General features: G+C 71.0%; 49 protein-coding genes, 1 pseudogene and 1 riboswitch (1 of these 51 cut by a window edge). Of the genes and pseudogenes, 18 read left to right on the forward strand and 32 right to left on the reverse strand.

The window, feature by feature from the left end; all coding sequences use genetic code 11:
• From ACZ7L4_RS40275 to ACZ7L4_RS40295, 5 genes are all read right to left on the reverse strand, one after another.
• A partial coding sequence (locus ACZ7L4_RS40275) for a GlgB N-terminal domain-containing protein (protein WP_472110034.1) occupies nt 1-860 on the reverse strand: 860 nt, incomplete at its 3' end.
• A gap of 55 nt (nt 861-915) precedes the next feature.
• The gene (locus tag ACZ7L4_RS40280) at nt 916-2256 is read right to left on the reverse strand and encodes a maltokinase N-terminal cap-like domain-containing protein (RefSeq protein WP_472110035.1); all 1341 of its coding nucleotides are present in this window, start codon (nt 2254-2256) and stop codon (nt 916-918) included.
• On the reverse strand, nt 2253-3992 hold the full coding sequence (gene treS, locus ACZ7L4_RS40285; RefSeq protein WP_472110036.1) for a maltose alpha-D-glucosyltransferase: 1740 nt from the start codon (nt 3990-3992) through the stop codon (nt 2253-2255). The genes ACZ7L4_RS40280 and treS overlap by 4 nt, the downstream gene beginning before the upstream one ends.
• A gap of 54 nt (nt 3993-4046) precedes the next feature.
• Nucleotides 4047-6032: an alpha-1,4-glucan--maltose-1-phosphate maltosyltransferase gene (locus ACZ7L4_RS40290; protein ID WP_472110037.1), complete on the reverse strand. Its 1986-nt coding sequence runs from the start codon at nt 6030-6032 to the stop codon at nt 4047-4049.
• Nucleotides 6029-6256 (reverse strand): DUF5133 domain-containing protein, encoded by a 228-nt coding sequence (locus ACZ7L4_RS40295; protein ID WP_472110038.1) that lies wholly within the window; start codon nt 6254-6256, stop codon nt 6029-6031. Before ACZ7L4_RS40295 ends, ACZ7L4_RS40290 begins: the two co-directional genes overlap by 4 nt.
• A 281-nt stretch (nt 6257-6537) precedes the next feature.
• Here ACZ7L4_RS40295 and ACZ7L4_RS40300 point away from each other — a divergent pair, with 281 nt between their 5' ends.
• Together ACZ7L4_RS40300 and glgX are read left to right on the forward strand one after the other, a co-directional pair.
• A complete protein-coding gene (locus ACZ7L4_RS40300) occupies nt 6538-7041 on the forward strand; it encodes a pep a2 (protein ID WP_472110039.1) in 504 nt (167 codons plus the stop codon).
• Nucleotides 7038-9131 (forward strand): annotated as a pseudogene (glgX, locus tag ACZ7L4_RS40305) (glycogen debranching protein GlgX); the annotation flags it as partial. The gene ACZ7L4_RS40300 and the pseudogene glgX, both read left to right, overlap by 4 nt.
• 407 nt (nt 9132-9538) lie before the next feature.
• On the opposite strand, the gene ACZ7L4_RS40310 reads toward glgX, so the two are convergent.
• The 11 genes from ACZ7L4_RS40310 to ACZ7L4_RS40360 all read right to left on the reverse strand — a co-directional run bounded on the left by ACZ7L4_RS40310 (nt 9539) and on the right by ACZ7L4_RS40360 (nt 20748).
• On the reverse strand, nt 9539-9871 hold the full coding sequence (locus tag ACZ7L4_RS40310; protein ID WP_472110040.1) for a helix-turn-helix domain-containing protein: 333 nt from the start codon (nt 9869-9871) through the stop codon (nt 9539-9541).
• Nucleotides 9868-10281, reverse strand: coding sequence for an SsgA family sporulation/cell division regulator (locus tag ACZ7L4_RS40315; RefSeq protein WP_472110041.1), 414 nt, complete (start codon nt 10279-10281; stop codon nt 9868-9870). The genes ACZ7L4_RS40310 and ACZ7L4_RS40315 overlap by 4 nt, the downstream gene beginning before the upstream one ends.
• 136 nt (nt 10282-10417) lie before the next feature.
• Complete coding sequence (locus ACZ7L4_RS40320) at nt 10418-11332, reverse strand: LysR family transcriptional regulator (protein WP_472110042.1); 915 nt, start codon at nt 11330-11332, stop codon at nt 10418-10420.
• Nucleotides 11333-11408: 76 nt separating this feature from the next.
• Nucleotides 11409-12632 carry a formaldehyde dehydrogenase, glutathione-independent gene (fdhA, locus tag ACZ7L4_RS40325; RefSeq protein WP_472110043.1) on the reverse strand — a complete coding sequence of 408 codons (1224 nt, stop codon included), beginning with the start codon at nt 12630-12632 and terminating at the stop codon, nt 11409-11411.
• Between the two features lie 65 nt (nt 12633-12697).
• Nucleotides 12698-13801 carry a mandelate racemase/muconate lactonizing enzyme family protein gene (locus ACZ7L4_RS40330; RefSeq protein WP_472110044.1) on the reverse strand — a complete coding sequence of 368 codons (1104 nt, stop codon included), beginning with the start codon at nt 13799-13801 and terminating at the stop codon, nt 12698-12700.
• Nucleotides 13802-13814: 13 nt separating this feature from the next.
• A complete protein-coding gene (locus ACZ7L4_RS40335) occupies nt 13815-15026 on the reverse strand; it encodes an FAD-binding oxidoreductase (RefSeq protein ID WP_472110045.1) in 1212 nt (403 codons plus the stop codon).
• The gene (locus ACZ7L4_RS40340) at nt 15023-16294 is read right to left on the reverse strand and encodes an aromatic ring-hydroxylating oxygenase subunit alpha (protein WP_472110046.1); all 1272 of its coding nucleotides are present in this window, start codon (nt 16292-16294) and stop codon (nt 15023-15025) included. Before ACZ7L4_RS40340 ends, ACZ7L4_RS40335 begins: the two co-directional genes overlap by 4 nt.
• A 424-nt stretch (nt 16295-16718) precedes the next feature.
• Nucleotides 16719-18110, reverse strand: a complete 1392-nt coding sequence (locus ACZ7L4_RS40345; RefSeq protein ID WP_472110047.1) for a potassium channel family protein — start codon at nt 18108-18110, stop codon at nt 16719-16721.
• Nucleotides 18107-18790: a GntR family transcriptional regulator gene (locus ACZ7L4_RS40350; protein WP_472110048.1), complete on the reverse strand. Its 684-nt coding sequence runs from the start codon at nt 18788-18790 to the stop codon at nt 18107-18109. Before ACZ7L4_RS40350 ends, ACZ7L4_RS40345 begins: the two co-directional genes overlap by 4 nt.
• A gap of 33 nt (nt 18791-18823) precedes the next feature.
• The gene (locus ACZ7L4_RS40355; protein WP_472110049.1) at nt 18824-19735 is read right to left on the reverse strand and encodes a proline dehydrogenase family protein; all 912 of its coding nucleotides are present in this window, start codon (nt 19733-19735) and stop codon (nt 18824-18826) included.
• A 320-nt stretch (nt 19736-20055) separates the two neighbouring features.
• Nucleotides 20056-20748 (reverse strand): GntR family transcriptional regulator, encoded by a 693-nt coding sequence (locus ACZ7L4_RS40360; protein WP_472110050.1) that lies wholly within the window; start codon nt 20746-20748, stop codon nt 20056-20058.
• 140 nt (nt 20749-20888) lie between these two features.
• On the opposite strand from ACZ7L4_RS40360, the gene pruA reads away from it, so the two are divergent.
• The 3 genes from pruA to ACZ7L4_RS40375 all read left to right on the forward strand — a co-directional run bounded on the left by pruA (nt 20889) and on the right by ACZ7L4_RS40375 (nt 25416).
• Nucleotides 20889-22550 (forward strand): L-glutamate gamma-semialdehyde dehydrogenase, encoded by a 1662-nt coding sequence (gene pruA / locus ACZ7L4_RS40365; protein ID WP_472110051.1) that lies wholly within the window; start codon nt 20889-20891, stop codon nt 22548-22550.
• 17 nt (nt 22551-22567) lie between these two features.
• Entirely contained in the window at nt 22568-23920 is a 1353-nt protein-coding gene (locus tag ACZ7L4_RS40370; RefSeq protein ID WP_472110052.1) for an MFS transporter, read from the forward strand.
• A gap of 140 nt (nt 23921-24060) precedes the next feature.
• Nucleotides 24061-25416 carry an MFS transporter gene (locus tag ACZ7L4_RS40375; protein ID WP_472110053.1) on the forward strand — a complete coding sequence of 452 codons (1356 nt, stop codon included), beginning with the start codon at nt 24061-24063 and terminating at the stop codon, nt 25414-25416.
• Here the strand turns inward: ACZ7L4_RS40375 and ACZ7L4_RS40380 are convergent.
• On the reverse strand, nt 25408-26286 hold the full coding sequence (locus tag ACZ7L4_RS40380) for a LysR family transcriptional regulator (RefSeq protein ID WP_472110054.1): 879 nt from the start codon (nt 26284-26286) through the stop codon (nt 25408-25410). The genes ACZ7L4_RS40375 and ACZ7L4_RS40380 overlap by 9 nt on opposite strands.
• A 163-nt stretch (nt 26287-26449) precedes the next feature.
• On the opposite strand from ACZ7L4_RS40380, the gene ACZ7L4_RS40385 reads away from it, so the two are divergent.
• The 4 genes from ACZ7L4_RS40385 (at nt 26450) to ACZ7L4_RS40400 (ending at nt 30766) form a co-directional block, all read left to right on the forward strand.
• On the forward strand, nt 26450-27628 hold the full coding sequence (locus tag ACZ7L4_RS40385; protein ID WP_472110055.1) for an FAD-dependent oxidoreductase: 1179 nt from the start codon (nt 26450-26452) through the stop codon (nt 27626-27628).
• Nucleotides 27629-27808: 180 nt separating this feature from the next.
• Nucleotides 27809-28384, forward strand: coding sequence for a HutD/Ves family protein (locus ACZ7L4_RS40390; protein ID WP_472110056.1), 576 nt, complete (start codon nt 27809-27811; stop codon nt 28382-28384).
• A 101-nt stretch (nt 28385-28485) separates the two neighbouring features.
• Nucleotides 28486-29604 carry an alcohol dehydrogenase family protein gene (locus tag ACZ7L4_RS40395; protein ID WP_472110057.1) on the forward strand — a complete coding sequence of 373 codons (1119 nt, stop codon included), beginning with the start codon at nt 28486-28488 and terminating at the stop codon, nt 29602-29604.
• Nucleotides 29605-29641: 37 nt separating this feature from the next.
• Nucleotides 29642-30766: a mandelate racemase/muconate lactonizing enzyme family protein gene (locus ACZ7L4_RS40400; RefSeq protein WP_472110058.1), complete on the forward strand. Its 1125-nt coding sequence runs from the start codon at nt 29642-29644 to the stop codon at nt 30764-30766.
• Between the two features lie 619 nt (nt 30767-31385).
• Here ACZ7L4_RS40400 and ACZ7L4_RS40405 read toward each other — a convergent pair.
• The 7 genes from ACZ7L4_RS40405 to ACZ7L4_RS40435 all read right to left on the reverse strand — a co-directional run bounded on the left by ACZ7L4_RS40405 (nt 31386) and on the right by ACZ7L4_RS40435 (nt 37692).
• Complete coding sequence (locus tag ACZ7L4_RS40405; protein WP_472110059.1) at nt 31386-32339, reverse strand: aminoglycoside phosphotransferase/kinase family protein; 954 nt, start codon at nt 32337-32339, stop codon at nt 31386-31388.
• A gap of 59 nt (nt 32340-32398) precedes the next feature.
• A complete protein-coding gene (gene abc-f, locus ACZ7L4_RS40410; protein ID WP_472110060.1) occupies nt 32399-34051 on the reverse strand; it encodes a ribosomal protection-like ABC-F family protein in 1653 nt (550 codons plus the stop codon).
• A 174-nt stretch (nt 34052-34225) separates the two neighbouring features.
• Nucleotides 34226-34756 (reverse strand): MarR family winged helix-turn-helix transcriptional regulator, encoded by a 531-nt coding sequence (locus ACZ7L4_RS40415; RefSeq protein ID WP_472110061.1) that lies wholly within the window; start codon nt 34754-34756, stop codon nt 34226-34228.
• A gap of 59 nt (nt 34757-34815) precedes the next feature.
• Nucleotides 34816-35883, reverse strand: a complete 1068-nt coding sequence (locus ACZ7L4_RS40420; RefSeq protein ID WP_472110062.1) for a PP2C family protein-serine/threonine phosphatase — start codon at nt 35881-35883, stop codon at nt 34816-34818.
• Nucleotides 35884-36053: 170 nt separating this feature from the next.
• On the reverse strand, nt 36054-36461 hold the full coding sequence (locus tag ACZ7L4_RS40425; RefSeq protein WP_472110063.1) for a hypothetical protein: 408 nt from the start codon (nt 36459-36461) through the stop codon (nt 36054-36056).
• 497 nt (nt 36462-36958) lie between these two features.
• Nucleotides 36959-37099, reverse strand: coding sequence for a hypothetical protein (locus tag ACZ7L4_RS40430; protein WP_472110064.1), 141 nt, complete (start codon nt 37097-37099; stop codon nt 36959-36961).
• Between the two features lie 179 nt (nt 37100-37278).
• Nucleotides 37279-37692, reverse strand: coding sequence for an NUDIX domain-containing protein (locus tag ACZ7L4_RS40435; RefSeq protein ID WP_472110065.1), 414 nt, complete (start codon nt 37690-37692; stop codon nt 37279-37281).
• Between the two features lie 36 nt (nt 37693-37728).
• A riboswitch (cobalamin riboswitch) is annotated at nt 37729-37954 on the forward strand.
• A gap of 163 nt (nt 37955-38117) precedes the next feature.
• On the opposite strand from ACZ7L4_RS40435, the gene metE reads away from it, so the two are divergent.
• From metE to ACZ7L4_RS40450, 3 genes are all read left to right on the forward strand, one after another.
• Nucleotides 38118-40436, forward strand: coding sequence for a 5-methyltetrahydropteroyltriglutamate--homocysteine S-methyltransferase (gene metE / locus ACZ7L4_RS40440; protein ID WP_472110066.1), 2319 nt, complete (start codon nt 38118-38120; stop codon nt 40434-40436).
• Between the two features lie 242 nt (nt 40437-40678).
• Nucleotides 40679-41794 carry an alpha/beta hydrolase gene (locus tag ACZ7L4_RS40445; protein ID WP_472110067.1) on the forward strand — a complete coding sequence of 372 codons (1116 nt, stop codon included), beginning with the start codon at nt 40679-40681 and terminating at the stop codon, nt 41792-41794.
• Nucleotides 41795-42082: 288 nt separating this feature from the next.
• Nucleotides 42083-42787 (forward strand): restriction endonuclease, encoded by a 705-nt coding sequence (locus tag ACZ7L4_RS40450; protein WP_472110068.1) that lies wholly within the window; start codon nt 42083-42085, stop codon nt 42785-42787.
• A gap of 69 nt (nt 42788-42856) precedes the next feature.
• Here the strand turns inward: ACZ7L4_RS40450 and ACZ7L4_RS40455 are convergent, their stop codons facing one another.
• On the reverse strand, nt 42857-43777 hold the full coding sequence (locus ACZ7L4_RS40455; protein WP_472110069.1) for a zinc-dependent alcohol dehydrogenase family protein: 921 nt from the start codon (nt 43775-43777) through the stop codon (nt 42857-42859).
• Between the two features lie 393 nt (nt 43778-44170).
• The gene (locus ACZ7L4_RS40460) at nt 44171-45073 is read right to left on the reverse strand and encodes an RNA polymerase sigma-70 factor (RefSeq protein WP_472110070.1); all 903 of its coding nucleotides are present in this window, start codon (nt 45071-45073) and stop codon (nt 44171-44173) included.
• A 183-nt stretch (nt 45074-45256) separates the two neighbouring features.
• On the opposite strand from ACZ7L4_RS40460, the gene ACZ7L4_RS40465 reads away from it, so the two are divergent.
• Complete coding sequence (locus tag ACZ7L4_RS40465; RefSeq protein ID WP_472110071.1) at nt 45257-46027, forward strand: SDR family oxidoreductase; 771 nt, start codon at nt 45257-45259, stop codon at nt 46025-46027.
• Between the two features lie 58 nt (nt 46028-46085).
• Here the strand turns inward: ACZ7L4_RS40465 and ACZ7L4_RS40470 are convergent, their stop codons facing one another.
• The 3 genes from ACZ7L4_RS40470 to ACZ7L4_RS40480 all read right to left on the reverse strand — a co-directional run bounded on the left by ACZ7L4_RS40470 (nt 46086) and on the right by ACZ7L4_RS40480 (nt 49569).
• Entirely contained in the window at nt 46086-47747 is a 1662-nt protein-coding gene (locus ACZ7L4_RS40470; protein WP_472110072.1) for an alpha-L-fucosidase, read from the reverse strand.
• Between the two features lie 153 nt (nt 47748-47900).
• The gene (locus ACZ7L4_RS40475) at nt 47901-48539 is read right to left on the reverse strand and encodes a hypothetical protein (RefSeq protein WP_472110073.1); all 639 of its coding nucleotides are present in this window, start codon (nt 48537-48539) and stop codon (nt 47901-47903) included.
• Between the two features lie 103 nt (nt 48540-48642).
• Entirely contained in the window at nt 48643-49569 is a 927-nt protein-coding gene (locus ACZ7L4_RS40480; RefSeq protein WP_472110074.1) for a calcium-binding protein, read from the reverse strand.
• A 243-nt stretch (nt 49570-49812) separates the two neighbouring features.
• Between ACZ7L4_RS40480 and ACZ7L4_RS40485 the strand changes: the two genes are divergently transcribed.
• The 5 genes from ACZ7L4_RS40485 (at nt 49813) to ACZ7L4_RS40505 (ending at nt 53231) form a co-directional block, all read left to right on the forward strand.
• Nucleotides 49813-50301 carry a DinB family protein gene (locus ACZ7L4_RS40485; RefSeq protein WP_472110075.1) on the forward strand — a complete coding sequence of 163 codons (489 nt, stop codon included), beginning with the start codon at nt 49813-49815 and terminating at the stop codon, nt 50299-50301.
• Between the two features lie 264 nt (nt 50302-50565).
• Nucleotides 50566-51261 carry a HemK2/MTQ2 family protein methyltransferase gene (locus ACZ7L4_RS40490; protein WP_472110076.1) on the forward strand — a complete coding sequence of 232 codons (696 nt, stop codon included), beginning with the start codon at nt 50566-50568 and terminating at the stop codon, nt 51259-51261.
• Nucleotides 51245-51493 (forward strand): CDGSH iron-sulfur domain-containing protein, encoded by a 249-nt coding sequence (locus tag ACZ7L4_RS40495; protein ID WP_472110077.1) that lies wholly within the window; start codon nt 51245-51247, stop codon nt 51491-51493. Before ACZ7L4_RS40490 ends, ACZ7L4_RS40495 begins: the two co-directional genes overlap by 17 nt.
• Nucleotides 51490-52569, forward strand: a complete 1080-nt coding sequence (locus tag ACZ7L4_RS40500; protein ID WP_472110078.1) for an iron-containing redox enzyme family protein — start codon at nt 51490-51492, stop codon at nt 52567-52569. The genes ACZ7L4_RS40495 and ACZ7L4_RS40500 overlap by 4 nt, the downstream gene beginning before the upstream one ends.
• Nucleotides 52566-53231 carry an HAD family hydrolase gene (locus ACZ7L4_RS40505; RefSeq protein ID WP_472110079.1) on the forward strand — a complete coding sequence of 222 codons (666 nt, stop codon included), beginning with the start codon at nt 52566-52568 and terminating at the stop codon, nt 53229-53231. Before ACZ7L4_RS40500 ends, ACZ7L4_RS40505 begins: the two co-directional genes overlap by 4 nt.
• A 14-nt stretch (nt 53232-53245) precedes the next feature.
• Here ACZ7L4_RS40505 and ACZ7L4_RS40510 read toward each other — a convergent pair whose 3' ends face one another.
• The 3 genes from ACZ7L4_RS40510 to ACZ7L4_RS40520 all read right to left on the reverse strand — a co-directional run.
• The gene (locus ACZ7L4_RS40510) at nt 53246-55282 is read right to left on the reverse strand and encodes a CocE/NonD family hydrolase (protein ID WP_472110080.1); all 2037 of its coding nucleotides are present in this window, start codon (nt 55280-55282) and stop codon (nt 53246-53248) included.
• 51 nt (nt 55283-55333) lie between these two features.
• The gene (locus ACZ7L4_RS40515; RefSeq protein ID WP_472110261.1) at nt 55334-56617 is read right to left on the reverse strand and encodes an ATP-grasp domain-containing protein; all 1284 of its coding nucleotides are present in this window, start codon (nt 56615-56617) and stop codon (nt 55334-55336) included.
• Between the two features lie 479 nt (nt 56618-57096).
• On the reverse strand, nt 57097-57223 hold the final stretch of the coding sequence (locus ACZ7L4_RS40520) for a hypothetical protein (RefSeq protein WP_472110081.1). Its footprint extends 635 nt past the window's final position; 127 of the gene's 762 nt are visible here — the last part of the coding sequence; its start codon lies off the right edge, out of view; the stop codon is at nt 57097-57099.

The following is a 57223-nucleotide window of genomic DNA, read 5'->3' on the forward strand; positions in this document are numbered from 1 at the left end:
AAGTCGGCTACGTAGGCGGGGAGTTGTTCGGCGAGTTGGCGGTAGGTGAGGCCGGGGCGCCAGGACGCAAGGTGCACCTCGTACACCGAGAACGGCGACGCGTGGGCGGGGCGGGCGGCGCGCTGCTCCAGCCAGGCCGCGTCGCCCCACGTGTAGTAGGAGGCGTCGACGATGGACGCGGTTGCCGGGGGTTTCTCGGTGCGGCGCGCCATGGGGTCCGCGTGCTCACGCGGAACCCCGTCGGGGCCGGTGATCGCGAACTTGTACAGGTCGCCCTCGTTGATGTCCGGCACGAACAGCTCCCACACACCGGAGTGCCCCAGTGACCGCATGGGCGTCGAAACACCGTTCCAGTGGTTGAAGTCGCCGATGACACGGACGCCGCGGGCGTTCGGCGCCCACACCGTGAAGCGGGCCCCCCGCACACCCTGGTGCTCCAGGAGGTGCGCACCGAGCGCCGTCCACAGGCCCTCGTGGCGGCCTTCGCTGATGAGGTGCAGGTCCAACTCGCCCAAGGCGGGCAGAAATCGGTAGGGGTCGTCCACCTCGACGACCTCGCTGCCGGTGGTCACGCGCAGTCGGTAGTCCTGGGCCGGCGCGAGGAGGAGCTCGCCCTGGAACAGGCCGTCTCCCGTGTCGGCCAGGCCCCACGCCGTATCGCCGGCGAGCACCGCCACCTCGGTGGCCTGTGGGAGAAGGCAGCGGACGACGACACCTTTCGCCGTCCGGTGTGCTCCGAGCACGGCGTGCGGGTCGTGGTGGGTGCCGCCCAGCAGCGCCGCGCGCGTCCCCCGGTCGAGATGCGACGTGGCTCGGGCATGCCGGAACAGTCTGGGGGCCGCGGGGGCGTTGACTGTCATGGTGGGGGCTCCTTCGGGAGGCCTGGGTGCGCTGGGCCTGGTGGCGCCGCGCGGGTCAGCGTGCGCCGGCGAGGCGGGCCACGGCTTTGAGCGGAACGGTGATCCAGTCGGGGCGGTGCGTGGCCTCGTACAGCACCTCGTAGACGGCGCGGTCGGCCTCGTATGCGCGCAACAGCTCGGGCGCATCCGTCGGTTCGAAGCCCCCGGCTTCGCTGTACCCGCAACAGAACGCGGACCGGCACCGGTCGGCCCACTGGGGGCTCGGTGTGGGGCCCATGTGTGCCGCGTAGTCGAAGGACCTGAGCATGCCGACCACGTCCCGGATCGGCGAGCGGTCGGCGCGGCGCTCCGCCAGCGGGCGGGAGGGCTCTCCCTCGAAGTCGACCACGTGCCATCTCCCCTCGCCCCACAGGACCTGGCCCAGGTGGAGGTCTCCGTGGATGCGTTGCAGGTGCGGGCCGCTGCGGGTCGCCGCGACATCCGCGAAGATGCCCTGCAGGGCGGGCACATGGCGGCGCAGTGCCGGCACCGCCCCTGCCGAGTGGTTCAGCCGGTGGGTCATCTCCTCGGCGAGGCGGGACAGGTGATGTCCCTCGGGCTGCGCGGTGGGAAAGACCTGCGCGAGGGCCGCGTGCAGTTCGCCCGTCATGTGTCCCAGGCCCCACGCCTGTTTGATGAAGTCGCCCTGCGTGGAGGCCGACTCCAGGGCCAGTTGCCAGCCGTCCGTCGCGTCGGCCAGGAAGGGCTGGACCATGCCGAGGGTGCCCCAGAACGGTTCGGTCACGAAGAACCAGGCCGTGGGCGCCGGTACCGAGGTGTGCCCCCACCGGCCCAGCCGGGCGGTCACCTCGAGGTCCGGGTTGATGCCCTGCTGGATGCGGCGGAACAGCTTGAGGATGAGCCTGTCGCCGTACACGATCGAGGTGTTGGACTGCTCGGCGTCCAGGACGCGGGGGGCGAGACCCGTGGGCACCGACGCACGGGGGAAGGACTCGAAGAGGAGTGCCCCGGTCCTGCCGCCCTCGCGCAGACGGTCCAGCAGCAGGATCGCCACGCGGTGGTCGAAGAGCGCGTCGTAGACCATCAGGGTGCCGCCGGCGGGGCCGTCCACCTGCCCGAGGGCGTGCCGCCACAGTCGTGGTGGCGGATCGACGGCCGCGCCCAGGATCAACTGGTAGTGGGATGCGTCCAGTTGGCCGGCCTCCTTCACCCGGACCAGCAGGTGGAAGCACTCCGGGGTCAGTCGCGTCGCGGCCGCCACCGATATCTCCTCGATCCGGCTGCCACTGCCCGCGTACCAGCGCTGTCCGGGCAGCCACTGTCTGAGCAGGTTGTTGAGTGAGGTGCTGAGAAGCGCGGGGCGCGCGTCACCGAGATCGATCACGGGGTGGGTCATCGCGTGAGGTCCATTCCTGTGGGGCTCCCCGAGGTGCGATCCGGCACCGAGTCCTCGCTCAGCCGGAACCAGTAGAAGCTGTGTCCCGCGAGGGTCAGCAGGTACGGGAGTTCGCCGATCGCCGGGAAGCGCACTCCGCCGATCAGTTCCACCGGGTGCCGGCCGTTGAACGACTGGAGGTCCAGCTCGGTGGGCTGGGCGAAGCGGGAGAAGTTGTGCACGCACAGCACCAGGTCGTCCTTGAACTCCCGCAGGAAGGCGAGTACCGCCGGGTTGGAGGAGGGCAGCTCGGTGTACGAGCCGAGGCCGAACGCCGGGTTCTGCTTGCGGATCTCGATCATCCGGCGGGTCCAGTGCAGCAGCGAGGACGGCGACGACATCGACGCCTCGACGTTGGTGACCTGGTAGCCGTAGACCGGGTCCATGATCGTGGGCAGGAACAGGCGGCCGGGATCCGAGGACGAGAAGCCGGCGTTGCGGTCCGGGGTCCACTGCATCGGGGTGCGCACCGCGTCGCGGTCGCCGAGCCAGATGTTGTCGCCCATGCCGATCTCGTCGCCGTAGTACAGGATCGGCGTGCCGGGCAGGGAGAGCAGGAGCGCGGTGAACAGTTCGATCTGGTTGCGGTCGTTGTCCAGGAGCGGGGCCAGGCGGCGGCGGATGCCGATGTTGGCGCGCATCCGCGGGTCCTTGGCGTACTCCGCGTACATGTAGTCGCGCTCTTCGTCGGTGACCATTTCCAGGGTCAGCTCGTCGTGGTTGCGCAGGAAGATGCCCCACTGGCAGCCCGCCGGGATGGGCGGGGTCTTGGCGAGGATCTCGGAGACCGGGTAGCGCGATTCGCGGCGCACCGCCATGAAGATCCGCGGCATCACCGGGAAGTGGAACGCCATGTGGCACTCGTCGCCGCCGGAGGCGGTGTCGCCGAAGTAGTCGACGACGTCCTCCGGCCACTGGTTGGCCTCCGCCAGCAGCACGACGTCCGGGTACTGGGCGTCGATCTCTTTGCGGACCCGCTTGAGCATCTCGTGGGTGGCGGGGAGGTTCTCGCAGTTGGTGCCCTCCTCCGCGTACAGGTAGGGGACCGCGTCGAGACGGAAGCCGTCGATGCCCAGATCGAGCCAGAACCGCAGGGCGGCGAGGATCTCCTCCTGCACCGCCGGGTTCTCGTAGTTGAGGTCCGGCTGGTGGGAGAAGAAGCGGTGCCAGTAGTACTGCTGGCGCACCGGATCGAAGGTCCAGTTCGAGGCCTCGGTGTCCACGAAGATGATCCGGGCGTCGGCGTACTGCTTGTCGTCGTCGGCCCACACGTAATAGTCGCCATACGGGCCCTCGGGATCCGAGCGGGACTCCTTGAACCACTCGTGCTGGTCGCTCGTGTGATTCATGACGAAATCGATGATCACGCGCATGCCGCGCTGGTGCGCCGCGTCCACGAACTCGACGAAATCCGCCAGATCACCGGTCTCGGGCAGGGTGACGATGTAGTTGGCGACGTCGTAGCCGTTGTCCAGCAGTGGTGACTTGAAGAAGGGCGGCAGCCAGAGGCAGTCGACGCCCAGCCACTGGAGGTAGTCGAGCTTCGCCGTGATGCCCTTGAGGTCTCCGACGCCGTCGCCGTTGCTGTCGTGGAAGGAGCGGACCAGGACCTCGTAGAAGACCGCGCGTTTGAACCAGTCCGGGTCCCGGGGCGCGGGGTCCGGCCGTTCGGGCAGCGTGTATTCGTTTGTTGTCATGAGGGTTTCTCCCTCGGTTCGGGCATGCCAATGACGGAAGAGCGCTTTCCTGACTCAACCGATGGTGAGGATGTGGGCGGGTGTCTCGCCCGGCGTCAGACGGACGTAGTTGGTGTCACTCCAGGTGTACGTCCGCCCGGTCAGTTCGTCGCGCACACCGAAGGTGCCGTCCGGCGGGACCCGCAGGGCCTCGCGGTCGAGGCGGACCGTGGCCTCCTGGGTGTGGTGCGGATCGAGGTTCACGACGACCAATACCGTGTTCGAGCCCTGTGCGGACGCGGTCGTTTTGGAGTACACGAGCACCGCGTCCTGGTCGGCATGGTGGAAGTGCACATCCCGCAGCGTGCGCAGGGCCGGATTACGGCGCCGGATCGCATTCAGCGCGGTGATCAACGGGGCGATCGTGCGGCCCTCCCGCTCGGCCGACTCCCAGTCCCGCACCACCAGTTGGTACTTCTCCGAGTCCAGATACTCCTCGCTCCCGGCGCGCAGCGGGGTGTTCTCGCACAGCTCGTACCCGCTGTAGACGCCCCAGGTGGGCGAGAGCGTCGCCGCGAGCACCGCGCGCAGCTCGAAGGCCGGACGGCCGCCGTCCTGCAGGAACTCGTGCAGGATGTCGGGGGTGTTCACGAACAGGTTCGGCCGCATGTAGGCGGCCGCCTCGCCGCTCAACTCGGCGGCGTACTCGGCCAGTTCGTGCTTCGAATTGCGCCAGGTGAAGTACGTGTACGACTGCTGGAAGCCGATCGCGGCCAGCGTGTGCATCATCGCGGGCCGGGTGAACGCCTCCGCCAGGAAGATCACGTCCGGGTCGGTGCCGTTGATGTCGGCGATCACCTTCTCCCAGAACACGACCGGCTTGGTGTGCGGGTTGTCGACCCGGAAGATCCGCACCCCGTGCCCCATCCACAGCCGCAGGATCCGCGTCGTCTCCGCGATCAGCCCCGGCATGTCCTTGTCGAAGGCGAGGGGATAGATGTCCTGGTACTTCTTCGGCGGATTCTCCGCATACGCGATGCTGCCGTCCGGCCGGTGATGAAACCAGTCCGGATGCTTGTCCACCCACGGATGATCCGGCGAACACTGCAGCGCGAAGTCCAGGGCCACCTCCATGCCCGACTCCCGGGCACGCGCCACGAAGGCGTCGAAGTCCTCGAAAGTGCCCAGGTCCGGATGGATCGCGTCGTGGCCGCCCTCGTGCGAGCCGATCGCCCAGGGCACCCCCACGTCGAACGGGCCCGGCGACAGCGAGTTGTTGGGACCCTTGCGGAACGTCGTGCCGATCGGGTGGATCGGCGGCAGGTACACCACGTCGAAGCCCATCGCCGCGATCGCCGGCAGCCGGCTCGCGGCCGTACGGAACGTGCCGCTCACCGGCGGCTTCCCCGGCTCGACCACCGCCCCCTCCGAACGCGGGAAGAACTCGTACCAGGACCCGAACAACGCCCGCTCCCGCTCCACGAGCAACGGGAAGGCCCGGCTCTCGGTCAGGCGCTCGCGCACCGGGGCATCGCTCAACGCGGCCCGCACCGCGGGATCCGCGGCCGCGGCCAGCCGCTCCAGCGGGCTGCGGGCCGCATCGCACAGCGCGTCCACGGCCTCACCCAGCACCTCGCGCGTCTCCTTCGTCGCGGCCCGGGCCAGTGCCTCTTCCAGGTGCACGGCCCCCTGTTCCAGCGTGATCTCGCAGTCCACGCCGGCACCGACCTTGATCGTGGCGTCCCGCATCCAGGTGGCCACGGGATCGCGCCACGCCCGTACGCGGTAGCTCAGCCGGCCGGGCCGGTCCGCACACACCTCGGCGCTCCAGCGGTCCGTGCCCGGGGCCGTCGGTGTCATCGGCCACCGGCCGACCTCGCCCCCGTCGGACGCGCTCAGCACGACCTCGGCGCCGAGGACACCGTCGCCCTCGACGAACACCAGGGCCGTGACCGTGAAGGACTCCCCCACGACCGCCTTGGCCGGCCGTCGGCCCCCGTCGACCGTTGGCCGCACGTCCTCGATGGGGACGGGGACAGCCGTGTTCGACAGCGTCGTCATGCGGTCTCACCCTTCTCGAAGGGAAGCGAGCGGCCCGAGCGCTGCGCCGCTTCGGCGGCCTCCCGGCCGCATCGCTCGCCCGTGACACGGCACAGGTCGGCGACGGCGCGCTCGAAGCTCTTGCGTGCCTCGGCATCACCCGGGAAAGCCAGGAATCGACGCTCCCAGAAGCGGTAGCTCGCCAGGCACCAGCCGACTCCTCCGACGGCTCGGGGTGTCTCCATGGATGGCCTCCCGGCCTCACGACGCCGAGCCCGGCGGACTCGTGGGTCGTTCACGCAGAGAGTTCACACCGTCACCGTCGGCATCTCCTTCACTCATGTTGCGACGCCGTCGGCGATCCGTCCTGTTGAACGGAAGGTCGTCGCGCAGTCACGTCCGGTTGCACGAATGGAGTACAGCGCACACGCTGATCAATGACTCTCGATTGCCCCGTGCTCACGGTCCGTGCGCACGGCTCCGCCGATCCGGCGGCCCGTGAGCCACACGGTGAGGAGCAGGAACCATGCATCAGGCAAAGCCCAGCTACTACCACATCGGCGTGGAAGCGGCCCCCGAGCGCGTCGGCCAGGTCCAGCGCATCGTGGCCGCGCACACGCGCTACTGGGGGCTCGAGCGGCTGACGCCCTCGGCGACCCGTGGTCTCGGGCTCCTCCTTGACCTGGCCGTCCAGGGGCGCCCGGGCGGCCGCATCGAGGTCGAGTCGTGGTGGAACGGGCAGCACTTGATCAACGCGGTGTCCTACGAGGATCCGGTCGGTGGCGCCTCCCGCGAGTTCCCTCAGCGCTGCTCCGCACAGATCGCGGCCCTGAGTGACGGATGGGGCAGCTGTACGCAGGACGCCCGGCACATCGTGTGGTTCTCCCTGCGCAGCAGGACCGGGGTGCGCGAGGTGCTGGTGCCCAAGCTTCCGGTTCCGGATTCCAGCGAGGCCCTCCAGCTGCCGCGCGCCGCAGTGCCGGCCGCCGCTCCGCAACCCGTGCTCGTCGACACGGCCGCCGCTTCATGACGGCACGCCCGGCGGACGCCGTCCCCGTGCACAGCGGGCGGCCCTACCCGCTCGGAGCGACCTACGACGGCCACGGCACGAACTTCGCCCTGTTCAGTGCCGTGGCCGACCGGGTGGATCTCGTGCTGCTGGACGCCGACGGCGGCGAACGCTCGGTGTCCCTGCCCGAGGTCTACGGTTCGGTGTGGCACGGCTACGTGCCGCACGCCGCGCCGCCCCAGCGTTACGGGTACCGCATTCACGGACCCTGGGAGCCGGTCTCGGGGCACCGGTGCGACCCCGACGCATTCCTCCTGGACCCCTACGCCAAGGCGGTCCACCCCCGGGGCGGCGCCGCGGCAGTCGGCGGCGAGGGTCTGTGCGGCGTCGTCGTCGACCCGGCCTTCGACTGGTCCGGCGACGTACCGCCGGACCACGCCTATGCCGACTCCGTCATCTACGAGACACATGTGCGGGGCCTGACGGCGAGACACCCCGGTGTCCCCGAGGCCCTGCGGGGCACCTACGCGGGCCTGGCCACGCCGGCCGTCCTCGACCACCTCACCTCCCTCAAAGTGACCGCGGTCGAGCTCCTTCCCGTGCACCAGTTCGTGCAGGACGGCTTCCTGCACGAGCGCGGACTGTCCAACTACTGGGGCTACAACACGATCGGGTTCTTCGCGCCCCACCACGCCTATGCCGCGCACGGCACCCTCGGCGAGCAGGTCACCGAGTTCAAGAGCATGGTCAAGTCCCTCCACGCCGCCGGCCTCGAAGTGATCCTCGACGTGGTCTACAACCACACGGCGGAGGGGAACGAGAACGGCCCCACGCTGTCCTTCCGCGGCATCGACAACGCGTCGTACTACCGACTCGCCGACGACGACTTCAGCCGCTACTACGACACCACGGGCACCGGCAACAGCCTCCTGATGCGCCACCCCAACGTCCTGCAGCTGCTCATGGACTCGCTGCGGTACTGGGTCACCGAGTGTCATGTGGACGGCTTCCGTTTCGACCTGGCGGCCACCCTGGCCCGGCAGTTCCACGAGGTCGACCGACTGTCGGCCTTCTTCGACCTCATCCAGCAGGACCCCGTGATCAGCCGCGTCAAGCTGATCGCCGAACCCTGGGACCTCGGCGAGGGCGGCTACCAGGTGGGCAACTTCCCGCCGCTGTGGTCCGAGTGGAACGGCAAGTACCGCGACTGCGTCAGGGACGTCTGGCGGGCGCGGGACGGGACCCTGGCGGAGTTCGCCTCCCGGCTCACCGGATCCGCCGACCTCTACGAGCACGACCGCCGCCGCCCACGGGCCAGCATCAACTTCATCACCGCGCACGACGGATTCACCCTGCGCGACCTCGTGTCCTACAACGACAAGCACAACGAGGCCAACCGCGAGCACAACAACGACGGCGAGAGCGACAACCGGTCCTGGAACTGCGGGGCGGAGGGCCCGACCGACGACGCGGGCGTGCTCGCCCTGCGTGCCCGGCAGCAACGCAACCTTCTGGCGACCCTGGCGCTGTCCCAGGGCGTCCCGATGCTCAGCCACGGGGACGAACTGGGCCGCACCCAGCAGGGCAACAACAACGCCTACTGCCAGGACAACGAACTGACCTGGGTCGACTGGGACCTCGACGACGAACGCGCCTCCCTGTTGGCGTTCACGCGCGACCTCGTCGCACTGCGGGCCTCCCACCCCCTGCTGCGTCAGCGCCGCTTCTTCCGCGGCGAGGCCCCCACCGGCCACGACCACGGCCTGCCGGACCTGGTCTGGCTGCGCCCCGACGCCACGGCCATGACGGAGGACGACTGGAAGCGGCCCGACGCGCACGCCCTGGCCGTCTTCCTCAACGGCGACGCCATGACGGAACGGGACAGCCACGGCGAGCGTGTCGTCGACGACTCGTTCCTGTTCCTCTTCAACTTCTACTGGAAAGCCACCGAGTTCCAGCTGCCCGACGCCTCGTACGGCACCTCCTGGACGGCACGCATCGACACGGCCGAACCCGACGGTGTGTCGGACGAGGCCGAGTACAAGGCGGAAGCGACCGTCCGACTGGAGGCACACTCCCTGGCCGTCCTCTCGCACAGCCCGACCGCCACCGATTCAGGAGATCCCATGACCCTCGACGACCGCCTCCTCACCGTCACCTTGAGTAACGGCACGGAGCACGACGCCCGCCGCGTACTGGCCTATCTCGGTTCCGAGCCTTCGGGCCGGTCCCCGGCACAGGACTCCGCGTCCACCGGCGCCCACCCCACCGTATGGACCGCCGAGGTCGCTCCGGGTACCGGCGGACCGGACGCGGGGCCCGCGTCCGGTGCCGACGCACTGGAGGGTTCCGTGACCTTGACCGCGCAGGGCGCGCCGCACGAGGTCGCGGCGCTGCGCGAGAAGCTGGCACGGGCCTTCGCCGTCGACGACGCGGGATCGGCGTCCGGGGACCAGGAACGCGACAGCCAGTTCACGATCTCCTCAGCCTGAGAACTCTGCCCCCGGCAGAGGCCCCCTCATGTCGCGGCCCCTGGCCCCGACCGTGGCTGCGGCTGCGTCGGCACCGCGGACAACTCCGCCGGGCGCGGCGCACCACCGTCGTACTCCACGGTGACGGCGATCCGGGCTCCCAGCGCGCTCGCGTACACCTGCATCGTCTCCAGGTCGAGGATCTCGCCGCCCTCGATCTGGGCGGCCCACAGCCGGGAGATCCCCGCGGCGGCGGCCGCCTGCCCGAGGGGCACTTCCTGTTCCTGGCGGATCTGGCGCAGGCGCTGCCCCAGGACGTAGGTGCGTGCGGCCGGGTGCGTGCGCCCCGGCCGCTGCCCGGCCGCGAAGTCGTGCCTCATGCCAGGCCTCCGTAGATCGCCGTCAGCCCGCGGTCCAGTTCCGGCGCCACGGTCTCCGCACCCGGTGCGACCACCGTGTGGGTGCGGGCCAGGAAGCGGTGCAGGGCCTTGGTGTCGAAGCGGAGCACGGCCACGCCGGGTTCCGCGTGGAACTCGACGACGGTGTGCGAGGCTCCGCGCGGCGCGACCCGAACCCGGCCGACCCCGGCCGGTCCCGTCAGCCCCTCCGCCAACAGGGTGCGGGCGAACGTCCACGTCGCGGCCTCGCCGTCGAGGGTGACGCGGGCCGGGAAGTCGAAGTGGACGGCGAGGGGGTCGGACGAGTCGTAGCGCAGGGTTACGGGAGTCGGCAGTTGGCCGTCCATGGTGACGATGACCGCACTGGTGGACAGCTCCAGCGTGACGTGCATGAGGGGGCTCCGATGGGGGCGTCTGAGGGCGTCAGGGGTACACGGGGGTGTGACCCTCGTGACGTGAGACCACGCAAGTGGCGTGGCGTTACGCCGGTCCCGCCGGGAATTTCATATGACCTGCGTCACTACGGGGTCACTGCCCCGGCAGCACCTCCGCCGCAGTCGCCGTGATCGTTTCGATGGCCTGGGCGATGACGGGGATCTCGCGCGATCCGGGGCGGGTGACGGACAGGATGCGGCGCGAGGGGGCGGGTTCGCCGCTCAGCGGGATGCGGGCGACCTGGAGGTCCTCGCGCAGCCGGGCCAGGCGGGGCACGAGGATGACACCGAAGCCGTAGGCGACCAGGGCCACGCCGGTGTCCCACTCGTCGGCATGGTGGGCGAGCTGCGGGGTGAAGCCCGCGCTGAGGCAGGCGGACAGCACGAGCTGGTGGTAGGTCGAGCCGGGGCGGCCGAGGATCCAGGGTTCGCGCGCGGCGTCGGCCAGGGTGACCCGGTCCTGCCGGGTCAGCGGGTGGTTCTCGGCGACGACCAGGTCGAGGGGGTCGTCGAGGAGCGGCTGCTGGTCGAAGCGGTGGTCGGTCATGGGCGGGGAGTCGGCCGTCACGACGAGCAGGGCGAGGTCGGCCTCCTGGGCGAGCAGCAGGTCGTAACAGCGGTCGGGCTCCGCCTCGATGATGCGCACCGCGAGACGGGGATGGCGGTCGCGTAGTTCGGCCGCGGCGGGCGGCAGCAGGCGGCTGGCCGCCGTGGAGAATCCGCACAGGGCGATCCGGCCGCTCGGCTCCGACCTGGCCGCCGCCAGGTCGGTGCGAGCCAGCTCCCACTGCTCCTGCAGCAGCTCGGTGTGGTGCAGGAGGATGCGTGCCGCGCCGGTCAGGCGCAGGCCGCGCCCCTGGTGGACGACCAGTTCCTCGCCCACCTCCGCGGCCAGCTGGCGCAGCTGGTAGGAGACGGCGGAGGGCGTGAAGTGCAGTGCGCGTGCGGCGGCGGTCACGGTGCCGTGCTCAGCCACCATCTGAAGGACGCGGAGCCGGGAATCAATCATGCGGACACTTTGCACGAACAGTGCCGGCAACGGTTGATCTTCTTTGAGTTCGAGCGACCGTGGACGCGACGGGCGGTCATCGGCGGGGCGCGGGTACCGCTCCGTGCGGGTCGATGACGTACTTCTTGGCGGCTCCCTGGTCGAAGTCCTGATAGGCCTCGGGGGCCTGGTCCAGGGTGATGGTGGTGGCGTTGACCGCCTTCGCGATCTGCGCCTTGTCCGCCAGGATCAGGTTCATCAGGCGCCGGTTGTACTGCTTGACCGGGCACTGCCCGGTGGCGAAGGAGTGCGACTTGGCCCAGCCCAGGCCGAGCCGCACGCCGACCTGCCCGATCTTGGCGTGCTCGTCGACGCCGCCGGGGTCCCCGGTGACGTACAGGCCGGGGATGCCGAGGGAGGCGCCGGCGCGGGCGATGGTCATCATGTCGTTGAGCACCGTGGCGGGCGCCTCGCCCGCGTCCTCCCCGTGCCCGCGGGCCTCGAAGCCGACCGCGTCGATGGCGGCGTCGACCTCGGGCTCGCCGAGCAACTGCTCGATCATGTCGGGCAGTTGGTCGCCCTGACTCAGGTCGACGGTCTCGCAGCCGAAGCTGCGGGCCTGCTCCAGTCGGGCCGGGTTCATGTCACCGACGATGACGGCGGAGGCGCCGAGCAGTTGGGCGGCGTGGGCCGCAGCCAGGCCGACCGGGCCGGCCCCGGCGACGTACACGGTGGAGCCGGTGGTGACACCGGCGGTGTACGCGCCGTGGTAGCCGGTCGGGAAGATGTCCGACAGCATCGTCAGGTCGAGGATCTTCTCCAACGCCTGGTCGCGGTCGGGGAACCTGAGGAGGTTGAAGTCGGCGAACGGCACCATCACGTACTCGGCCTGGCCGCCGATCCAGCCGCCCATGTCGACGTAGCCGTAGGCGGCGCCGGGGCGGGCCGGGTTCACGTTGAGGCAGATGCCGGTCCTGCCCTCGTCGCACATGCGGCAGCGGCCGCAGGCGATGTTGAACGGCACGGAGCAGATGTCACCGGGCTTGACGAACAGCACGTCGTCGCCGACCTCGACGACCTCACCGGTGATCTCGTGGCCGAGGGTCTGGCCGAGCTCGGCGGTGGTGCGTCCGCGGACCATGTGCTGGTCGCTGCCACAGATGTTGGTGGTCACCAGCTTGAGGACGACGGCGTGCGGGGCAGCCCTCTTCAGGCCGAGGCCGCTCGCCACGTCGGCGGGGAGTTCGAGCTTGGGGTAGTCGGTGGTCTCGACGCTGACCTTGCCTGGGCCCTGGTAGACCACGACGCGATTGCCGGACATGGGGTGCCGCCTCTTCGTTGGGGGGGATGGGTCACGGATGGATGGGGATGTGCGGGCAGCGAGCCTCAGAAGGAGGCCGTGGGCGCGGCGAAGAGGGATTCGTCGGGAGCGACTCCCAGGCCGGGCCCCTTCGGTCTCTTGATGTGTCCGCCTTCGACACGGATCCCGTGGTCCGGGTCGTAGTGGCCTTCGATATAGGGGGCCGCCAGCCAGACACCCTCGAGCAGTTCGGGTGCCACGGTCGCGCCCATGTGGGTGCAGGCGGCGGCGATGATGTCTCCGCCCCAGGAGTCGTCGCAGGTGTGCGGCAGGTTGCGGGCCGCAGCCAGGTCACGGAAGGCTCGCATGGGCCCCAGGCCGCCGATCCGGGTGACCTTCATTCCGTACCCGTCGACCAGACCGGTGCCCGCGGCGGTGATCGCCGCGTCGAGGCTGGTGCCGCTCTCGTCCAGGTAGATGCCATGGCCGAGCTGCGGGCGGATTCGCCGCAGTTCCTCGAAGGTGTCGCAGGGCTGTTCCATGACGAAGGGGACGTCCGGGCACTCCCGGCTGAGCCGCAGTGCGTCACGCGTGGTCAGGCCACGGTTGCCGTCCACGGCCAGGCGCATTCCGGAGCCGCGGATGACCTCCCACACCTTGCGTACGCTCTCGATGTCCTCCTCCACCGGCCGCCCACCGATCTTCACTTGCAGGCGCGGATATCCCTCGGCCATCTTCTCCGCTGCGACGCGGGCGGTGTCGTCCGGCGGGCCGACGACGGTGGAGTAGTACGACGGCACGCGATCCGTCACCGCACCGCCGAGCAGATCGGAGACGCTGACGCCGAGACGCTTGCCGATCAGGTCGTGAGCCGCGATGTCGATGGCGGCTTTGGCGTAGTTGTGGCCGTGGAGCAGCTTGTTCATGCCCCGGTGCAGCGGTGTCGGCAGCACCTCGGTGCCGATCAGCCCCGGGGCCATTTCGCTCAACGCCGCTACGGCACCGGCCGCGTGGGCCTCAGCGTAGGCGGGCCCGATCGGGCACGTCTCGCCCCAGCCCACGAGCCCGTTGTCGGCCACCAGCTTCACCAACGTCGTGGACAGGGACCGGACCTCAGAGTGGCTCATCCTGTACGAGCCGGCCTTGACCGGCAGTTCATGCCGGTAGATGTGCACTTCACTGATTCTCACTGGTCGGCCTCACCTATGCGTCGATCACGAGGTCTTCGAGCGGGGTCGAGCAGCACAGAAGGATCTTGCCCTGGGCGCGCTGGCGGGGGCGCAGGCCGCCGTTGTCGCGCATGTCGACCGTGCCCGTGCTGAGCGGGGAGACGCAGGAGCCGCACATGCCCTGGCCGCAGGAGGACGGGAGGGTGAGTCCGGCCTCGGCGGCGGCCTGGAGCAGCGGGGTGGTCGAGTCGCACTCGATGCTGGTGCCGGTGCGGGCGAACTCCACTGTGTACGTCGCCTTGACGGTGTCGGTGTCGGCGGGTGTCGCGGGCGCGGCGGTGGCGCCGTCGAAGCTCTCCTGGTGGTAGCGCTCCTCGGGCAGTCCTGCCTCGGTGAGCATCGCGTGGACGGCCCGCATGTAGCCGGCCGGGCCGCACACGAAGACCTCGCGTTCGCGGAAGTCGGGGGCGATCTCCTGGAGGGCTTCGAGAGTGAGGCGGCCGCGGTGGCCCTCCCACCGCTCGGTCTCCCCGTCGGCCTCGCAGATGTGGGTGACGCGGATGTTCGGCGCGGTTGCCTCGACCAGGTCCAGTTCCTCGCGGAACGGGATGTCGTCGGGGGTGCGGGCGCTGTGCACGAAGGCGATGTCGGCGCCCGCACCCCGGTCGTACATCGCGCGGGTCATCGACATCAGCGGGGTGACACCGCTGCCGCCGGAGAGGAACAGGTAGGCGGGCGCCGGGTGGTGGACGTTCGAGAAGTCGCCGAGCGGGCCGCGGGCGGTGACCCGGCTGCCGGGGGTGAAGTGGTCGTGCAGCCAGTTGGAGACCAGGCCGCCGGGCACCCTCTTCACCGTGAAGGTGACGCAGTCCGGGCGGCTGGGCGGGGAGGAGATGGTGTAGCAGCGGCCCACCGGCTGCCCCTCGATGTCGAAGGTGAAGGCGAGATACTGCCCCGGCTCGTGCGTGGCCGGCCCCGCCGCCTCCGGCTCCAGGACGAAGGTCTTCATGTCCGCGGTGACGTCCTCGACGCGGACGCAGACGTACATCCGCTCGTCGAGGTCGGAGTCGTACTCCTCCAGGAGCGGTGCAACGACCTCCTGCTCGAAGGCGGCGGCGTCCTGGTCGTAAGCGGCGAGTTCCTGGAAGGACGGGTCGGGAGCGACCCCCTGTCCGAAGAGCGGACTGGCGGCCTGCGGGCCGGTGAACGACGTGGCGGCGTGGTCGTATCCGTACTGCTCGGTCATCGCGCGATCTCCTCTTCGAGTCGGTTCACGTACCAGTTCACGAATGCCTCGACCTGGTGCTCGCTGGGCGCGTACGGGCCAGGGACGTAGGCCGGGTTGGTGACGCCCTGCTGGCCGCGGGCGACCAGGGCGGCGTCCTGGTCGTTGGTTGCGGTCCAGATCTTGGTCAGGGAGCCGATGTCGTAGTCCAGGCCTTCCTCGGCCTCCGGGTGGACCAGCCAGGTGGTGCGGACGAGGGTCTCGCCCGGGGAGATCGGCAGCACGCTGAAGGTCACCGCGTGGTCGCCCACGACGTGGAACCAGCTGTTGGGCTGCATGTGCATGGACAGGTAGCCAAGGCGCTTCTCCGGCAGGTCACCCAGGGTCTTGGTGCAGGCGGCGGTGCCGTCCGTGGTGTAGGACTCGCCGGCCCCGTCGAGTGCGTCACGCTGCACGCGGAATCCCGTGGTGCGGGTGTCCACCTCCCGGATGTGCTCGTAGGGAAGCCCGAGCCGGTCGTAGATCTCGTGCATCTCCGCCAGGGCCTTCCGGTAACGCTCGTACGTCGTACGGAGGTTGGGCGGGACGTCCTCCTCGCCGTCGAGACCGAAGACGGGGAAGTAGGCGGCGATCAGCTCGGGGTGGCCGTCGCAGTGGTAGCACTCCCGGTTGTTCTCCAGGACCAGCTTCCAGTTGCCGTTCTCGACCAGGTCGGTGCGGTGGGCGACCTTGGCGCCCTTCAGCGCGTGCGGCAGGAAGTACGGTTCGATGGTGGCGGCGACCTCGTCGAAGTCGGCGGGCGGCTCGTCGGCCAGGCAGATGAAGATCAACCCGGCGACGCTGCGCGCGTGCACGCTGCGCAGGCTGAAGCAGCCCTTGTCGAAGTCCGGCGCCTGCGACGGGGCGTGCATCAGCACGCCCTCGAGGTTGTACGTCCACTTGTGGTACGGGCACACCAGGTTGCCGACCTCGGCCCGGCCCGGGTCGAGCAGGCGGGCGCCGCGATGCCGGCAGACGTTGTGGAAGGCCCGCACCTCCTCGTCGTCGTCGCGCAGCACGATGACCGAGTACGGACCGAAGTCGACGGTGGTGGTGTCACCGGCCTCGGGGATCTCCGCGTCGACGGCGACGAACAGCCAGTGGCGGGCGAAGATCGCCTTCATGTCGGCGTCGAAGAAGTCCTGGTCCGTGTAGAAGGGAGCCTCCAGGCTCAGACCGGTCGTGCGCCGAGCCACCAAGTCCTGTATCCGCTCCAGCTGCGAGGGCTTGAGATTCCCCTGTGCTGCCACGTCGTTCCCCTCTCGGGTGCTGCCCCACGGGTGTCCCCTGCCGCCGGTCGCCACGGGCGCGGCCAGTCGTTCCGCTGTTGCGCGCACGCCGGCGAAAGCCGCTTGAGGGCAGGGGTGATGGGAGTAGAAGAGTGTTCAACAGATGCTGTCCGGCAGGGCGCTGGTTTCCTTCCCTGCGGTACGCCTCAATGGTGCGGGCGGACTCCCCCGTCGGACAAGCAAACAGAGTCGCGGGACATCGTGCGAAACGACTGCACAATCGAGGCGTGACAGAGCGCTTCCCCGGGCCCACTGGGTGTGGTAGCTCCGGACGCGCCGGTAACCTCCAACTCTCCGCTCCAGTAAGGGTTTTGACCTGCGGGTACGGCTGAGGCCCGGCGCGGTGGCCGGGCCTCGGTCATGGAGTGCGGAGGGGGTCCGTGCGTCACCCGCTCAGGGCGACCGCCACATGCGCGCACCCGCGGCGGGCCGCCAGTGGCCACGCCTCGAAGCCGCCGGCGGGCAGCTGGACGAGGGTGCGGTGGCGGTGGGCGATGACGGCGGTGGCGGGGGTGCCGAGCAATCGGGCCAGGACGTATGCGGCGGCCAGGCTGTTCACGTCGCGTACGGTGCCGAGCGGCAGCAGTGAGCGGGTCTCGGCGATGGCCTCGTGCTCGCCGGCGCGCAGGACGACGCGGGTGTCGGGAGCGACGCCGTGCGCGGCGATGGCGACGGCGATGTTGTCGAGGTCGTCGGAGCCGACGGCGGCGAGGGCGCGCGCCGTGTGCAGCCGCAGTTTCTCCAGGACGGCCCGGTCGCCGCCGTGCCCGGTCAGGACGGGGATGCCGAGCGAGCGGGCGAGCCGGATGCCGGGGGCGGCCGGGTCGCGTTCGACGCCGACGACCGGCACGCCGAGCCTGCGCAGTTCGCCGCACAGGCGCAGGCCGACCTGGCCCATGCCGACGACGATGACGTGTCCGGAGCGGGGCAGCGTGCGCGGTCCGACGAGGCCGACGAGCCGGGGGCCGAGCATCCGCTCGACGACGCCGGCCGTGAACAGGGCGCCGAAGACGACCGTGGCGAGCATCAGCACGGCGGCCAGCACCGCGTAGCCCGCCGAGTGGTCCGGCGCGGCGGCCGGGCCGACGGTGGCGACCACCCGGGCGGCGTCGAACAGGGCGTCGGCCGGATGGTGGCCGAGGGCGACGAGCCAGGCCATGTCGACGAGCAGGGCGGCGAGCATCCCGAGCAGGCCGATGAGCAGGATGCGGGTGCCCGCGTCGTGCGGGCGCAGCTGCCCGGTCAGCCGGACGAACCGGGCCCGTGGTCCCTGGCGTTCGGCCTCCCACGGCCGGCTGCTGACCGGGCCGCTGTCGCTGACGCGGAGGGCGTGGGTCGCGCCCTCCGCGCGGTGCAGGGCGGTGATGTCCGCCGCCAGGCAGGGCCCGGCCAGGACGGGGGCGGCCAGCTCGGCGGGCGAGGTGACGTGGCACTGCGGCAGCAGGCGCAGCAGTTCGTCGGCCACGGTGCGGTCGAAGATGGTGACGGTGATGGGTGTGCGTTCGCGGAGGTGCGCGACGGCGAGGGCGTGGCGCAGGGCGGCGACGTCGTCGTGGAGCAGGACGGCGACCGCGTCGGGTTCCGGGTCGAGCGCCTGGCGCAGTTCGTGGTCGCCGGGTGCGGTGAGGTGGCGCACGGTGTGCGCGCCCTCGCGGAGCGAGGCGCACACCCGGCGGGCCAGGTTGGTCTCCCCGATGACCACGAACGTCCGGGGGATCGCGAGCGTAGGGGCGCGTGCGGGGTCAGGAGACGGGTGGGTCTGCTCGGCGGAGGTCACGTGGCCCCGCCCTCCTTGTCGAGCGCGGACTGGATGCGGGCGCGGGAGCTGAGCAGGGAGTCGCGGGTGAGGGCGGCGGCCGTGTCGGCGTCGCCCGCGCGGGCGGCGTCGACGAGCCGGGACTGGTACTGCCACAGCGTGGATTCCCGCTCACGGTCGGCGGCCGCCGCGCCGAGCACCTTGTAGGCGCGGCACTGGTGCCACAGGTCGCGGATGTGTGCCATCAGGAACGGGTTGCCGCCCGCCCCGTACAGGGCGGTGAGCAGCGCCTCGTCGTGGTCGAGTGCGTCGCGCACCCGCCCGTCGCGGGCGGCCGCCCTCAGCGCGTCGCACTCCTTGGCCATGACGCGGACCACTCCCCCGTCGAGACCGGCGACGCCGCTGCGGGCGGCCCCGGTCTCCAGGAGCAGCCGGATGTCGTAGATCTGGATCAGCTCGCGGAGCGTGAACCCTTTGACGACGGCGCCCTTGTGCGGCTCCCGCTCGGCGAGGCCGCTCTCCTCCAGGCGCCGGATCGCCTCGCGCACGGGCATGATGCTGGTACCCATCCGCGCGGCGACGTGCCGCACCCGCAGCCGGGTGCCCGCGGGCATCGCCCCGTTGATGACGGCCTCGTACAGGACGGCGTACACCTGGTCGGTGAGCAGGGCCGCCGGCCCGGGCGGGGCAGCAGCGGTCATCGGTGCGCCCCGGTGTCGGCGTCGGCGGACATGTCAGCCGCCGACCAGCGAGCGGAGGAAGAACAGCAGGTTGGCGGGGCGCTCGGCCATGCGGCGCATCAGGTACGGGTACCACTGGGTGCCGAACGGCAGGTACACGCGCACCCGGTGGCCCTCGCGCACGAGGTCCCTCTGCAGGTCGCGGCGCACCCCGTACAGCATCTGGAACTCGTAGTCCTTCTTGTCGACGCCCGTCTCCTCGGCGACCTGCTTGGCGAAGTCGATGCAGACGTCGTCGTGGGTGCCGAAGGCGGGGTCGGGGCAGTGCGCCAGGACGTAGCGGGTCAGGTGCAGGTACTGCGCGGTGACCTCCTTGCGGTCCTGCTGGGCGCGGTGCAGGGGCTCGTCGTAGGCGCCCTTGACCAGGCGCAGGCGCGGCTTGACCTCGGTGAAGGTCTCCAGGTCCTCGGGGGTGGAGCGCAGTGCGGCCTGGATGGCCATCCGGGAGTGCGGGTAGCGGGGCAGGGCCTCGCGGAAGAGTTCCATGGTGGCTCGGCCCACGGAGCTGTGCTCCATGTCGACCTCGACGGTGACACCGGACTGTTCGCCGGCCTCGAAGAGCCGCTCGAGGTTCTTGGCGCAGGCCTCCACGTCGACGGCAATGCCGAGTTGGGAGAGCTTGACCGAGACCGTGGAGCCGGGCACGTGCTCGGCGATGGCCTGGATGGTCTCGATGTACTGGTCGGTGGCGCGGGTCGACTCGGCCAGGTCGAAGACGCTCTCGCCGAGCAGGTCGAGGCTGACGTCGATGCCGTCCTTGTTCAGCGCCTTGGTCGCCCTGATGGCGTCGTCGAGGGTGACACCGCCGACGAAGCGGCTCACCAGGCCGCGGGTGAGCTTGTTCTTGCTGATGATTCGTTCGAGCTTCTTGCTCTCGGCTGCGCGCAGCAGCAGGTTGCTCAGCACATCGATCCCCAGATGACAGGGTCCGGCGGAAGGCGGACCGGGGGCGGGATGGAGGAATGGGGCAGCTCCCGCGCAGGGCGGCGGATGTCTCGCGCTTCACGGGGCTGCTGAGCCAGGAACCTAAGATGTGATCACGAATCTCACAACCCCCCGCCTGGCCGTAACTCGGCGTTCGCTTGGGCAACTTCACGAGCCCTGCTGTCGCGCCCGGGGCCCTGACATGCGAAAACGGGACGCCGGCTGCTGCCGACGCCCCGTGGGCCACGTACTCAGAAATCTGAAATTTTACGAACGGGCCCGCCCCGGCCGACCCGGTCCGCTCACAGCATCGCCCGCACCGACGCCGAGAAGCCGAGCAGGTGCGCCTGCGCCGCCTTGCGCGCCGCGCCCGGCCGGCGCGCGCAGATCGCCTCGACGACGTCGTCCTGCGCACAGGACTGGGGCGTGTGCGGCCGGGCCCTGGTCAGGCCGTAGTGCCAGATCCGCATGGCCAGGTTCGAGTACTGGGTGAGGGTCGCCTCGAGGTACGGATTGTGGGCCGCGGCGTAGATCGCGCGGTGGATCTCGGTGTCCTGGGTGATGTAGTCCCGGGACACCTCGACGGCATCCTCCACGCCCCCGGCCAGCCGCTTCAGCTCGGCGCACTCCTCGTCGCTCGCACGCTCCGCGGCCAGTGACGCGGCCAGACCCTCCAGGTCGACGCGGACCTCGGTGAGCCAGCGCTCGTCACTGATGTTGATCTCGGCGACGAAGGTGCCCCGGCGCGGGTAGATCAGGGCGAGCCGCTCGTGGCGCAGCCGCTTGAGCGCGTCGCGCACCGGGGTCAGGCCGACGCCGAGCTCGCGACTCAGCTGCTTCTCGTCGAGCGGGTCGCCCGGCTGAAGCTTCACGGTGATGATGTCGTCGCGCAGCCGTTCGTAGGCGCTCTCGGCGAGCGTCCGCCCGCCCGGCGCCGTGCGCGCGGGGACGGGAGGACGCTCCGCGACTTCGATCAGATCGGTGTCTTGACGCATGCGGAACAGTGTAAGTACGGTCACGCTGAAATTTCAGTGCAACGTTCATCGCCTCGTTCTTGCGCGATCTTCCTGTCCCGCCCCGGTCCCGTCGCAGCAGCGCAGCGCGGTCGACCTCTCTGGAACCCCCGAGGTAAGCCATGGCAAACAGCACCACCGTCCACAACGGCGTCATCCGCGTTCCCGCCCCGTACAACGAGCCCTCGAAGGACTACGCGCCCGGTTCCCCCGAGGCCGTGCGCCTGTACGCCGAGCTGGAGAAGGTGGGCGGCGAGGTCCGCGAGCTGCCCCATGTCATCGGCGGCGAGCGGCAGTTCGACGGCGAGCCGCGTGACCTGATCGCCCCGCACGACCACGCCCACGTCCTCGGCCGCATCCCGCTCGCCGAGGAGAAGCAGGTGCAGGCGGCCATCGAGGCCGCGCTCGCCGCGCAGGAGTCCTGGGCCAACACCCCCTGGTACGAGCGCATCGCGATCTTCCTGCGCGCCGCCGACCTGGTCAGCGGCGCGTACCGCGACGAGCTGCTCGCGACGACGATGCTGCACCAGTCCAAGACGTACCACCAGGCCGAGATCGACATCTGCGAGCTCGCGGACTTCTTCCGCTACAACGCCCACAACGCCGCGCAGATCTACGAGCAGCAGCCCACCTCCCCCGCGGGCCAGTGGAACGTCATGGACCACCGCGGCCTGGAGGGCTTCGTCCTCGCCATCACCCCGTTCAACTTCACGGCCATCGCGGGCAACCTGCCCTCGACCCCGGCCATGATGGGCAACACCGTCGTGTGGAAGCCGTCGGAGAAGTCGGCGCTGTCCAGCGATGTCGTCATGCGCCTCTTCGAGGAGGCGGGACTGCCGGCCGGTGTCATCAACCTCGTCCACGGCAGCGGCAAGGCGATCTCCGACCAGGCCATCGCCCACCCCGAGTTCGCCGGCCTGAACTTCACCGGCTCCTCCGCCGTCTTCCGCGGCCTGTGGAAGACCGTCGGCCAGAACATCGAGAACTACCGCGCCTACCCGCGCCTGGTCGGCGAGACCGGCGGCAAGAACGCCGTCGTCGCCCACCCCTCGGCCGACCCCCAGGCGCTGCTCGTCGCGCTCGTGCGCAGCTCGTACGAGTTCCAGGGCCAGAAGTGCACCGCGGGCTCGCGCGCCTACGTCCCGCGCAGCCTGTGGGACGCCGGTCTGGGCGACCAGCTCGCCGAGACCGTCAAGGGCCTCAAGGTCGGTGACATCACCGAGCACGACACCTACGTCGGCGCCGTCATCGACGAGGCCGCCGCCGACCGCCTCGCCGACGCCATCGAGCGGGCCAACGCCCTCGACAGCCACACCCTCCTGGCCGGTGGCACCGTGACCAAGGACAAGGGCTGGTTCGTCGAGCCGACCCTCTTCGTCACCTCGGACCCGACCGCCTTCACGATGAAGGAGGAGTTCTTCGGCCCGCTGATGACCGTCCACGTCTACGACGACGCCGAGGTCGAGTGGTACGACCTGCTCAAGCTCGTCGACACCACCAGCGAGTACGCACTCGGCGGCTCGATCTTCGCCCGCGACCACGCCGCCATCACCGAGGCACTCTCGGTCCTGCGCAACACCGCCGGAATGATGTACGTCAACGACAAGCCGACCGGCGCGCTGATGGGCGTGCAGTCCTTCGGCGGCGGCCGGGCCTCGGGCACCAACGACAAGACGGGCTCCCCGCTCGCACTCCAGCGCTGGGTCAGCGGCCGGTACATCAAGGAGAACCTGAGCCCCGACCTCGACTGGACGTACCCGTACATGGGTACTGCCGGCAACTGACAGCGGGCGGTGGGCAGATGAGCTCCAACACGGTCGACGACGCGCCGCTCTCGGGTTTCCACAAGAAGCTGGCGCTGTACTCCTCGGGCGGCCCGTTCCTCGACGGGTACATCCTGAGCATCATCGGCGTCGCGATGACGCAGATCACCCCGCAGCTCCAACTCTCCGCATCCGCCCAGGGGTTGATCGGCGCCTCCGCGCTCATCGGCATCTTCCTGGGCGCGTTCGCAGGTGGCTGGTTGACCGACAAGTTCGGCCGGCAGGTCCTCTACACGGTGGACCTGGCCGCCATCATCGTGTGCTCGGTGGCACAGTTCTGGGCCACCGACCCGGTGTGGCTGTTCGTCCTGCGGCTCGTCATCGGCATGGCCGTGGGCGCGGACTACCCCATCGCCACGTCGCTGATGGCCGAGTTCACCCCGCGCAAGCACCGTGGCGTGCTGCTCGGCGGGCTGCTCGTGATGTGGTTCGCGGGCGGTTCGGTCGCGTACGTCGCCGGTGAGGCGATGCTGCACCTCGGCGACGACGGCTGGCGGTGGATGCTGGCCAGCGCCGCCCTCCCGGCCACCGTCATCGTGCTGCTGCGGCTCGGCACCCCCGAGTCACCGCGCTGGCTGGTCAAGAAGGGCCGCCACGCGGAGGCCGAGAAGATCCTCAAGGAGGTGTTCGGCCCCGGCGCGACCCTGGCCGACCTGGGCGAGGAGGAGACCGAGAACGTCGATGTGAAGGCCATCCTGCGCTCCGGCTACGGCAAGCGGATGCTGTTCGTCGCGGTCTTCTGGACGTGCTCGGTCGTCCCGCTGTTCGCCATCTACGCCTTCGGGCCCGTCATCCTGGGCGCGCTGAAGCTCGACGGATCGCTCGCCGGCTTCGGGTCGGCGCTGATCAGCGTGCTGTTCACACTCGGGTGCGTGGCCGCTCTGTTCGTCGTCAACCGGATGGGCCGCCGGACGCTGCTGACCCACAGCTTCATCTGGTCCGGTGCGGCGCTGCTGCTGCTCGGCCTGTTCCCCGGCGCGCCCGCGCCGGTGGTCATGACGCTGTTCTCGGCGTACGCCATCCTCATCGGCGGCCACCAGATCCTCCAATGGATCTACCCCAACGAACTGTTCCCGACCGAGGTGCGCGGCACCGCCGTCGGGCTCGCCTCCTCGCTCAGCCGCATCGGCGCCGCCGTGGGCACGTACCTGGTTCCGATGGCGCTGTCCGGCTGGGGCATCGGCAAGACCATGCTCGCGGCCGCCGCGATCAGCGCCGTCGGCGCGGTCGCCTCCCTGGCGTGGGCGCCCGAGACCCGGGGCCTGACCCTGCAGCAGTCGGCGGCACTGAAGGCCCCGGCGGGGCCGATCCGACAACCGGTGGCCCGCTGACGTAAGGTTCCTCCCCGCGGCCGCTGCCGCCCACCCATGTCCAGGGCGCCAGCGGCCGTTGTCACGCCCCCGATCTCCCCACACACATCGCGCCGGCACAGACCGGTGCCGCACTGACGATCCCGGAACGAGGCCCCACCGTGACCGAGACCAGTACCCGACCCGTCGCCGCGGGCGACCCACCGCCACCCTCCCTGTCGACGAAGAGACGCCGCTTCCTGGCCAAGCTGAGCGTGGTGATCGCGGGCGGCATGTTCATCGACGGCTTCATCCTCGGCAGCACCGGCGTCGTGATGCCCGCGATATCGAAGGACCTGGGCCTGTCGTCCGCAGGTGAGGGGCTGATCGCCGCGGCCGCGCTGCTCGGCATCTTCCTCGGCGGCCCGGTCGGCGGCTATCTCGCCGACCGCTTCGGCCGCAAATCGATGTTCACCATCGACCTCGCGCTGTTCCTGGTCTGTTCCGTGGCCCAGTTCTTCGTGACCGAGGCGTGGCAGCTCGTCGTGGTCCGCCTCGTCATGGGCCTGGCGATCGGCGCCGACTACTCGATCGGCTGGCCGCTGCTCGCCGAGTTCGCGCCCGCCCGCCTGCGCGGCCGGCTCCTCGCCGTACAGGAAGTCGCCTGGTACGTCGGCTACCTCATCTCCTACGCCGCCGGATACGTCCTGATCACGTCGATGTCGGTCAGCTGGACCGTCGTCCTCGGGCTCAGCACCGTGCCGACCGTCATCGTCCTGCTGCTCCGCCTCGGCACCCCCGAGTCGCCGCGCTGGCTGATGAGCAAGGGCAGGACCGAGGAGGCCACCGCCCTGGCCGCCGAGTACCTGGAAGAGGAGGACCAGCGCGACCTCCAGACCCCGGAGCCGCAGACCGGGGGTGGCTTCGGCCGGCTGTTCTCCCCGGAGTACCGCAAGGCCACGATCTTCGTCAGTGTCTTCTGGGTGTGCAACGTCACCCCGTACTTCGCCATCGGCGCCTTCGCCCCGACCGTCCTGGAGCACCTCGGCATCAAGGACGGACTGACCGGCGCGCTGGCCATCAACGGCCTCGTGGTCGTCGGGTCGATGGTCTCCGTGCTGCTCATCGAGCGGGTCGGGCGGCGCAAGCTGGCCGTTCCGCCGTTCTGGATCTCCACGGTCGCGCTGGTGGTCGTCGCCCTCTTCTCGCACACCTCGGCCGCCCTGGTCCTGGTGTGCTTCCTCGTTTTCTCCCTGGTCAACGCCGCCTCCACGGCGCTGTCCGGGGTGTATCCGGGTGAGGTGTTCCCCACCGAGATCCGCGGCGCGGGCGTCGGTTTCGCCACCGCCGTCTCCCGCGTCGGCGCCGCGGCGGGCACCTTCCTGCTGCCACTGTCCGTCGACGGGCTCGGCACCTCGGCGACGATGCTCATCGCGGCCGCCATCAGCCTCGTCGGCGGCATCGTCTCGCACCGCCTGGCGCCCGAGACCAAGGGCCTGACGCTCAGTCAGGCCTGCGCCCCCACCGGGTCAGCCTGACCCCGTCGCGCGCAGCGCCGCGCGGAAGCGCTCGGCCGCCGGGGACAGCTCCACGTCCGGCAGTGCCAGACACATCACGGTCGTGGGATCCCCGGTGATCCGGGCGACGTGGACGGCGGCCGGGCGGAACGACGAGACCGACTCGGGCAGCACCGTGAAGCCCATCCCGGCCGCCACGAAACCCAGCGCCGTCTCCTGGTGGACGACGCGGGTGCGCACACGCGGGAAGGGCAGCCCGGCGAAGACCGGGCGGATCTCCGACACATAACCCGGCATGTCCCGCGCCGGGAAGAAGATCATCGGCTCGGCGGCGAGCGCCTCGGCAGCGACCTCGGCGCTCGCCGCCAGCGGATGGTCGACGGACACACACGCCACCAGACGCTCCTCGAAGAGCCGCTCCGTGCGCAGGTCGAGCCCTCCGGACTCGCCGCGCACGAGCCCCAGGTCGAGCCGCCCCTCGTGGAGCTGCTCGGCCTGTTCGGCGCTGGTCAGCGGGACCAGCTGCAGGTCGACGCCGGGCGCGTCCCGGCGGAAGTGGCGTACGGCCTGCGGCAGTACGGAGTAGCTGGCCGAGCTGGCGAAGCCGACGCGCAGCGTGCCGGCCCGGCCGTCGGCGACGGCGTGCAGGTCGACGGTGGCCTCGTCGACACGGGCGAGGATGTCCAGCGCCCGCCGGTGGAACTCCTCGCCCACCGCCGTCAGCCGCACGCTGCGCGTGGTGCGCTCGAACAGCCGGTGCCCCAGCTCGCGCTCGATCCGCTGGATCTGCGCGCTGAGCGGGGCCTGTGCCATGTGCAGACGCTTGGCGGCCCGGCCGAAGTGCAGCTCTTCGGCGACGGCGACGACGCAGCGCAGCTGTCTCAGTTCCATGCAGCGATCTTCCCCGATTATCTCATCTGAGAGAACAATCGCCGATGTATTGATGTTGGACGCGCGGGGTAATCGCTGGCTGTACTGGAGGGGCCAAGGCACGGCTCACCGAAGAGCGCACGGCTCACCGAAGAGCGCACGGCTCACAGAAAGCAGCCCCATCGTGGATGTCGATCACTCCCAGAACGTCGATCACTCCCAGTACGTCGTCGTCGGAGCGGGACTCGCGGGCGCGGCCACGGCGTGGCAGCTCGCGGCCGCCGGGCACGAGGTCACCGTCATCGAGCGCGGCAGCCCCGCCGACGAGGCGGGCAGCTCGCACGGCTCGGCGAGGATCTTCCGGTACGCCTACCCGTCCGCGTTCTACACGCGCCTGGTCGCCCGCTCGCGCGCCCTGTGGTCGCAGCTGGAGTCGGCGAGCGCACAGACCCTGATCACCCCAACGGGCGCCGTGGACTTCGGACTTGAGCGCGACCCGGCAGCGCTCGCCCGGATTCTGGAGGAGGCAGGGATCGAGCACGAGCTGCTCGCTCAGGAGGAAGCCACCGTCCGCTGGCCGCAGTTCAACTTCGAGACCCAGGTGCTCTGGCATCCGCAGGCCGGTGTCATCGACGCCGAACGCAGCGTCGAGGCCATGGTCGTCCAGGCCCAGAAGCACGGCGCCCGGCTCCTCACCGACTGGGAGCTGAGCGCGGTCGAACGCCGCGGCCACGGCTACACGTTGCGCAGCGCCGACGGCCGGCGGCTCGACGCCGAACGCGTGGTCGTCGCCGCGGGCGGCTGGCTCCCGAAGCTGCTCGACCTGCTCCCGCTGCCCAGCGCCTTCAGGGCCGGACTTCCGCGCTTCGAGGTCCGCCAGGAGCAGGCGTTTCACTTCCGCTACCGCGAGAACCACCGCTGGCCCACCTTCATCCACAAGAACCTCAGGATGCAGACGTACGGGCTTCCCGGCGGCCGCGACGCGGACTTCCAGGGCCTGAAGGTCGCCGAGTTCAACGGCGGCAAGCCGTTGCAGTCGGCCGCGGAGCAGGACGGCGTGGTGGACGCCAGGAACCGCGAGCGCGTCATCGACTACGTCCGCCGCCATCACCCCGGCCTCGACCCCAGGCCGTACGCCGAGACCACCTGCCTGTTCACCAACACACCGAACGAGGACTTCGTCCTGGACCGCTGCGAGGGCCTCACGGTGCTGTCCCCGTGCTCGGGACACGGGGCGAAGTTCGCGCCGCTGATGGGCACGCTGGCGGCGGGTGTCGCGGCGGCGGCCGACGCGACGGCGGGGCGGACGCTGATACCCGAGCCCTTCTTGACCGGAACCGATCACGCGGGAGCAGCCCGATGAACACCGTCGCCGTGATGCCTCGATCGCCGACGTGACCTCGGGCGGGCCCTCAGGCATCGCATGACATGAACCGGCCGGCCGCGCCACGAGGGGAGCGCGGCCGGCCCATCTCCCGGGCGTCGCCATCCCCTCGTCCACGCCGGGTACCCGTGGCCGCAGCCATCAGGAGGAGGACCAGCCATGTCCACACATCACACCACCGCGGCCCGCATCGTCCGCACGACCGACCTCGCCCCGCAGCGCTGGGCCAACGGCGGTGGTTGGACCCGCGAGATCCACCGCGAGGCCGCCGCGAGCCCGGACGGCCCGCCCGCCTGGCGGCTCAGCCTCGCGGACATCGACGAGCCGGGCCCCTTCTCGTCCCTGCCCGGCACGGACCGCCACTTCCTGCTCGCCGCGCCGCGCTCCGCGCCCTTGGAGCTCGTGGTCGACGGTGTCACCCACACCGTGCACTTCACCCGGACCGTCTCCTTCGCGGGCGACGCGGAGGTGTCCACTACCGTGGTCCCGCCGGGTACCCGCGCCCTCAACCTCATGGTCCGCGAAGGCACGCCCGCCTCGCTCGAACTCCTGGGAGGAGACCTGGAGTTGACGGTCACCTCGCGAACCTTCAACGCCCTGGTCCTCCTCGACGGCGAGGCGCGGCTCGACGGCGAGCCACTCTCACGGTTCGACGCAGTCCTCCCCGGCCGGACCGGCGCGCAGCTCACCCTGCGCGACGCGACGGTGGCCCACTTCCCCGTCCAAGCCGTATAGCGTCCCGTGGCCGTGCCCTTCAGGCTCCATCACGGAGTGCGCGAGGCGTACCAGCACACACGGCCACTGATGAAGCACCACCCACACGAGAGGAAACGCCCTTGCTGCCGACGACGATGTCCGCCGTGCTCCTCACCGGTCACGGCGGCCTGGAGAAGCTCGAGTACCGCACCGATGTCGAGGTGCCGCGCCCCGGAAAGGGCGAGGTGCTCATCCAGGTCGCCGCCGCCGGGATCAACAACACCGATGTGAACACCCGGATCGGCTGGTACTCCAAGGCCGTCGACTCCGCCACCGACGAGGGCGGCGCCACCGGGTTCGACACCGTCGACGACGTGGACGCCACCTGGTCGGGCAAGGCGCTCGAATTCCCGCGCATCCAGGGTGCGGACGTCTGCGGGCGCATCGCCGCCGTGGGCGAGGGCGTCGACGCCGACCGCGTCGGCGAGCGCGTCCTGGTGCGGAACATGCTGCGCACGCCGGTCGACTACCGGCCGTACGAGTGCTGGACGTTCGGCAGCGAATGCGACGGCGGCTTCGCCCAGTTCACGGTCGCGCCCGCGCAGGAGACGCACACCGTGCGCAGCGAGCTGTCGGACGAGGAGCTCGCCGCGATCCCGTGCTCGTACTCGACCGCGGAGAACATGCTGCACCGGGCCGGGGTCGCGGCCGAGCGAGTCCTGATCACCGGGGCCTCCGGCGGCGTCGGCCTGGCCGCCGTGCAGCTCGCCAAGCGCCGCGGCGCGACCGTCGTCGCGGTGTGCTCCCGCTCCAAGGCCGACGAGGTCGCCGCCCAGGGCGCGGACCGGACGGTCGACCGCGACACCGACCTGGTCGCCGAGTTGGGCGCGGGCAGCGTGGACGTGGTGCTCGACCTCGTCGGCGGCCCGGCCTTCCCGCACCTGCTCGACGTGCTGCGGCAGGGCGGCCGCTACGCCAACGCCGGGGCGATCGGCGGGCCGATCTCACAGATCGACCTGCGCACCGTCTACCTCAAGGACCTGTCCCTGTTCGGCTGCACGTTCCAGGAGGACGAGGTCTTCGACAACCTCGTCCGGTACATCGAAGGCGGCGAGGTCCGTCCGGTCGTCTCCCGCGTCTACCCCCTGCGGGAGATCGCGCACGCGCAGGAGGACTTCCTGGCGAAGAGGCACCTGGGAAAGCTCGTCCTCGTACCGCCGCCCGTCGCGTCGTCCGCCGACACCGCGCCGTCCGCGTAACGAAACCCGCCGCACCGCCCGGCCCCGAAGGGAACCCATGAAGATCTCACGCATCGACCTCTACAACGTCGACCTGCCCTACTCGGGCGGCGTCTATCGGCTCTCCGGCGGCCGCACCTACGAGTCGTTCGAGGCCGCCATCGTCCGCATCACCTGCGACGACGGCACGGTGGGGTGGGGCGAGAGCACGCCGTTCGGGCCCACGTGGATCGCCGCGCACGCCGCGGGTGCCCGCGCGGGGATCGCGGAGATCGCCCCGGCCCTCCTCGGCCGGGACCCGCGGCAGACCGAGCGGATCCACGACGCTATGGACGGCGCCCTCGTGGGCCACCAGCACGCCAAGACCGCCCTCGACGTCGCGTGCTGGGACGCCTTCGGCAAGTCGGTGGGCCTGCCGGCGTCCGAACTCCTCGGCGGCGCGACGGGCGTGCCCATGCCGATGATCTCCTCGATCCACGCGGGCGACCCGGAGGAGATGCGGGCCCGCGTCGCCGACCACCGGGCCCGGGGATACCGCGGGCACTCCATCAAGATCGGCGCCCTGGACCGGGAGGGCGGACCCGCGCTCGACGCCGAACGCATCACGGCGTGCCTGGCCGACCGGGGGCCGGGCGAGTTCTTCATCGTCGACGCGAACAACGGGATGCTCCCCGAAACGGCGCTGCGGATGGCGCGGCTCCTCCCGGCCGGCCTCGACTTCGTCCTGGAGGCCCCGTGCGCCACCTGGCGCGAGACGAAGTCACTGCGCCGCAGGTTCCCGTACCCGATCGTGGTCGACGAACTGGCCCAGCTGGACGGCGACATCGCCCTCATCGCGGCGGAGGACCTCGCCGACGGCATCGGCCTGAAGATCTCCAAAGCGGGCGGCCTCACACCCGGCCGCCGCCACCGTGACATCTGCCGCGCGGCCGGCCTCACGATGAGCGTGCAGGACACCGTGGGCTCGGCGATCGCCTTCGCGGCGATCCTCCAACTCGGCGCCACCGTCCCCGAACAGCTGCTGCGCTGCGTACTCAACTGCCAGGACATGGTGACCCTGAAGACCGCCGACGTCGACGCGGTCTTCACCGAGGAAGGCGTCCGCCCGTCCGGCTCGCCGGGTCTGGGCATCACGGTCGACGAGGAGGTGCTGGGCGCCCCGGTGGGGACGTGGGAGGACTGACCTCGGTCCCGGAGGTGCCGGGGGCCCGACTACGGCTGGGCGGTGCACCGTTGACGCCGCGTTTCAGGCCCGGACAGCGGGGCAGTTGGAGGCGATAGCCCGTCCGGTTCCCTCGCGAGGTGCCCTCGACGCGGGGTGGGACGGGGTGTCCCGGCTGCCGCCGTGCATGCGGCAGCCGGGACAGCGCGGGGCCGACGCTCCCCGTCACTCGGCCCTCGCGCGTGCCCTTCTTGCGTGAGCGGGGCGAGGCTGCGGGAGTGGCCGCACCGACCGGTCGCGCCTGAAGGGCGGGGGCTGGGACCGCATTCATGTCGGCGATGCGGCTCCAGCTGCCAGGTGGCTGTGTCACGGCCCGGGATCCAGGGGGCCGGAGACGTCCGATTCCAAGTCGGACCCCAGTGGGAGAATAGAAACCGCTCGGGCTGATCGGAAGAGTCCTGCGGTCAGCTGCTGCGGTGGAGTCAAGGCGCGAACGACGAAGAGCGCACCGTCGGGGGAGACCTGCCGGATGGCCAAGCGATCCATCGACGCTGCGGCGGCGGTCGCGTGGTACGGACGGCCGGGTTTCGCGAAGCGACCCTGACGGCAACCGGCTTCGGACCGGCACGCCGACCTGGACCTAGTGACACTCGCCGACGGCGAACGGTGTGGTCCGCCAGTGGTCGACCGCGGGCCTGAGGTACTCCAGCAGTTCGGGAAGCTGCGGAACGAGAGTGAGGGTGGCGATGACGCGCAACATGCCCAGGGCGTTGACGAAGGCGAGGACCTCCTTGTCGAGCGGCCGCGCGCCGTTGCGAGCGGCGCCGCGGTTGTAGGCGGCTTCGTGCTCGGGGCCGAGTGCGGCATGGTCCCACTCGACGGGCCCCAGGGTGACCAGCTCGAACTCGGCGTAGCGGTCGCCGTCCACCGCGTGGAAGATGTTCGCGGGTGGGGAGTCGCCGTGGATGGGCTGGAGTTCGATGCCGGGGAACCGGGCCTCGAAGGCGCCGCGTGAGCGGACGAGGGGCTCGAGGAGTTGCCATTCGCGGCGGGCCCGGTCGAGGTCGGCCGCTTCGATCAGGTCAGGACACCGGTCGAGCCGGGCGAGGCCGTCCGCTATGAACTCCGGGTCGGCCGCGGACAGGAACTCCAGGCGGTCGCCCGGGTAGGCGCGCAGCGCCGTGTGCAGGTCGGCGGTGCTCTCGGCGTTCGCCACGTAGTCGGGTTCCTTGTCCCGTGCCTCCTCGACGTACTCCCAGAACGTCATCGAGAATCCGTCGCGATGCACGGGTGTGCGCGGCACGAGCGGGCTGGGCGCGATCACGGGGACTGCCCGGTCGGCCAGCCACTGCGTGACGTCCAGCTCGTCCTGCTGGCGGCGCCCGAGGGCGGCCAGGTCCACCGGGCGCGGCAGGACGGTGGGGATCCGGGCCACGATCGGCGCTGGGGCCAGGTGGATGACGACCGAGAAGACATCGTGGAGCACCGTCGGCCTGGTGACGGTCAGGCCGAGCCCTCGCCCGGCCGCGGCGGCCGCCTCGATGGCAGCGGCGGTGCGGTCGGCGCGCTGTTGCGGTGTCAGGAAAGTGGTCATGGGCCCCTTGTTCCGGTGGAGTGGGGGATGGCGAGCGGTTCAGGGCGGGGTGGGTCGGGTCAGCACCTGCGGCCGGAGCGCAGTTCCAGCCGCTCGGCCGCAAAGCGTGCGCGGAAGTCGTGGTCGTGCGAGACCGCGACTACCGCTCCCGGGAATGCCGCGAGCGCCGCCTGAAGGTCCTCGACGAGGTCGAGTGCGATGTGGTTGGTCGGCTCGTCGAGGACGAGGAGGTCCGCGGGCCGGGTCACCAGGGTCGCGATCTGCAGCCGTCGCCGCTGCCCGACGGACAGGGCGGCAACCGGGACGTGCAGGTCCTGTTCGCGGAACAGGCCCAGCGACAGGAGCTGTTCGGCGTACTCGTCGGGCATCCCCGGTCGCCCTGCGGCGAACGCCGCGAGCAGCGGCAGCCGCGTGGTGCGCGCGGGCAGTTCCTGGGCGAGGTAACCGATCCGGGCGGGACGGCGCACCGTGCCCGCGTCCGGCTGCAGGTCGCCGGCCAGCACGCGCAGCAGCGTGGACTTGCCCGCGCCGTTCTCGCCCGTGACCAGGAGACGGGACCCGGGCTCGATCGTCAGGGCCCCTTCCAGGCGCAGCCGCTGCCCGACCCGTACGTCGTGGAGCTCGGCGAGTGTTCCCTGGGCCGGGCCGTCGGCCACCACTGTCGGCGTCGTGGTGAATCGGAGCGGCTCCGGCGGCCTGGCCACCGGGTTGCGCCGCAGCCGGTCCAGGCGCTCGCGCACCGCACGCACCTGCCCGCCGAGCTTCGCCTCGCTGGAGCGGCGATGCTTGCCGAAGCCCTGCTTGGGGTCGCGGCCGGTACCGGCAAGCCGCCGCCCGGCGGCCTCGAGCAACTCCTCGGTACTGGCCACCTCCTCGACCCAGTCCGCGTACCTCTGCTCCGCTGTGCGCCGGGCGGCGGCCTTCGCGGCGCGGTAGCCGGACCACCCGTCGCCGTACCGGTGCACGGTGCATTCGTCGCGGTCGACCTCGAGGATCGTGGTGGCGATGCGCTCCAGGAAGCCGCGGTCGTGGGTGACCGCGACGACGGTGCCGCGGTGGGCGCGCAGGCGGTCCTCCAGCCAGCGCACGGCGGTCGCGTCGAGGTGGTTGGTCGGCTCGTCCAGGAGCAGCAGTTCGGGGGCGGCGGCCAGGGTGCAGGCGAGCGCGAGGCGCGACTGCTCGCCGCCGGACAGGGAACCGAGCGGCCGCTCGCGGGTGATCCGGGCCAGGCCGAGCCCGTGCAGGGCGGCGTCCACACGGGCGTCCGCCTCGTACCCGCCCCGTTCCTCGTAGGCGATCAACAGCTCGCCGTACGTGGCAAGCTCTTCCTCCGAGGCGTCGGCGAGGGACTCCTCCGCCGCGCGGAGCCTGCGCTCCATGTCGCGCAGTTCGGCCAGGGCGAGGTCGACGGCGTCCTGCACGGTGCGGTCCGCGTCGAGGTCGAGGGTCTGGGCGAGGTGGCCGGTTCCGCCGGGAAAGCGGACGGTGACCTCGCCGGTGTCCGGCGGCTCGGCCCCGGCAAGCAGCCGCAGCAGGGTGGACTTGCCGGAGCCGTTCTCGCCGATGACGGCGGCCTTCTCGCCCGGCCGGACGGTGAAGGAGACCTGGTCGAGGACGGTCCGGGTGCCGTACGACTTGGTGACGGCCTTGACGGACAGCTGCGCCGTGGCGTGGAGGGTGGCGGGCAGGGTGGTGTGAGCGCGATCGCGCATGGGGCTTCCCCTGGGCATACGAAGGGTCTACGGGCAGCAGAAACGGCGACAGGGCCGTGCCCGGACTCAGACGAAGAAGAGGAAAGCCATGCCCCCACCATAGCAAGACGAGACGTCTCGCCTCAAGAGTTGCGGGATGCCCCACACTTCTGGGTGCCCGCGGGGCGCCGCCGATCAGCCTGCCGCCGGTGCTTCGCCCCAGCCGAGCGGATGAAGATCCGTGCCTTCGGCGAGGGACGGGACCAGGGGTTCGCCGCCCACGCGGTTGAAGTCGGTCAGCGCGTCGATGAGCGCCGTCCGCTGCCGCGGAGCGAGCCGTTCGACGATCGAGGTGATCTCCCGGCGGCGCCGGGAGGTGACGTCCTCCACCGTGCGCCGGCCCTCATCGGTGAGCCGCAGCAGGTTCTCGCGCCGATTGTCGGGGTTGGTCTGCCGGTCCGCGAGACCGGCGGCGATCAGCCGGTCGACCATGCGCATCGCCGTGGACGGGGCCACGCCCAACTGCTCCGCCAGGACGACGAGTTTGGTCGCACCACGCGACGAGAGCACCACCAGCATGCGGAACTGTGGGAGCGTCACCCGCTCCTCCACCTCGGCGAGCGAACGCGCGGACACCGCCACCAACACCCGGGAGGCGGTCAGTACCGCACGGGTCACCGCATCCACGTCGTCCATGCGCTCCCCCGGAGCCGCGTTCCTGGCCATGCCCCCATTCCTACCCTGCGTGCGGCGCGCCAGAGCTGCTGCTTCACGGTGTTCGTGCCTCACCGCTCCCGGTAGCGCAACAGCAGCATGGCGGCGTCGTCGTGCAGCGGTCCGTTGGCGTGGCGCACCACGTCCTCGCGCAACGCCTCGAGCGCGCCCTCCGCCTCGGACGCCTTGAGCAGGCGGGCCCGGTCCTCCAGGGGGTAGAAGGCCCCGTCCGTGTCGCGGGCCTCGGTGACGCCGTCGGTATAGAGCAGGAGTTGGTCGCCGGGGACGAAGTCGATCCCAAAGGCCCGCGGCGGGTCTCCCCCGTGCTCACCCAGACCCAGCGGCAGCGCGTACGCGGGCGGGCGCGGGAAGTCGACGGAGCCGTCGGCGCGTACGAGCATCGGGGCCGGATGCCCGCAGTTCAGCACCACGGCGGCGCGCTCTTCGGCCCGCACCTCGACGAGGACCGCGGTCACGAACTTCTCGCCGTTCACCTCCCGGGCCACGCTTCGTTCGAGGCGGGCGGCGAGAGCAGCGAGGTCCGGCTCGTCGTGCGCCGCCTCGCGGAAGGTGCCCAGGACCAGGGCTGCCGTCTCCACGGCGGCAAGCCCCTTGCCCTGTACGTCGCCGACGATCACCCGCACGCCGTGCGGCGAGGCCACGACCTCGTACAGGTCGCCGCCGATCCGCGCTTCCGCGACGGCGGACGTGTAGGACACGGCGACCTGCAGCGGTCCCGCGCTGCGCGGGACCGGGCGCAGCAGCACCCGCTGGGCCACCTCGGCGATCGAGCGGACACTGGCCAGTTCCGCCTCGCGCCGCCCGCGCGTGCTCGCCGCTATCACCCCCGCGAGCGTCACGCCGGCGACCGAGGCCATCGCTGTGTAGCCGCGCCGCGTCTCGAACAGCCCGTCGTAGTGCCCGAGTCCCGCACACAGCAGCAGCGCCACGGCTCCGATCAGCGCGGTGCGACGCCACGTGCCGATCAACCCGGCGAAGGCGGGTCCGAGCGACACCAGCGGGAGAAACCCCACCCCAGGACCGGCCGTGAGGTCCACGACGGTGACCACCGCCATCACCACGACGGGCAGCCCGGACAACACCCAGTTCCTTCTGCCCTGGCGCGTCCTGGCGGCCATGGTGCTCCCACATGTGTCGTGACTGGTCCGAGCCGCCTTCGCCGGGCGGCCCTCCCCCGTCTTTGGACTATGCAAATGATTTCGTCGCTCACGTGAAGTCTCCGCGCGCCCCGTTACCCAATCGAGTCGGACATCGACGCCCCCCTGCGGACCCAGTCACACCCGCACGGTCAGCTACCGTGCCCCAATGGACAATTGACCTCACCCGAGGCCGTTTCCCGCCAGTGCCGGGCGCAGTACGCCACGTCGCACTGCGGACAGAAGCCCGCATCCCCCTTCAGGCCCGCCGTGTGCACCCGAGCCTGGGTCCGCGGGTACTCGAACGCCGCCCAGTACCGCAGCGCCTCGACCTCGCCGACGTTCTCACCCATGCCGTTGGAGTAGCCGCCGCTTTCCACGATCAGCCACCACAGCCGGGAGTCACGCACTCGCTGGTACGCGCCGCGCTCCCCCACCGCCCAGCTGTACCAGCTCGCCGGGTGCACTCCAGGTTGCGCGAACTCCAGCCGGGCCGCCTGTGCGTGGCAGAGGGCGCACGCCACGTGCAGCACGAACCACAACGCCGGGATCTGCTTCATCCAACCCGCCTACTGACCCAATGAGTTCGGGCATGGCAACGCCACAGCCGCCAGGCACTCCGCCCATATTTGCACAGTGCAAGGCTCATTGGGGCGAACATCCCCGGACTTCCGCAATTCGCCCACTGTGCCCACTCCCGGGAAGTACCTGCTCACGGCCTGACCCAACCAGCAGAATCGCGCGATCGGCCGGCGCCGACGAAGGCGCCGCCGGTCAGCACCGGAACCACCTCACTGACGTCCAACTCCGCGGCGACAGTGACATCCTCGGCGAACCCGGCGGCCTCGAGTTCGCTCCCGGACGAGCAGGCCGCGACCGCAGCGGATGGATCCGGGACCAACGCTCACCAGCGGCGATCACCCCGACAGGGCGCTCGACGCTCCCGTACCCCTGGGCGCCGAGCCACCGCCCGACGGCTGTCGCATTCCGCAACGAGGCGGCGACCACGGTGAAGCCTCGGTGACCGCTCGGCGCCCCACCGCCAAGGCGGCGTCCATCAGCGACAGGGGAACACCCGCGTTCCCGCATCGACCGCGACCGTCACAGACGTGGTGAACGACAGCACGTCGACGACGACCAGGCAGGTCACATCGGCCGCGAGCCGTTCCGCCCCTACCGGGCCCCACTCGAAGCGCATTCAGCCCCCGTACCAAGGCGCGCATCGCCACCCTCAACACCGTCCTGCGCACCACGACCAGCAAGCCCGTCAGCACCGTGCTGTCCCGCTTCCTGGCCCCACCGGCCGACACCTTCACCCTGCCGACGTACGACTCCCCCACTACCGGTGGGCGATGACCGGCCTCCGCGGCCCGGTGGTCACCCTGCAACCGGCTCCATCCACCCCAACTCCCGCAAAAGCGGCAGCAAATGGTGTTCGACGGCGGGGGCCAGCCTGAGGCCCGGCTCGCGGCCGTCGGTCCAGCGCAGGGCGGACAGTTCGGCCGCCGGCACCGGATCGCCCATCAGCGTCGTGGCGAAGACCGTGAGGTGCATCGGCACGCCCTCCAGAGCCGCCCGCTCCTCCACCACGGCGAGCGGTTCGAGGCGGCCGGGCTCGACGCCCAGTTCCTCGCGCAGCTCCCGTACGAGCGTCTCCTCCGGTTCCTCGCCCGGCTCGGGCTTGCCGCCCGGAACGAAGTAGACGTCCGGCGCCGCCTGCTTGCTGACGACGAGCAGCCGCCCGTTCTCGACGACGGCCGCCGCGACGACCTTCATGACTGTGTGATCCATGCCCGCATTGTGCAACGCCACGTGCGACCAGCCCTTAGGGTGGGTGGTGCAGCTGGTTCGCCCCGTCAGCCAGGCGGGATGCGTCGCAAGAGGGAACCCGGTGGGAATCCGGGACTGCCCCGCAGCGGTGAGTGGGAACGACCGCCGTCACACGCACTGGGTCCGACAGACGGGACCTGGGAAGCGACGGCCAGTAGGTGTCCTCGTTCGTTCGAAGGACGTGCCCGCGAGTCCGAAGACCTGCCATCTGCCCGTGCTCGTACGACGCGTGCGCGGACATCCCGGTGACCTCGAGGGCGGGTCGGCGAACACATCAGGCGGACCACCGCGCCTCGTCCGCGCGAGGTCGCACCGCCGGTGGTGTCTCTCCTTCACGCGTTCCGGTCCCCGGGATCCATGGGATACGTCTCTCGAAGGAGAACTCCGTGACCACCAGGACCGCAGCCGCGGCAGCACGGGCCACCGTGCACGGCTACCCGCGCCAGGGCATCGGCCGGGAGCTCAAGAAGGCGATCGAGGGGTACTGGAAGGGCCGCGTCACCGCCGACGCCCTGCGTGCCACCGCCGCCGAACTGCGCCGCACCAACCGCCAGGAACTCGTCTCGGCCGGTATCGACGAGGTCCCCACCGGCGACTTCTCGTACTACGACCACGTCCTGGACACCACCGTCATGGTGGGCGCCGTCCCTGAGCGCCACCGCGCCGCCGTCGCGGCCGACGCCCTGGACGGGTACTTCGCGATGGCCCGCGGCACCCAGGACGTGGCGCCGCTGGAGATGACCAAGTGGTTCGACACCAACTATCACTATCTGGTGCCGGAGTTGGGGCCTGACACGGTGTTCACCGCCGACTCCACCAAGCAGGTCGCCGAGTTCAAGGAGGCCCGCGACGAGGGGCTCGCGGCCCGCCCGGTCCTGGTCGGCCCGGTCACGTACCTGCTGCTGGCGAAGCCCGCGCCGGGCGTCGCCGCCGACTTCGACCCGCTCACGCTGCTGGAGCGGCTGCTGCCGGTGTACGCGGAGGTCCTCGCGGACCTGCGCGCGGCCGGCGCCGCATGGGTGCAGCTCGACGAGCCCGCCCTGGTCCAGGACCGCACCGCGGCCGAACTCGCCGCGGCCGAGCGCGCCTGCCGCGAGCTCGGCACGGCGACCGACCGGCCCAGGCTGCTCGTCGCGTCGTACTTCGACCGTCTCGGCGACGCCCTGCCCATCCTCGCGAAGGCGCCGGTCGACGGCCTCGCCCTCGACTTCACCGAGGCGGCCGCCGCCAACGTCGACGCGCTCGCGTCGGTCGGCGGCCTGCCCGGCAAGCGACTCGTCGCCGGCGTCGTCAACGGCCGCAACGTCTGGGTCAACGACCTGGAGAAGTCCCTCGCCACGCTCGGCACCCTCCTCGGCCTCGCCGACCGCGTCGACGCGGCCGCCTCCTGCTCGCTGCTGCACGTCCCGCTGGACGCCGCCCGGGAGCGCGACATCGACCCGCAGATCCGGCGCTGGCTCTCCTTCGCCCGCCAGAAGACCGCCGAGGTCGCCACCCTCGCCAAGGGCCTGACCCGCGGCACGGACGCGATCACCGCCGAGCTCGCGGTGAGCCGCGCCGCCCTCTCCTCGCGCGCCGCCTCCCCCATCACCCGCGACCCGGCCGTACGGGCCCGCGCCGCCACCGTCACCGCCGCGGACACCCGGCGCACCCAGCCCTACGCCGAGCGATCCGCCGCCCAGCGCACCCACCTGGGCCTGCCGCTGCTCCCCACGACGACGATCGGCTCCTTCCCGCAGACGGCCGAACTGCGCACGGCACGCGCCGACTTGAGGGCAGGACGCCTCGACACCGCGGGCTACGAGGAGCGGATCAGGAGCGAGATCCGCGACGTCGTCTCCTTCCAGGAGAAGACCGGCATCGACGTGCTCGTGCACGGCGAACCCGAACGCAACGACATGGTGCAGTACTTCGCCGAGCAGCTGACGGGGTACCTCGCCACGCAGCACGGCTGGGTCCAGTCCTACGGCACCCGTTACGTGCGCCCGCCGGTACTGGCCGGGGACATCTCCCGCCCCGCGCCGATGACGGTGCGCTGGACGTCGTACGCGCAGTCGCTGTCCGACCGCCCGGTCAAGGGCATGCTCACCGGCCCGGTCACCATGCTCGCCTGGTCCTTCGTCCGCGACGACCAGCCGCTCGGCGACACGGCACGCCAGGTCGCCCTCGCCCTGCGCGACGAGGTCAACGACCTTGAGGCGAACGGCACTTCGATCGTCCAGGTCGACGAGCCGGCGCTCCGCGAGACCCTGCCGTTGCGCACCGCGGACCACGCCGCGTACCTGGAATGGGCGACCGAGGCGTTCCGCCTGTCGACGGCGGGGGTCCGTCCGGACACCCAGATCCACACGCACATGTGCTACGCCGAGTTCGGCGACATCGTCCAGGCCATCGACGATCTCGACGCCGATGTCATCAGCCTGGAGGCCGCCCGCTCGCACATGCAGGTCGCCCGCGAACTGGCCGGGCACGGCTACCCGCGCGAGGCGGGCCCGGGTGTCTACGACATCCACTCCCCCCGTGTCCCGAGCCCGGAGGAGGCCGCCGCCTTGCTGCGTAAGGGACTTGAGGCCATCCCGGCCGAACGACTGTGGGTCAACCCGGACTGCGGCCTGAAGACGCGCGCCTGGCCCGAGACACGTACCTCCTTGGAGAACCTGGTGGCCGCGGCCAGGATCGTACGCGGGGAGCTCGGCTCGGCCTGATGCCCCGGGTGGCGTGCCGGGGTGTGTGTCACGGGCACCCCGGCACGCCACCACGCCGCGACCTGCTGCCTCTCGGCAAACCGCCGGGCGGTGTTGGGGGGTTGAACTGGTACCCCCCACAAACCCGACCTGCCACTCCTGCCGCGGAAACGGTCTCCTGGAACCGCGCGTCGGCCGGGACACCACCGGCCCGCGCGTCACCTCGCTCCCTCTCCCTCACGACCGAGAATGAGGTCCACTCCATGGAACGTCGCAAAGCGCTCGGCCTGATCGCGGGTGGCGGCGCCGCTGCCGCCGCGTCCTTCACGGCGCTGCCCGCCTACGGTGACGAGACCGGCCGCACCGGCGGCGCCGCCACGAGGCAGGCCGGCTACACCTTCGCCCTGGACAGGAACGTCAGGCGGACTTCCGTACGGTTCAAGAACCGCTACGGCATCACGGTCGCAGCGGACCTCTACGTACCGAAGAATGCTGCCAGCGGCAAGCTGCCCGCCCTGGCGCTCAGCGGCCCCTTCGGCGCCGTCAAGGAACAGTCGTCGGGGCTCTACGCCAACGAGTTCGCCCGCCGCGGCTACGTCGCTCTCGCCTTCGACCCGTCCTTCACCGGAGAGAGCGGCGGCACGGTGCGCGACGTGGCCTCGCCCGACGTCTGCACCGAGGACTTCAGTGCCGCGGTCGACTTCCTCGGCCTCCAGAAGATCGTCGACCGCGAACGGATCGGCGTGCAGGCCATCTGCGGCCTGAGCGGCATGGCGCTCACCGCAGCGGCCGCGGACAGCCGCATCAAGGCGGTGGCCACGGCCTCGATGTACGACATGTCGCGCAGCATTTCGCGCGGCCACGAGGACTCCTACACCCGTGAGCAGCGTCAGAAGGTCGTCGACTACGTCAGCCGACAGCGCTGGGCCGACGCCGAGAACGGCACCTTCGCCCGCGGATCCCACGAGGTCCCCTTCGACGACAACGGCAACGTCGCCCCCTCGAACCGCGTCCTGCCCAAGACCCTCCCCGCGGACGCCGACCCGGTCACGAAGAGCTTCTTCGACTACTACCGCACCGAGCGCGGCCACCACCCGCGCTCGATCAACTCCACCACCGCGTGGACGGCGACCACACCCATGTCGTTCTTCGCCTTCGAGCAGCTGACGAACATCGACATGCTGGCGCCCCGCAAGGCCCTCCTGGTGGCCGGCGCCGACGCCCACTCCCTCTACTACTCGCAGGACGTCCAGAAGACGGCCCCCGACAGCGTCGACCTCGTGGTCGTCCCGGACGCGGACCACGTCGACCTGTACGACCGCAAGGACCTCATCCCCTTCGACAAGCTCGACACGTTCTTCACGAAGAACCTCGCCTGACCGGAATCCCGCCAGGAAGCCCCGCTCGACAGGCCGGTCTGGCCTGATCCCCGCTTACGCGACCACCACGCGCCCGCTTTCCTGAGCCATTGTCAGTGGTGGCTGCGAGCATGGGTGGTTCGGCGGGGAGCAGCTTCAGGGGGAGGCCGCAATGCCTTGGGTCAGGCCGTACGTGCGCAAGGACGGGACGCAGGTCCGCGGAGACTCGGTGGCCGGAGCGGGGCAACAGCCGCGACCGGAGCCGACGGTGTCGTACCCGATCCGGTTCTCGTCTTCCGGTGGTGAGCGGTGACGCGGCGCCCGCCGGCCCGACGGTCGAGGCGGAGGCGGCGTCCCACCAAGCGGCAGCAGCGCCAACAGGCGAAGCTCGCGGCGCTGATCGCGGGCGCGGCCGTGGCGGTGACGCTCTTCGTCGCGGTCGTCAACTGGCTTCTCGCGCACTGGTGGTTGCTGGTCGTGCTCGCCGTGGTGGCCGTGCTCGCGGGCGCGGGCCTGCTGTACCGGCGCCGGCAGCGGGTCCTGTGGGAACAGACCCGCCGGCAGGGGCTGCGCTACGGGCTGCCCCAGCTGGACGGGCTGCACCACCGCGAGTTCGAGTACGCGATACGGGACCTCATGCGGCGGGACGGCTGCTCGGACGCGCAGCAGATCGGTGGCTCCGGGGACAACGGCGCGGACGTCCTCGCCACGGATCCGCTCGGCCGCAAGTGGGTGATCCAGTGCAAGCACCGCCGGAGCGGGGAGCAAGGCTCGGCGGTGGGCACGCCGGATCTGCAGCGGGTCAACGGGACGGCCCGCCAACTGTACGGCGCGGACGTGGTGCTGGTCGTCACGAACGGCCGCTTCACAACGCGGTGCGCGCCGCTGGCCCGCCGGCTGCACATGCACCTGGCGGACCGCTCGACACTGGCGACCTGGGCGGCGGGCTCGCGCCCCTTGTGGGAGATACTCCCGAGGATCCCGCCGCCGCGTCGCTCCACACCGCTCAGCTGAACCGGGGAACCGGCCGAACGTGTCATGTACGAGGTCACCGCACACTCAACGCCCGTCGACTCGGGCCTGTCACCTCTGTGGATCGATGAGGATCTTTCCTGTGTGGCCGACCTGCGCGCTCCCGAAGTAGGTATCGAGTTCGCTCAGCGCGACCCGTTTGCCCACGGCCGTGTGCAGACGGCCCCGGCGCAGGTGCTCGAAGACCGGTGCGAACAGTTCGGAGAGGTGTCGGCCACCGTCCGGCTGCACGATGTCGCGCAGCCGGAACAGCTCGATACGGGCACCGCGTTCCCCGGTGAAGCACGCGGCCGGGAGCGGGGCACCCGACAACAGCCCGTAGTGGACGAACGTGCCGGCGCCCGACGTCATCGCGAACACGTCGCCGCCCACGGCACCACCGACACAGTCGAAGCCGACATCGGCCCCGCGCGGCCCGACCACCGCACGCAGGCGTTCCTGCCACCCCGCCTCGTCCGTCCGGATCACTGCCCGCCACCGGGACGGATCCGCGACCTCCCTCCCCGGTGTTCCGCGCACGACCCCGACCGGCGTGACCCCGCGCTCGGAAAGGAGTTCCGCGAGGTGTCCGCCGATGGTCGACGTCGCCGCCGTGATCACGACCGTACGTGCCCGCGGCGGGCAGAATCGGTCGACCATCAGCGCCGCCGTCAGGGGGTTGATGTAGGCGAAGCAGGCCACCTCGTCGGGCAGATCGTCCGGTACCGGCGGGCACCAGGCGTGGTCGAGCCGCTTGTACTGCTGCCAGTTCCCCGCCGAGCCCAACGGCAGCACACGTGTCCCCGCGACCCGCGCGGGCACTCCCGGTCCGACGGCGTCGATCACACCGACGCCCTCGAAACCAGGAATCAGGGGAAACCGCGTCCGCGAGCCGTACGCCCCCGAGACGGTGACCTCGTCGGAAGGATTCACCGTGGACGCGAGCATGCGCACCACGACCTCGCCCTCGCCGGGCCGCGTGGGATCGTCCACTTCACGGACGGTCAGGACATCTGCGAGCCGACCGGGCACATCAACGACGGCAGCCAGCACCAGCGGCCTCCCCACACACGCACACGCATCCACACACCAGACGGCTTCATCCTACGAGGAGCCCGGAGCGTCCGGCCGACACATCACTCACGAACCGTCGTCACGCTGCCGCCTGCACCTCTTCGCGTACCCGAGCCGGCGAGGTGCGCCAGGGGGCGCCGTGGCAGGGGAGCACCCAGGACGCCGGCAGGTCCACGAGGTTGGCGAGGGATTCGAGTGCTTCGGCCGGGTCGTCGGTGAAGGGGGCCGGCTGCGGGCCGGCCCGCCCCGTGCGCCGGTCACCAGAATCGGGTTGCTCACGGGCGAAGTCCTCACGGGGATCAGGGGCAGGGGTCAGCGGCCGACGGCGGTCTGCCGCGCCACCCGTTCCAGCTTCTGCGGGTTGCGGACGTGGTACGCCCCGGTGATCAGGCCGTCCTCGACGTGCACCGCCACCACGCCGTCGATCTGCCCGTCGATCCGGACCAGCAGCCCCGGCCCGCCGTTGATCTGCACCATTTCGACGGTCCGTTGCGCCTCGCGCTGCCACCACCCGGTCTCCAGCAGCCGGGCGACACGGTCCGCGCCCACCACCGGCCGCGGCAGCGCGTGCCTGATCCCGCCGCCGTCGCTCAGCGCCACGACGTCCGGCGCGAGAATGTCCAGGAGGCTCTGCAACTCCCCCGTCTCGACCGCCCGTTGGAACGCCTGGAGCGCGGCCCGGGTCTGCTCGGGCGAGACGGTGCCGCGCGGGCGGCGCGCCGCGACGTGCGCCCGCGCCCGATAGGCGAGTTGACGGACCGCGGCCGGGCTCCGGTCGACGGCGGCGGCGATCTCCTCGTACTCCATGGCGAACACCTCGCGCAGCACGAACACCGCCCGCTCGACCGGCTGAAGCGTCTCGAGGACCAGCAGCATCGCCATCGACACGCTGTCGGCCAGCTCGACGTCGTCGGCGACGTCCGGCGCGGTCAGCAGCGGTTCCGGCAGCCACGGCCCGACGTACGACTCCTTGCGGCGGCCCAGCACGCGCATCCGGTCCAGCGCCTGACGGGTGGCGATCCGCACCAGGTACGCGCGCGGCTCCCGCACGGTCGACGGATCGACACCGGCCCAGCGCAGCCAGGTCTCCTGCAGGACGTCCTCGGCGTCGGCGGCGGAGCCGAGCATCTCGTAGGCGACGGTGAACAGCAGATTGCGGTGTGCGACGAACGCCTCGGTGGCCGCGTCCGCCGTGCGGTCGCTGAACTGGCCCATACCCTGCTCCCGTTTGCCGGCCGGTGTCCCCGTCTCACCCCACGTGACGCCGCGCGACGCGTCCGCGTAACACCGGCCGCGGGTGGCGCACGTCACACCGGCACGGCTGTTACGCGGGCGGGGGCGCCGCCGTCCCATGGGTGTCCGCCACGAGAGCGCACGGAGAACGGAGACACACCCACCATGCCCACCACCACCTTCGCGGTCGCCGGAGCCACCGGTCGCCTGGGGCGCCACATCATGGACGTCCTGGCCGAGCGCGGCCACCAGGCCGTACCGATGTCCCGCGCCACCGGCGTGGACGTCATCACCGGCACCGGCCTCGAACAGGCCCTCACCGGCGCCGACATCGTCCTCGACGCCGCCTCCTGGCACGCCTCCGACAAGGAGGCCGCCACGGAGTTCTTCCGCACCGCCGCCGACAACCTGCATCGCGCGGGGCAGCGGGCCGGGGTCGAGCGGATCATCGCCATGTCCATCATCGGCGCCGACAAGGCCACCGCCGGATTCATCGCCGCCCAGCAGGCGCACGAGGAGGCGCACCTGACCGGCCCGCTGCCCGCACGCATCCTGCGGGCCGCGCAGTTCCACGAGTTGGTCGGGCAGCTCCTGGACTGGCAGCAGGGCGACACCGCGTATGTGCCCGCCCTGCCCGCCCAGTTGGTGGCCTGCCGCACCGTCGCCGAGGCGCTGGTCGACCTCGCCACGGCCCCCGGCGCACCCGCCGCTCACTCCCCCGGCACGCCCATCCCGGAGATCGCGGGCCCCCGCCGGGAGACCCTGTCCGAGGCCGCCGCCCTGCTGGCCGCCCGGCGCGACATCAAGGTCGTGGCGACCGACGGCTCCGCCATGCCCGACGCCGACCTCGCCGCCTCCGGCGCCTTCCTGCCCGGCCCGCACGCGACGCTCGCCGGTCCCACCTTCAAGGAGTGGCTCGACGCCCAGGCCCACTGACCGCGACTACGGCTACGCCCCCCCGTTCGACGATCGGCCCCGGCCACGGGCCCGTGCGTCAGTCCGCCGCCCGGTGCAGCGTGGTCCGGCCCAGGTGCGGCTCCGCGCGGGAGGCGAGCACCTTGACGCGTACGCGGTTCGCGGTGACGGGGGCGTCCAGCGGCAGGATCCGCTGATGGCCGATGGTGGTGCCGGTGGCGATCTGCCGCCAGGTCCCGTCGATGTCGGCCTCCACGGCGAACTTCTCCACCCGTTGCCCGTGCTCGATGTCCTCGCGGACCGCGACCCGGTCGAAGGTGGTCGTCCCGTCGGCGTTCGCGGCGACGGGCGCGCCGTACACCTTCCGGACCCGCTGCCCGAACGCCGTCAGCTCGGCGACGTCCGCGGCATCGATCGTCCCGGCCTTCGACGGCGGCACGTTGAGCAGCAGGGTCGCGTTGCGTCCGACGCTCTTCTCGTACAGGTCGAAGAGCTGGGCGGCCGTCTTCGGCTTCTGGTCCGGGTGGTGGAACCAGCCCGGCCGGTTGGAGACATCGGCCTCGGCGGGGAACCAGGACAGGTGGGTCACGCCGGTCTCGGTGAGCCGGGTCCGGGAGCCGATGTCGTCGACGCTGGCGCCGTGCGGCAGCAGCCATTCGCCGTGGTACGTCCACGGGTCGGCGGTCGTCGGAATGACACTCCACTCGGTCTCGCGGGCGACCCCGCTCTCGTTGCCGACCCAGCGCACGCCCGCCGGGCCGCCGAAGACCACGGTGTCCGGCGACAGCGCGTCGATGACCCGGAACCACTCCTCGAAGCGGTACTCCTGGGTGATCCCGGCGTCGGCCCACGGATTGGCGCCGTCCAGCCAGAACTCGTCCAACGGCCCGTATTCGGTGAACAGTTCGTAGACCAGGTTCAGGTAGTACGCGTCGTAGTCGTTGACGTGGACGGTGAACGTGGGCAGCTTGCCTGAGCGCACGGCGTCCGCGCGGTCGTCGCCCTCCACGAGGGTGGGAATGGTGTGCTTCTTGACCTCGCTGCCGTTGCCGAACCGGCCGAGGCCGCCGGGCGCACGGTCACCGTCGTCGACGGCGGTCTGCTCCACCGAGGTCAGTTTCCCGCCCTCGGCCTGCTTCTTGCGCAGCGACTCGATCCACGTGGCGTGCCATTGATGGGGCAGCTCGCCGCCGTCGGAGGGCGAGAGATAGATCCCCACGCGCATCCCTTGAGCGCGCGCCGCGTTCACGTATCTGCGGACGACGTTCGGCTGCCCGGGGCTCTTGAGGATCGAATGGGGCGTGTACCGGCTGGGGAACAGCGTGAACCCGTCGTGGTGCTTGGCGGTGATCATCGCGAGCTCGGCGCCCATGGCCTTGTACGTGCGGATCCACTGGTCGGCATCGACCGCGGTCGGCGCGAACGTCGCCGGGTCCTCGGCGCCCGAGCCCCACTCGCGATCGGTGAAGGTGTTCATCCCGAAGTGTGTGAACGCCGTTATCTCCCGCCGCTGCCACGCCAACTGCCCTTTCCTGGGCACGACGTTCGCGGCCTTGGCGACGATCTGCTGCGGGGTGTCGTCCCCGCTGACCGGGATGATCGAGGCGGGGCGGATGCGGGCCCCGTTCCCGGCCGCCGCTCCCGTCGGCGCGGCAGCGGCGGCGTACGCGCCGGTGCCGCCGAGGGCGGCGATCGCGGGGGCGGCGCCCAGGACTCCGAGGATCTGGCGACGAGACGGCATGAATCACTCCCACAGGCACATTTGCTCGGATTTCTCTTCGCTGCGCTTCTGTGGATCATGACGCAGTAACGAGTTTTCGGTAAGAGCTGTGACGGGAGTGATCCCCCTGCGGCGCCGGGGAGCACGGGGTTGCTTACCGTGCCGCCGTCATGCTCAGGCGCGCCCCTGCTTCAACAGGCGTACGGCGGCGCGTGATTGACCGGCTTCCGTACGCGCCTGCCGGGCGCAGGCACGGTGTGCCTCGCCGTCGGCGGGGGTGGTCTCGGCCAGCCGCGTATGAAGATCGGCCAGCTTGTCCTGGGCCTCGGCCAGCTCCGCGGCCGCCGCGAGCACCACGGCGTGCAGCCGGGCCACTTCGCCGGCGGGGCCGTCGGCGAAGCCCACCTCGTCGAGGCGGCGGTCCGTGGCGTTCACCTCGCGTTCCACGGTCGCCTGTTCACGCCGGTCCCGTGCGGAGGCGCGCCCCGTCGCTTCATCGGTGCGCCGCAACCGCTCCGCACTGGTCCGCAGCATGTCGCGTCCGCGGGCGTTCGCGTCCGCGGAGCCCTGCAGCAGTGAGGACAGCGACTCGCCGGCGCCCGTGTCCCGCAGGTGCAGCCGGAGCTCCCGAGCGTCGAGGGACTGCTCGCGGTTGACCGCGCGTCGCTCGCGGCTGTCGGCACGGCGCTCGCGTTCGTCGGCAGCGGCCTCTCGCCTGTCGGCCGCCGCGTCCCGTGCATCGGCGAGCTCCTCCTGCCGCCGCAGCTGCCGATGGCGCTGCTCGGCCTGCTCCTGCTGGGTCCGGTTCACCATGGGGCTCTCCTGCCCGCTTCGCTCGGTTTCGCACACATCGCGCCTCCGGCACTGCGGGCAGTAAGGCCTGGCCGACCCGGTGGGGTCGGCCAGGCCGGCGGGGTCAGCGCACGTCGACGCAGTCACCGGTGGCGGTGACCGGCGGCGTGGTGGAGGTGCCCTCGAACTTGTAGCGGTAGCAGCGGTCGGTGGTGGCCTTGCGCGTCTGCTTCTCGACGCCCGCCAGGCTGCCGGTGCCGGTGCTGTGGCTGCTGGTGGTGGCGTACGAGCCGGTGAGGGAACGCTCCTGGAGGCGGACGGTCTGCTGGGTGTAGCCCGCGTACTTGTGGGTGTCCCAGTTGGCGCGCTCCAGCTTGCCGGTGATCGTGATCGTCTTGCCCTTGGCGACGGGCTCGGGAGCCGCGTTGTTGCTCAGCCGGGACCAGCGCTTGAGGTACCAGGTCTTGGCGTTGTCGGTGTCCACGTCCCCCGTGTCGGTGATCGCCCAGAGGGAGATCTTCCAGGCTCCGGCGTCCTGGTTCGTCAGCTGGTACTGGGGGTCGATCTTGAAGGTGGCCTTGCAGCTGTACGTGGTGTCGCCGGTCTGGGCGCACGGGTCGACGTCCGCGCCGAACTCCTCGGAGGTGAGGAACTGCTCCGGTCCGCTGTCGAGGTCGGTGCCGCGCCAGATGGACGCGTTGGTGCCGTAGAGCGTCGCCCCGCCGCTGATCGTCCACTTCACGGTGATCGTCTGCGTGTTCGTCGTCCCGACGCGGGCGCTGTTGCCGCCGTCGACGGTGACGCCGGAGACGACGGTGGGCTCGGCGGCGGTCGCGGCCAGGGACTTGGCCTTGGGTGCGGCGTCCTTCGCCGCCGCCGCGTCGGCGGCCGCGGCCCTGCTCCGCTCCAGCGCCTCGGCCGCGTCGGTCCCGCCCGCTGTCGCGGACGGCGTGACGAGCAGGCCGACGGCGAGCCCGGAGGCGGCCAGCGCGCCGACGCCCAGGGTCACCTTCTTGCCGGTCGTCAACTTCTTGCGGGAGTGCTGGGACATGAGGATGCTCCGTTATCGACAGGCGGATGCAGGTCACGGACGATCGGACCCACATCACGCACGGCCACAGCGACCGCACAGTCTTGATCGGCGATGAGGTGAAAGGGTTGTACGCGCGGGGCAGTTGGGGTCTGTGAGGTGCATCACGCTCGAATCGCCTCAACGGTTGGCTGTGACCTGCCGCCGCACGTCCATGGGCAGATTGCCGCCGTGCTTGTCAGTGGCTCCTGGCAGCATGCGCGCATGAACAGACAGAGCAAGGAGAAGGAGACGCTGTCGGCGTTCCTCGCGGCGCAGCGGGCCAGCGTGGTGGCCATTGTCGACGGGCTCGACACGCGGGCGCTGACCACGCCGGTCCTGCCCTCCGGCTGGACGCCCCTCGGGCTCATAGAACATCTGGGGCACGCGGAGAGGCACTGGTTCCAGGAGGTCGTCACCGGCGCGGCCGAGCCGCTGCCGTGGCCCGACGACCATGCCCCGCTGACGACACCGCGGGCGCCGGAGGTCGTGTTCTCCTTCTACGCCGACCAGTGCCGCCGTTCCGACGCCGTGATCGACCGCACCCCGTTGTCGGCGCCCCCGCGGGGTCGTCACCCCGAGCCCCTGGGAGACGAAATCGCCGACGTGCGCGGGATCATCCTGCATGTCGTCGAAGAGACCGCACGACACGCCGGCCATCTGGATGTCGCCCGCGAACTCCTCGACGGCCGAACGGGACTTGGGCCTCGCTGAGCCCGGCCCGTAGCACCTGGGGCCCCGCCGATGGCCACCAGTGGACGTTCCGGCGGGCTGCAGCCGGCGGTCAGACGCGGCACCTGAAACACGCCGGTTGAAGCGCGCGGATGTGGGCACCCGGGGTACTCCCATGCGCGCCACACGTGCACAGTGCGTCACGACCGCCTCGAGTGGCCGATCGTGGCGCGACGTCGCAAGGTGAGAGGACGGCCCGGCTCTGATCCCCGCGATCCCCGCGATCCCCAGTGTGGTGAGCACCGCATGACGACACATCCCACGGCGGGAGACGCGGCACCACTGCCCCGCCGACGCCCTCTGCTGGCCCCGCGAGGCGTGTACAAGCCCGGCGCCGACACCGCCCTGCTGCTGCGGACCCTCGACCACGAAGCGATCGCCCCGCACACCACCGTGCTGGACCTGGGCACCGGGTCGGGCGCGCTGGCCCTCTCCGCCGCGCGACACGGCGCTCGGGTGACCGCGGTCGACATCTCGTGGCGGGCGGTGTGGACCACGCGCCTGAACGCTCTGCTCAACCGCGTCCCGGTCACCGTCCGTCACGGCGACCTCGGAGCGGTACCGGACCTCGGCGCGTTCGATCTGGTCCTGAGCAATCCGCCCTACGTCCCCTCCCCCGGGAAGCTGCCGCTGCGTGGTGCCGCGCGGGCGTGGGACGGCGGATTCTGCGGCCGCACCGTCGTGGACCGTGTCTGCGCCGCCGCGGCACGGGCCCTGCGCCCCGACGGCGCGCTGCTGATGGTCCACTCCACGCTGTGCGGCGAGGACGAGAGCCTGGAGCACCTGGACGGACTCGGGATGAAGGCGGCCGTGGTCGACCGGGCTTTCGTGCCCTTCGGCCCGGTGATCCGCGCACACCACGGCTGGCTGTGCGCCCAAGGTCTGCTCGACAGGGAAGCGACGAGGGAAGAGCTGGTGGTCATCCGTGCCGAACTCCTCTGAGCGTCCGCGCCGCATCCGGGTCGACCGCGAGGGCCCCCTCCTCGTGGAGGGCCCCGTCGAGGTGACCGACGGCGACGGCACGGTGCACGAGTCCCACCGCTTCCAGGTCGCGATCTGCACCTGCCGACGCAGCCGCACCTTCCCCTGGTGCGACACCAGCCACCGCCGCAAGGCGACGCCGGAAGCCGCCCCGCCCCGACGGCCGGATCGCGAGGAAGGAGAGGAGACATGACCCCCACCCGCCTGGCACCCCCGCAACACCCTCCGGAGTCGCACTCCCGACCGCCCGAACTCCCCTCCGCCCGAGGCGAGTTGTCCCGTCAAGTGATCGCCGCGCTGCGCGACGGCCTCCCTCCCGACGCCCGGGCGCGGCAACACCAAGTCGCCTCCGCCGAGCCGTACGGTGGCGATCTCCAGCTCGCCCTGTACGTGCTCTACGAGCTCCACTACCAGGGGTTCCATGGGGTTGATCCCGAACTGGAGTGGGATCCGGGCCTGCTGGCTCTGCGGCGCCTGCTCGAGCAGCGGTTCCTCACCGCGCTGCGCACCGACGCGGCGCCCCGGACGGACGCCGCCGGTGCGCTGGCGGACCTGCAGATCGAGCCCGCCGGCCACCAGGCCTACAGCGTGAGCCACCACCTCGAACGCGACGGTGACACACGGCAGTTCCGGGAGTACGCCGCGCTGCGCTCCCTGTACCACCTCAAGGAGGCCGACCCGCACGCCTGGGTCATTCCCCGCCTGACCGGGAGGGCCAAGGCCGCGATGACGGCCATCGAGTACGACGAGTTCGGGGCCGGCCGGGCCGATGACATCCATGCCGGCCTGTTCGCGGCCCTGATGCGGGACCTCGGCCTGGAGACCGCCTACGGCCACTACCTCGACGCCGCCCCCGCGGCCGCCCTCGCCACGGTCAACGTCATGTCCCTGTTCGGTCTGCACCGCAGTCTGCGCGGCGCCCTGGTGGGGCACTTCGCAACGGTCGAGATCACGTCGTCGCCCGGCTCGCGGCGGCTGGCCAACGCGCTGCGGCGGCTGGGCGCGGGCCCGGCGGCCCAACGGTTCTACGACGAGCATGTGGAGGCGGACGCGGTGCACGAACAGGTGGTCCGCCACGAGGTCGTCGACGGCCTGCTGGCCGTCGAACCCTTCCTCGACGGCGACGTCGCCTTCGGCGTGAGCGCCACCGGATTCCTCGAAGACCGCCTCGGCGACCACCTGTTGGCGCGCTGGCGCCAGGGCGGGAGCGCGCTGCTGCGCCCCCTGCCGGATCCGGACGACACACCGCCGCAAGGAGGCACCCCGTGAGTGCACACGCTGCCGTCTTCGACGTGGACGGCACCCTCGTCGACACCAATCACCTGCACACCGTGTGCTGGTGGGAAGCGCTGCGCCAGGCAGGTCACCGTGTCCCGATGACCTCCGTGCACGGCGCCATCGGGCTCGGCTCGTCCGACCTGTTGGAGCATCTGCTGGGAGCGGACCGGGACAAAGACGAGGACTCCGCCATCAGCGCCGGGCACAAGGCCCTGTACGGCACCTGGCACGAGCGCCTCGCCCCCTTCGACGGGGCCCGCGATCTGTTGCGGCGCCTGCACGCGGACGGCAGGCCCGTGGTGCTCGCCACCTCGGCGAGCGGTCCGGAACTCAAGGCCCTCAGGGCAGCGATCGACGCGGACGAGGCGATCACCGCCACCGCGAGCGCCGACGACGTGGACGCGGGCAAGCCCGCGCCCGACCCGGTCCAGCACGCCCTGGAGCTGGTGGGAGCCGCGGCCGAGGGCAGCGTGTTCGTCGGGGACTCGGTGTGGGACATGCGGGCCGGGCGACGCGCGGGCGTCGTCCCCATCGCCGTACTGAGCGGCGGGGTGTGCCGCGCCGAGCTGGAGGAGGCAGGGGCCGCGGAGGTGTACGACGACACGGCCGACCTGCTGCGCAACCTCGACGGCAGCGCGCTCGGAGGCGGCTGAGACCCGGCCACCGCTCAGAGGTGGTCGCGCGGGACGGACTCGTTCCACGTCCGGGAGAAGACGCGGCGCCGATCCTCGAAGGCGTCGAGCGTCGCCGACAGATGGAACTCCCGCTCGTCGCAGGTGAGTTCCGTGCGGGTGACGATCTCCGTGTCCCAGTCGCCCCGGTGGAAATTCATCGTCCAGGTGGACTCGCCGGTCGTGGACGTGAAGTCGTCGGCCACGGCGCCGTAGCGCTCGACCGCGCGGCGTCCAACGTCCAGGTCGATGTCGTCGAAGCGGATCGTGCCAGTGTCCTTGACGACCTCCAGGGCCCACCCGTACGTGACCAGTTCGCGACGCACCTCCCACCGCTGCTCCGGCGGGGTGAGCTGCGTGGTGGTCAGCGCGGGCGTCCCCTCGGGCGGGCCGAACGGTTCGGGGCGCGTGTCGTCGAGGGGCTGGGGCGGGCGCACCGGCAGGGCCAGGGTGCTGGCGCCCTCGTGGACGCCGAGCAGCGCCGGCCGGGGCGGCGGCCAGGCGAGCGGCCAGTACGAGGTGGACAGGGACAGGCGGATGCGGTGGCCCGCGGGGAACGCCTGGGCGACGCTGTTGAGGTGCACACTGGCGCGGTAGGGGCGGCCGGGCTCCAGCGCCTCGGGTTCGTCGCCGCCGCCCCGCCGGGCCAGGTTGAGCAGGCCGTACGTGACGCGGGTCGCGCGTCCGTCGGGGGCCACGTCGGAGAGGCGGGCCGCGAGCATGGCGACCGGCTCGTCGGCGGACACGTCCAGGTCCACCCGGGGCGAGCCGAGGATTTCCAGCGTCTCGGGCAGTGGCTCCGTCTCGAAGACGAGGGAGCCGCCGTCCTCCTCGCGCTGGTCGTAGGGCAGGTCGGGCGGGGCGTTGTAGGAGGCCCACTTGCCGGCGAACTGGCCCACGGACAGGGGCGATTGGATCGTCAGGACGCCGCGCGCGGCGCCGTCTTCAGGCTCGGGCTTTGGGGGTCCGATGCGGTGCCGGGTGAGCGGGTGGACGCGTTCCTGTACGTGGGGCGAGGGCCACGACGGCTCGCCGACCCAGCGCCCCGGCCGCTCGGCGTAGGAAGTGGAAGGCGGCACGCTCTCCTGCATCCAGGTGCGCAGCATGGGCCCGTCCATCACCCCGTTGTCCGCGCCCTTGAGCCAGTGGTCCCACCAGCGCACGAGTTCTTGCAGGTAGCCGATGGCGGGGCCGGGTTCGCCCAGGTGCGGGAACTTGTGCGACCACGGTCCGATCAACCCCTTGCGGGGGACGTCGAGATGGGCGAGCAGGCGGGTCACCGCGTTGGAGTAGCCGTCGGCCCATCCGCTGGAGGCCAGGACCGGGCACTGGACGGCCGCGTAGTCCTCGCAGACCGAGGCGTGCCGCCAGTAGGCGTCGCGACGCTGGTGCCGCAGCCACTCGAGGACCCAGGGCCGTGCGCTTTCCAGGCGTTCGTGCCACATGTCGCGCCACCGGTCGCCGACGACCTCGGGGTCGGGCGGGCAGGTGGCGTAGGCGAACATGGTGCCCGCTTCGGCCAGGCTGTCGGAGAGCAGTGCCCCGCCCATGTAGTGCATGTCGTCGGCGTAGCGGTCGTCGGTGAAGGAGGCGATGGCGATCGCCTTGAGAGACGGCGGGCGGCGGGCGGCGACCTGGAGTGCGGCGAAGGCGCCCCAGGAGATGCCCATCATGCCGGTGGCGCCGTCGCACCAGGGTTGCCGGGCGAGCCAGGCGAGGACCTCTTCGGCGTCCTGCTGCTCGCGTTCGAGGTATTCGTCGGTCAGGACGCCCTCGGAGTCGCCGGTGCCGCGCAGGTCGACGCGGACGCAGGCGTATCCGTGTCCGGCGAGGTAGGGGTGGTGGATGGAGTCGCGTACCGAGGACAGGTCGCGCTTGCGGTAGGGGATGTACTCCAGCACGGCCGGTACGGGATCGCCGTCGCTGGAGGCGGGGCGCCAGATGTGCGCGGACAGGTGCACGCCGTCGGACATCGGGATGCGGACGTGGGCTTCCTCGCGGACCTTGTGCGGGAGGTCGGTCACGGTGCGCATAGAGGAGGTCTGGCCTCCTTCCTCGCGTTGCGGGCAGGGGTGTGGGGGCGCTCAGGCCGGGTCGGGCTGGCGGTCGGGGGCGGGCGTGGTGTCCTCGAAGGAGAGGTCGAGGGCGGCCACGCAGCGGTCGTACTTCTCGCGCAGCTCGTCCTCGCTGTCGCCCGCGGTGAAGATGTGCGCCAACTCGTAGCTGTAGCTGTCCTGTTGCGACAGGTCGGACAGACGCTGGCACTGACTGGGCGCCACGTCGACGCGGACACCCGGCAGTTCGCGCGCGATCTGGTCCAGCCGCTCACGACTGGGCACGTCGCTCACCACACCATCGGTGAACCAGCGGTGGTACCACTTGGCGGCCATCGCGTAGCGGCCTTCGCCCTGCGGCATGCGCGGATCCTCGCCGCGGGCCAGGGCGAGCATGCAGTGGTGGTTGGGCACACCGTCGACGAAGTCGAACAGCTCGGCGTGCGACTGGGAGTGGCGCGGGTTGATCTCCAGGATGCGGATGTCCTGGGTGCCCGGGTCGTAGAAGAACTCGATGGAGAAGGTCGCCCCCTCCATGCCGATGCGGCGCATCACCTTCTTCGAGACGTCGTGCAGGCGGCCGATCACCGGCTGCGGGAGCATGGAGGGGTACTGGTGGCGCAGGAACGAGGAGCTGTCCGGGTAGTTGATGGAGTCGAGGACTCCGTACACGGTCACCTCGCCCTGGTGCACATAGCCCTCCACCGCCACCTGGATTCCGGTGAGGCGCTCCTCTGCGAGGCAGACGAGGCTTCCGATGTCGGCCATCTCCGGGGACAGTTCCACCTGTTCCATGACGGACTCGAAGGGGCGGCCGATGCGGCCGATGCCCGCACGGATCTCCTGCACGGCGGCGCGGAGGCCGTCCCGGTCCTTGACGCCGAAGGCCAGTTCGGAGGAGTACGAGAGCGCGGGCTTGAGCCACACCGGGTAGGTGAGCCCGTCGGGGAGCTCGGGCTCGTCCGCGTCGAGGTCCACGCGGCCGAAGGCGGGCACCGCCTCCGGGGCGGCCGCTCGCTGTTCCAGGCGGCTCCAGTACTTGTGCTCGCACTTGACGACCGAGGCCAGCTCGGTGGCGCGGGTGCCGTACTCGCGGGCGAGGATCGGCACCATGGTGGAGACCGGGAAGTCCCAGTAGCCGGTGATCGCGTCGATCGTGCCGTCGAAGGCGTCGAGCACACGGCGGGCCCGCGCCAGCAGATCCGGCACCGACACCTCTCCGTCCTGCAGTTCCTCGATGGTCAGCAGACCGTGGAACCGGCAGCCGCGGCCCGCGCCGGCCGCACGCAGCGTCGGCAGGTTCGCCTCGTCCATGCCGATGACGAAGATGTCCTCGCTCACAAGTACTCCTTCGGGGCGGTGGGGTGCACGCCCGGTCCGGCCGCGGGCCCTGCGTACGGACGCGGCTCCGATCCGACGCGGCACCGGGTGCCCACGAGGGGTTGGGCGTATGCATGGGCGGCGCGGAGCACGCACTGCTCCTGGAAACCTCCGCGCGACTGGCCAAGGGGGCGGACCACGCCTGAGACCGTCGTCGTCACCGGTGCCGGCGCCGGCATCGGGCGGGCCGCGGCCGACGAGGTCCGGTCGCTCGGCGGCCACCCGCTCGTCCACCCTGCGGACGTCTCCGACATGAACCAAGTCGAGGCCGCCCTCAGCCGACACCGTGCCCCCGGCGATGGCGGCCGCGCCGGCCGGGGCGGCCGCCATCGGCATCGCGTACAGGCGGGGTCGCTCCTGCGCCGCTGAGACGGAGACCGTGCAAGTCCAGGCATCGACGGCTGCGTCGCCGCCTAGGGGTGACCGGCCTTCCCCTTGGGCTGTTGGGCCTCGTGGCTCGGCTTGCTCCGGTGCTTCTCCGTCTTGTGCGGGTTGCCCTGCCGCGAAGCGGTCTGTGCGGCGGACTTTCCCAGGCCCTTC

It is taken from the genome of Streptomyces sp. NPDC107575 (assembly GCF_055657265.1).

Coding starts and splice junctions, on each gene's coding strand:
- ACZ7L4_RS40465 (WP_472110071.1), top strand. CDS start 45,257: ATGCCCACCACCACCTTCGCGGTCGCCGGAGCCACCGGTCGCCTGGGG.
- ACZ7L4_RS40290 (WP_472110037.1), bottom strand. CDS start 6,032: ATGACGACGCTGTCGAACACGGCTGTCCCCGTCCCCATCGAGGACGTG.
- ACZ7L4_RS40480 (WP_472110074.1), bottom strand. CDS start 49,569: ATGTCCCAGCACTCCCGCAAGAAGTTGACGACCGGCAAGAAGGTGACC.
- ACZ7L4_RS40515 (WP_472110261.1), bottom strand. CDS start 56,617: ATGGACGAGGCGAACCTGCCGACGCTGCGTGCGGCCGGCGCGGGCCGC.
- ACZ7L4_RS40420 (WP_472110062.1), bottom strand. CDS start 35,883: ATGGCCGCCAGGACGCGCCAGGGCAGAAGGAACTGGGTGTTGTCCGGG.
- ACZ7L4_RS40485 (WP_472110075.1), top strand. CDS start 49,813: ATGAACAGACAGAGCAAGGAGAAGGAGACGCTGTCGGCGTTCCTCGCG.
- ACZ7L4_RS40510 (WP_472110080.1), bottom strand. CDS start 55,282: ATGCGCACCGTGACCGACCTCCCGCACAAGGTCCGCGAGGAAGCCCAC.
- fdhA (WP_472110043.1), bottom strand. CDS start 12,632: ATGTCCGGCAATCGCGTCGTGGTCTACCAGGGCCCAGGCAAGGTCAGC.
- ACZ7L4_RS40435 (WP_472110065.1), bottom strand. CDS start 37,692: ATGGATCACACAGTCATGAAGGTCGTCGCGGCGGCCGTCGTCGAGAAC.
- treS (WP_472110036.1), bottom strand. CDS start 3,992: ATGACAACAAACGAATACACGCTGCCCGAACGGCCGGACCCCGCGCCC.
- ACZ7L4_RS40400 (WP_472110058.1), top strand. CDS start 29,642: ATGAAGATCTCACGCATCGACCTCTACAACGTCGACCTGCCCTACTCG.
- ACZ7L4_RS40475 (WP_472110073.1), bottom strand. CDS start 48,539: ATGGTGAACCGGACCCAGCAGGAGCAGGCCGAGCAGCGCCATCGGCAG.
- ACZ7L4_RS40280 (WP_472110035.1), bottom strand. CDS start 2,256: ATGACCCACCCCGTGATCGATCTCGGTGACGCGCGCCCCGCGCTTCTC.
- ACZ7L4_RS40350 (WP_472110048.1), bottom strand. CDS start 18,790: ATGACCGCTGCTGCCCCGCCCGGGCCGGCGGCCCTGCTCACCGACCAG.
- ACZ7L4_RS40460 (WP_472110070.1), bottom strand. CDS start 45,073: ATGGGCCAGTTCAGCGACCGCACGGCGGACGCGGCCACCGAGGCGTTC.
- ACZ7L4_RS40335 (WP_472110045.1), bottom strand. CDS start 15,026: ATGACCGAGCAGTACGGATACGACCACGCCGCCACGTCGTTCACCGGC.
- ACZ7L4_RS40370 (WP_472110052.1), top strand. CDS start 22,568: ATGAGCTCCAACACGGTCGACGACGCGCCGCTCTCGGGTTTCCACAAG.
- ACZ7L4_RS40390 (WP_472110056.1), top strand. CDS start 27,809: ATGTCCACACATCACACCACCGCGGCCCGCATCGTCCGCACGACCGAC.
- ACZ7L4_RS40300 (WP_472110039.1), top strand. CDS start 6,538: ATGCATCAGGCAAAGCCCAGCTACTACCACATCGGCGTGGAAGCGGCC.
- ACZ7L4_RS40415 (WP_472110061.1), bottom strand. CDS start 34,756: ATGGCCAGGAACGCGGCTCCGGGGGAGCGCATGGACGACGTGGATGCG.
- ACZ7L4_RS40470 (WP_472110072.1), bottom strand. CDS start 47,747: ATGCCGTCTCGTCGCCAGATCCTCGGAGTCCTGGGCGCCGCCCCCGCG.
- ACZ7L4_RS40315 (WP_472110041.1), bottom strand. CDS start 10,281: ATGCACGTCACGCTGGAGCTGTCCACCAGTGCGGTCATCGTCACCATG.
- ACZ7L4_RS40405 (WP_472110059.1), bottom strand. CDS start 32,339: ATGACCACTTTCCTGACACCGCAACAGCGCGCCGACCGCACCGCCGCT.
- pruA (WP_472110051.1), top strand. CDS start 20,889: ATGGCAAACAGCACCACCGTCCACAACGGCGTCATCCGCGTTCCCGCC.
- ACZ7L4_RS40490 (WP_472110076.1), top strand. CDS start 50,566: ATGACGACACATCCCACGGCGGGAGACGCGGCACCACTGCCCCGCCGA.
- ACZ7L4_RS40430 (WP_472110064.1), bottom strand. CDS start 37,099: ATGCGCTTCGAGTGGGGCCCGGTAGGGGCGGAACGGCTCGCGGCCGAT.
- abc-f (WP_472110060.1), bottom strand. CDS start 34,051: ATGCGCGATCGCGCTCACACCACCCTGCCCGCCACCCTCCACGCCACG.
- ACZ7L4_RS40380 (WP_472110054.1), bottom strand. CDS start 26,286: ATGGAACTGAGACAGCTGCGCTGCGTCGTCGCCGTCGCCGAAGAGCTG.
- ACZ7L4_RS40425 (WP_472110063.1), bottom strand. CDS start 36,461: ATGAAGCAGATCCCGGCGTTGTGGTTCGTGCTGCACGTGGCGTGCGCC.
- ACZ7L4_RS40445 (WP_472110067.1), top strand. CDS start 40,679: ATGGAACGTCGCAAAGCGCTCGGCCTGATCGCGGGTGGCGGCGCCGCT.
- ACZ7L4_RS40360 (WP_472110050.1), bottom strand. CDS start 20,748: ATGCGTCAAGACACCGATCTGATCGAAGTCGCGGAGCGTCCTCCCGTC.
- ACZ7L4_RS40295 (WP_472110038.1), bottom strand. CDS start 6,256: ATGGAGACACCCCGAGCCGTCGGAGGAGTCGGCTGGTGCCTGGCGAGC.
- ACZ7L4_RS40500 (WP_472110078.1), top strand. CDS start 51,490: ATGACCCCCACCCGCCTGGCACCCCCGCAACACCCTCCGGAGTCGCAC.
- ACZ7L4_RS40320 (WP_472110042.1), bottom strand. CDS start 11,332: ATGATTGATTCCCGGCTCCGCGTCCTTCAGATGGTGGCTGAGCACGGC.
- ACZ7L4_RS40310 (WP_472110040.1), bottom strand. CDS start 9,871: ATGAGGCACGACTTCGCGGCCGGGCAGCGGCCGGGGCGCACGCACCCG.